Here is a 57671-nt window from a genome sequence, read left to right on the forward strand (position 1 = left end):
AAATACACGTAGACTCCTGTGGGAGCTTGCGCCTAGATGAGACTACGCAGCGACGTAGGAGCAAGGAGGCTCATCAGCCGCCCTTGGTGCGCGAAGTGTATTTCCGGAGCGGTGTCATAGCACTCAGCATGTTAGTTCGCAGTTTATATCTAATCTGTAAAAAATCCGAACTAATTCGAATTCTATTTCAAGAATTTGAATCATAGTTCGGATTTTACTTTGACTTAAATACTTTTGTCCCAGTCCCGTTTTACAAAACAACATTGCTCTTATCGTAGCTGAAAAGAAAAGGATACGTGATCCTGAATTGGGATCCATGCACCAATTCCTTGTTTTGTTACATTTTTAATAACGAGTGATTTGTTTGATCCTTTTAATCGGAAGTATACTTCTCCAAAAGTCACCTGTCCTTTCTCGTTGATGGCAGGTGCGTAAGCCTGTAAGTGTCCATACTTTTTGGCTGGGACATTATAGGAGTTTTCCTTCTTCGTACCTTTTCCAATTACCGTGCTATAGGATAGTGGCAATTTTGTACTTTCTTTTGATTTTAATAACATCATTTTTTTAATATCGTCTGGATCGGTAATTTTGTTCGTTAATGCTCCCTTTATTTCCTCTTTTTCCTTTTGTGTATAATGCATTTCCTGATTTGATTCGCCACCAATGTTATTTAACTCGTTCGTATTAATCTTTTGATACTCCCAGTTTATATTCGTCTCATCTGATTTGTAGTTGAGCGGCCATCGACCAAGGTAAACCATGCCACGATATCCAAATGCAATTGGTGATGGTTTAATGGATGTCTCGTTTAGCATTTTTATCAAGTCCGGATTTTCAATTGGTATATCAAGCTCACCAATCAATTCCTTTGTTAACCCGCTCGATTCAACAACCTCCTGATCCTCAGTTGAATTCGGAAAAGTATTTTCTTTTGATATATTCAAGACATGACTTGGTACTTCATATTCATTTTCTGAATCTTTTTCTTCCTTTCCCAAGCTATTAAGAGGAAGTAAGAAAACGAAAACAAATAAAATTAATGCTGTGGTGTATGTTCTTTTTTTCATGCGTCCCATTCCTTTCCTTTTAGCTTAGTTTTTTCAGACACATGAATATTATACTTCTAATATTACTGACTTAACTCAACTGTTTCTAAATGTTCTTCAATTGTTATACTATCTTCAACAGAGCGAATCATGGAGCAATTTTTTCTTGCAAGTGCTAAGTTCTTGCTTAGTTTGTCAGGATCTAAATGATAACCCTTAATAGCATAATATAACACAATACGTTCTATTCGATTTGCTTCCTTTGGATTCCGCTCAACCTCCGCATTGATAGATAAATCTTCATATTTTATTCGCTGTTTAGCTAAAATTTTTCGTAACACTGAGCCACTGCACCCTGCAATTGATGCAATCATTAGCTGAAAAGGTCGAAACCCATAATCTTCATTACCTGATACATCAAGCGATCCGTACTCTAAATCAACCTGCATCCCGTTTTCTTTTAAGTAGAAATTCATTATAGATTCACTCCTTTATTATATATGGATAGCTTATTTATATTTAACCTTTTTTGCAAACATCATAACTTCTTTTTAGTTAAATGTATTTGAATTGACCTTTTTTGCGAAAACAATTACATTGAATGGACCTGAACATGACATTCATATGAAATCGAAGGAGGGGAAATATGGCATCAGAACGAACAAGATTTTGGATATTAATTTCTCTTGTTTCTATTTCAGGATTTTCTCAAGGCATGATTCTTCCCTTATTAGCTATTATTCTGGAACAAAATGGGATAGCGTCATCTGTTAACGGATTACATGCAACAGGGCTATATATTGGTGTACTTTTAGCATCCCCATTTATGGAAAAACCAATGCGAAAATACGGATTTAAACCAATCATTGTTGTTGGCGGAATGCTTGTATTTATCTCTTTGGCACTATTTCCTCTTTGGCAGTCTTTGTGGTTTTGGTTTATTTTACGTGTCACTATCGGGATTGGCGATAACATGCTGCATTTCGGAACACAAACCTGGATTACAACAACTAGCGCAAAAGAATCCAGGGGAAGAAATATTGCCTTCTATGGTTTGTTTTTCGGAGTAGGTTTTACATTAGGACCACTTATGACACGTTTATTGGAGATTAGCCAAGCACTGCCCTTTTTATTATCGGCAGGACTCAGTATGCTTGTCTGGTCATCCATGTTCTTTGTACGAAATAAATTCCCGGAAAAGGACGATATCCATGCGAGCAGTACATCTAGCTCATTAGGCCGCTTTATTAAAACTGGCAAAATAGCCTGGGTTGCTCTTTTGCCCGCATTTGGCTATGGCTCTCTGGAAGCTACATTACATAGTATCTTTCCAGTTTATGGCCTCAGGATCGGTCATGATGTGGAAATGCTCTCAATCATTATTCCCTGTTTCGCAGCCGGGAGTGTCATAACACAAATTCCACTAGGTATGTTGAGCGACCGACTAGGAAGAAGAAAAATCTTATTAGCGGTACTAACTTTTGGGATCTTTTGCTTCCTTGCTGCTGCTTCGTTAGAACACTCAGTAGTCGCATTGTTTATTACATTTACGTTAGCTGGCATGTTCACCGGCTCTTTGTTTTCTTTAAGTATTACATTTTTAGCAGATATTTTGCCGCCTTCACTTTTACCGGCTGGAAATTTAATGACGGGAATTGCGTTTAGTATTGGAAGTATAAGCGGCCCCTATTTAGGAGGCCTATTTCTCGAGTATTTCCCTGGAGTTTCATTCTTTTACGTGATTGTCATCATGCTGCTGCTTATTCTAACAGCAACCTATGTGAAGAAGAATGCCGAAATACAATATAGTTAATAAAGTTAAGGGGCTAAGACAATAATGTTTTAACAAAATTAAAATCCGAACTAATTCAAAATTCTTGAGATAGAATTCGATTTAGTTCGGATTTATTTTGCAGTAAGAAAGTAGAACTACTTACTTCATAAGTGCAACTATGGCATTCACCAAAAGTCTTGGTGAATGTCCAGTTTTCTAATGTTGCTGATTTGATATAAACTGCGACGTTAATTAAATATTTAATTTGGCTCGCTAATCCGCATTTGGAATATACTCGCTTTCCGTGGGCTCACCACGAGCCTCCGACGCACAGGACGTGCTAGTGCAGACGTTGCCACACGACGTGGCGTACTTAGTCTGCCTCGATCGCGAGTATCGCTCCCTGTGGGGTCTCTTAGGCTCGTTGTCCCACAGGAGTCTCACATATTCCAACTGCTAGTTTAGTGGTATAAAATCAAGTTTTTTAAGTTCTAGAGAGCAAAACCCAGCGGAGGAAATACCACGTAGACTCCTGTGGGTCGGCTAAAGACGGCCACGTCCTGTGGCCAATGCCGACACTAGAACGTCGTGTTCGTCGAGCTGAGGCCTAGATGAGACTGCGCAGCGACGTAGGAGCAAGAAGGCTCATCAGCCGCCCTAGGTGTGCGAAGTGTATTTCCGCAGCGTTGTCCTAGACTAAAATTATTTCCACAGTGCGTCGCATTTTATATCAAGTACGTATTAAATCCAACCATTGAAAATGAACGTTCTCAACACCCTATCCTGTTATTATGGATAGTTTAAGTTATGTTCACTATAAAAACCTGCTATATTTAGCTTCTAAACGATCCTGCATGAATGAAATAATTACACAAATTGGCCAATATATCAGTGCGACCAATATATACAAAGTCATGGCGTCGAATTCCCGGCCCACTACAATTTGCGTCTTTTGAAACAACTCCGGTACAGTAATTACCGCTGCCAGGGAAGTCGCTTTAACAATGTCCATAAAAACATTTGTTAAAGGCGGAATTGCAGTTCTTGTTGCTTGGGGTAAAATAACTTTTCTTAAAGTTTTCCAATAACCTATATTCAGAGCTTTGGATGACTCCCATTGACCATTGTCAATACTATTCAATGAGGCACGATTGATTTCTGCGATAAAAGCTGCACTATTCAGTCCGAAGCCAGCTGAGGCAGCGACCAATGCCGACAATTCAAGTCCAACATAGGGGAGCCCAAAGTATAATATAAATAGAAATACCAAGATTGGCGTGCCACGCATAAAGGAAATGTACACCCTGGATGGCCAACGCAATAGAAAGTTATTTGAATTTCTCCCTAACGCTAAAAACAAACCCAGAACCATACCAATCGCCATACCAGCAATTGCAACACCCAGGGTAGTTGGTAACCCACCTAATACAAAAGGCAGGCTTTCTATTGCCAATTCAACATCAAACACTCTGTCAAAGTCAAAACCATTCAGATTAATCATGTTCAATTATAGATCCAATCCTTCAATTTCTTTAATTTCACCTTCAGGTCGTTTGGAAGCGTCCTCTTTGTAAAATTTCTTAGCTAGTTCTGACAACGTCCCATCTTCCCGCATTTCTTTCAGAACTTTATTAATTTCTTCGGTTAATTTATCTGCTCCATTTGGTAAGATTGCTGCCTGTTCTGTAGGATGAAACTTTAATTCCGGGTGAAGCATTATATCAAACTCTGGGAATGCAGCAACACCAAATTTTGATAAATAGTAGTCATTTACAATTACATCAGTTCTCCCATTATGTACATCACGAAGATACGCTTCATTAGGTGCATTCCCGTATGTTTTAACTTTCGCACCAAAGTGTCTGGCAATCTCACTGTAAACAGTTGTTGCACCGCCACCTGCTTTTTTACCTTCCAAATCCTCAAGTGAATTTATCCCGGAATAATCTCCTTTACGAACAACCATCGTTGAATAAGAATATTTATAAGGATTGCTAAAATTAAATTCCTCTTTTCTGCTGCTTGTTATTTCAATATCGTTTGCAGCTACATCGATTCTTCCACTTTTAATTGCCGGAAGCATGCTATCTATTCCCATAATTTCGTAGGATACTTCAAGGTCAAGCCGGTTTGCTATCTCTCTCATCACTTCAACGTCGTAACCAGTTAATTCTTCCCCTTCACCCTTATAATAGGAAGATGCAATAAGAGTGCCGGATGTGCCAACAACCAATTCTCCTGATTCTTGAATTTCAGCCCACATGCTATCTTCAGATTCGCTGCTATCCGTTGTTTGTTTCCCCTCATCACCACATGCTGTCAACACAAGTACTGTTGCAAGTAACATAAATACTAACTTCTTTATATACATAAACTACACTCCTTTTCCCATCACCACTTCATTTGTATGGTGTTATATATAAAAGTTTATAGTGATTGTAACAGTATAAGTCTATTGTTTCAATAAAAACAGGTTCTGTATTTATATAATTTTAAAACTGTCTCACCAGACGTATTTTTGCACTTGACTTTATTTAATCCAGTGTTAAAATAATAACAAGTATTAGTTTATAATAATTATAATCTGGGGAGTTAATAAAATGACAACTAATTCGAAAACTTTGATTCCACCAAAACCACATTTTTTCAAAGCCTTTTTCACAAAACTTTCATTTAAACGCTCCATTGCACATGCCGAGTTAATTGCTGCGTTGCTCAGCGGTTTGTTAATTCTAGTCACATGGTCACTTGAAGGTGCCATTTCCTCTACTGCATGGGTTATTCTGCACCTGATTGCCTTTGTAATTGGCGGCTATGCTAAAGCAAAAGAAGGCATTCAGGAAACAATTGCAAACAGAGATCTGAATGTTGAAATGCTGATGATTTTTGCTGCTATTGGATCAGCCTCCATCGGCTATTGGACTGAAGGGGCCATCCTCATATTTATCTTTGCATTATCTGGAGCTCTCGAGACATATACACTGAAGAAAAGTGATAAGGCAATATCATCACTTATGGACCTACAGCCAGAGCAGGCAATGAGGACTACAAATGGCCAGGAAGAAATTGTACCTGTTTCTGAACTAAAGCTTAATGACACCATTTCGGTCCGTGCTGGTGAACGAATACCTGCTGACGGTGTAATTATTAAAGGAGAAACAGCAATCGATGAAAGTGCTATAACCGGGGAATCAGTACCTGTCAGTAAAATAGATAGCAATGATGTTTTTGCAGGGACAGTGGCACTGGACGGATCTGTTTCGATCAAGATTACCAAGCATGCAGATGAAACGCTTTTTCAAAAAATCATACAAATGGTTCAATCAGCTCAAGAGGAAAAATCCCCTTCACAGTTGTTTATTGAACGATTTGAAGGGACATATGTAAAAGTAGTTCTTGCAGTGGTTGCCATTATGATGTTTTTACCCTACTTCATTTTTGGATGGTCATTATCAGAGAGTATTTACCGGGCAATGATTTTGCTAGTTGTTGCATCACCCTGTGCCTTGGTAGCCTCGATTATGCCAGCAACATTGTCTGCAATTTCAAACAGCGCTAAAAATGGAGTACTGTTTAAAGGCGGTGTTCATGTTGAAAACTTAAGTCATATTAAAGCAATAGCTTTTGACAAGACAGGGACTTTAACGAATGGAACACCTGAAGTTACAGACACATATGTTCACACCAACCGTAATAAGGAAAACGTGCTTGCTATTGCCGGAGCTATTGAAAAGGAATCCATCCATCCGTTGGCAAAGGCAATTTCCGACTATAGCGCAGACTTTACAGACATACATGATATGGATATTCAGCATGTTACAACCGTAAGCGGCAATGGTGTTTCTGCTTATGTAAATAATGAGAAATGGGAAATTGGTAAAGCTGGATTTGTTGGTGAAGAAGAAGCTTTCAACTTTCAAGGTGGAATAGCAAAGGAACTTGCTGAACAAGGCAAAACCATCGTTTTCGTCAAAGCAAATGATGAAATTGTAGCAATTTATGCTCTCAAAGATACAATCAGAAACAATACAAAACAAGCGATTAAAAAGTTAAAAAAGCATGGTGTGCATACAATCATGCTGACAGGCGACAACGAAACAACTGCTAAAGCAATTGCTTTTGAAGCTGGTATAGATCATTATATTGCTGAGTGCCTTCCAGAAGAAAAAGTGAATCATGTAAAGCAGCTTCGAATCAATTATGAGAATGTCGCAATGGTCGGGGATGGAATAAATGATGCACCAGCATTAGCAAGTGCAAATGTTGGAATTGCCATGGGGAAAGGAACTGATGTAGCACTCGAAACAGCAGATATCGTATTAATGAAGAATGATTTGCCGAAAATAACAAATGCTATCCAGTTATCTGGCCGTATGAATCGGATTGTAAAACAAAATGTCGTGTTCTCCTTAAGTGTAATTCTATTATTAATAGCATCAAACTTTTTACAAATAGTAGATTTACCATTAGGTGTAATTGGTCATGAAGGAAGTACTATTTTAGTTATTTTAAATGGATTGCGTTTATTAAAATAGCTATCACATATCGTGATAGCTATCTTGTATTTTCATGTCCTATTCCTTTTTTAAGGATTGCGTTAATGGCTCCACCAATCATAATAATTACTCCAGATATATAAAACCATATCATCAGGACTATCACGGTACCTAAACTACCGTATGTTGCTGAGTAATTGCCCATTGAACTTACATAAAAAGAAAATGCCAATGAGACTAGCTGCCAGCCTACTGTCGCAAAGAGCGCACCCCAAACTGCATTTTTAAAATAAATCCGTTTATTGGGTGCAAGCTTATACAATGCCACTAATACAATGAAAAATACGACAGAAGAAACAACCCAACGCAATGTTTCCCATACACTCAGGAAACCAGCAGATAACCCAAAAAATGTGAAAATGTATACGCCAATCATTCTCCCAAAAATAGGCAGTAAAAATGCTATACAAATCACAAGCACCATCGCTATTGTTAACACAATCGCTATAAGCCTGGATACAATAAAAGAACGATCTTCATCAACGTCATATGCTCGATTAAAACCACGCATGATTGCATTGATTGCATTTGATGCCGACCAAAGCGTAGCGATAATGCCAATCGAGAGTAATTGTCCATTTTGATCATTCAACAGCTCGCTCACATTTTGATTTATTAAATCTGTTATTTGTCCAGGTGCGTATGTTTCGATAAAACTTATTACAGTTGATTGATCAATTGGCAAATAACCAATTAAAGTCATTAAAAACAATAGAAAAGGAAAAAGAGATAGTAAGAAAAAGTAGGCTAACTGAGCTGATAAACCAAATATATCATCATCTGAAATCCGTTGATAAAGTTCTTTTAAAAATGCCATACTCCTTTTCAAATTCTAACCACCCTTATATCAAAACTTACAGTGTGTTTTCCAAGTCTTTTTGATCTTTATTTGCAAACTTGTCTAAGGTGTTTTCCACTTGTTCTAAAGCATTAATCGCATTTTCTGCGCCACTTGAAAACTCTTTGCTGAACTTATCAAAACTATCCCTGGCGCTTCGAACCGCCTCTGATGGATGTTTCACATAATAACCTGACCTGTTTTTAGCGTAATTCATTTTTAGTTTTGTATAATTTCTTGCATCATTATTAAATAATGAAACTAAGCCACCTACAATTGCACCTATTATTACTCCAAATAAAACATTTCGTTTACCCATTCTGTATCGCTCCTTTTATCTTATATGTTGTTCTCTGCTCTAATATACTTCAATAATTTATTACAGCCTTCAGAAATTAATTCATATGTGTAATCAAAATTGCCTGTATAGTAAGGGTCCGGTATATTCTCTTCTTGAGGATCTTCCACAAAGTCCATTAACTTAGCTAACTTGGCACTCCCAGCATTATTACTCAGATTTTGCATATCTTTTCTATTTTGCTCATCCATCGCGATGATATAATCAAAATTTCCCCAGTCACTAATATTAACTTGTCTAGCCTTTAATTCCTTATACCCTATTTGATACTTGTCTAACAATTTTCTGGTACCTTTATGTGGAGGTTCTCCAGAATGCCAGTCACCAATACCTCCTGAGTCAGCTTCAATTTTACCTGTTAAATTTTCCTTATCAACTAAATCACGAAAAACAGCTTCGGCCATCGGTGAACGGCAAATGTTGCCTAAACAAACAAATAAAACACGAATCATATTCATCCTACCCTTCATTCGTATTATAATCAATTATTGTTTGCTGATTAAGTAAAATGTCATATACGCTAATTTTTATTGTTCTAACAATATTCCTTTGGTACGCAATGCTTCACAAGCCTCATCAAGCTGGTCTTGTGTTTCAGCTTCAATCGTATGTAAATGAACACCTTCAGTGAGTTGGGATAGCAAAGCGGCCTTTGTTTGTTTCATCTCATGAAGAAAAGCATCAACATCACGGCGGTTTTTTAACATCAGTGAACCAGTAATATCTCCATAAATAGGGTGCTCCACCATTACATTTTGAACAGATACCCCATGGTCAACAAGTGTATACAGTTCAACCTCTGTTTCTTCTGACAGATGACAAACCGCGATTACTCGCTGGACTTTGGGATTCTTTTTATTCTCCTGAAAATAAACATATCCGCGCGAGGTAGCAATTATGGGTTCACCTTTTGCCTTTAAAAGGGAAACATCCTGTACGATAACCTGGCGGCTGACATTCATCCGTTCTGCTAATAATTTACCGGTCATCGGATCACTACTATCTTTCAGCCACGTTAAGATTAAACGTCTTCTTTTTTCGCCAAGTACCTTATTCCCTTCTTCTTTCATATTGATCCCCCTATAATTATCATGTTACATATTATATACTTCATTATACCGAACAAGTTCCTATCATGCATCAGACACCATTTATTTTTGCCAAAAAATTTAGGACAATGCTAATGGAATGTTTCTGAGAGTGTATTTTACTTTGTTAGAACGATGTTATGTATTAATACTTTGAACCCCAAAACTCGCTAACAGTAAAGGGTGCGTGGTTTCCTTCCATCGTTTTTTAAGAACTAGTGCCAATCCAACGCTGCGGAACAATACTCGACCAATGAGTGATCATTTCTCGCTCTTTGAACAAATTTTGGGCGCTCATAACTCCGATGAGTGACCGTTTTCCGCTGTTCGAACAGAATCCGTGCTCTCATAACTCTCATGAGTGACCGTCCTTTACGATGACCCCTTGGAGTGAAGTATCGCATAATTTCACATACCCATAACATCGAACTTTTATAAAACAGCAACAGTGAAAAAAGTATTGCTTTTTCAGTTTCACTGTGTAAATATAAGTGTAAAGACACATGTAAATATTGCGGCGTAAAACAATTCAATTATTTAGCATAGTGTTATTGATTTTGCTCATTATTTCACAAGAAAGGGGTTTACCGTAATGAAACATTATAAGTCGAAAGTTGTGTGGGGCGTTCTTATTGTTTTCCTAATATTATTAGCCTATGTCCTTCCCTACACGGTTCTATCAGATGTTCAAGCCTGGTATGGCAGTTTCCTATTATGGGGAATTATTGGATTACTTATCATCATAGCAAATTTCATGGTTACAAAGGATTGGGGGAAGTAAGTTGAATACAAATATGGTAATTTGGGGAATTGCACTTTATATTATTCTAGCATTATTTGTTGCGTATAAGTCTCGTCGTGGTGACAGGACGGATATGTCAGGGTATTACCTTGGGGGTCGTCAAATGAACGGCATCCTTTCAGCATTAAGTTATAGCGCGACAACGTACAGCGCGTTCATGATGGTTGGTCTGGCCGGGCTGACTTATCAGGGTGGTGTTGGCGCACTTGGTTTTGAAATTGTTTATTTTACAGGTGTTTCTTTAGTCGCATTATTCGGGCGGCGTTTCTGGCTGGCCGGTAAGAAGTACGGATATGTAACACCCTCTGAAATGGTCGGCGATCGTTATGAAAGTAAACCTGCTGCATCTGCAATGGCACTCGTTAGTTGTTTATTTCTCATTCCGTATTGTGCGGTACAACTTGCTGGCGTAGGATATCTTTTACAAGGCATTACCGACAATGCCATTCCATTTACAGCAGGTGTCGTTATTTCAACAGTTCTTGCAATAATTTATTCCTATGTAGCTGGTATTCGTTCTGTTATGTGGACAGATTCGCTGCAGGCTGTAATTATGATCATTACGTCAACAATTGTAGCGTTGTTAGTAATTGATGGATTGGGGGGATTCGGACAATTCTTTAATACCTTGCAAACGAATCACCCAGATGCGCTTTCCGTTCCAGGTAATGGCTATTTTAATATCTTAACCTTTCTTGGGTTAACACTTCCATGGTTTTTCTTTAGCTTATCAAACCCGCAAGTGAGCCAGCGGATGTTCATGCCATCCTCGTTAAAAGGGTTACGTCAAATGCTGATTGGCTTTCTTGTATTCGGTCTTATTTACACCTTTGTATCGGTCTTATGGGGTTTTTCCGCACTTCAGTTATTTCCGGATCTTTCTACGGCAGACCTGGCAACTCCCAAATTGTTGTCATCTGACCTTGTTCCACCTGTACTAGGTGTTATCGTAATGATCGGTATATTGGCTGCTGCCATCTCAACGATCGATTCCATCATGCTGACGTTGTCGTCAATGTTTGCCCGTGACGTCTACGGTAATTTAAAAAAGCGTCCAGATGATAAGAAGCAATTGCAAGTTGGAAAAATCGTCATTCCAGTAATCGCTATACTAGCATATGCATTTGCGGAACTGGAATTAAATTTAATTGCTGTCTTGTCTGTTGCTGCATCTTCTGGGTTAATTGTTGGCGTTCCTGCATTTTTCGGTACGTTCTTCTGGAAGCGTGGAACTGCTGCCGGTGTCATCTCCAGTGTATCTTTAACAGCCATTCTTGTTCTTATACTTGAATTCACTGGTATAAAACCACTCGGACTTGCTTCGGGGATATGGGGGCTGCTTGTTTCAACTACTCTTTTTATTGGGGTAAGCCTTCTAACAAAGGCACCAAAACAAAAAGCATATGCATTCATCAATATTTTAAAAACAGAATCGGAAAGCAATGAATAAAAGCTAATAACGAGTTCAGTGTTAGGGAAAGAATACCAACAATCGAAGTGAATCCTCGTTCCGCTAAATAGCAAAAAAGCTGCTATCGGAAGGGTGAGACGGATCCTCATTCCGCTAATAGCAGAAAATCACTCAAATTTGAGGTGAATATGACAAATAGCGGAACGAGGATCCGAACACAAGCTTAAAACGGGGATTTTGAAGGAAATAACGGAATGAGGATCCGCCAAACAGTTGAAGCGGATCCTCATTCCGTTTAAAAGTTTGTTCATCAACAAGATGTCCGCATATACGTTCTCTCTCCCAAAACTGAACCCGTTACCATATGTACTATTCAGCTAAAGGTGCAATACATGCAGCATCATTGTTCTTAGCAGTATTGACATAGCTTGCAACATTGTATGCGTTTAGTTTCTCCGCTTCAACGGCTTGCAAAAACTGATATATTTCATTTGGATGTTGTTTACCAGATGCAATCCATTCGTCTTCTTTATTTTTAGGTAAAATAATCGGCATTCTGTGATGGATATCCTGCATAAAGTCGTTTGCCTCTTTTGTTAGGATGGTACAGGTAAAAAGCTCCTTATCCTCTTGCTTCCATTTGTCCCATAGGCCAGCAAATGCAAATAATTTACGATCATCAACCTGAATTCGTTTTGGCTGTTTTTCTTTTCCATCACGCTTCCACTCATAAAAGCTATCTGCAACTATCAGGCAACGCTTTCGTGCCATCAGGTTTTTAAAACTTGGCTTTTCATGTGCCGTTTCACTTCTGGCATTAATCATTTTATAACCTATCTTTTCATCCTTCGCCCATGAAGGAACAAGTCCCCAACGTAAATATCCTGCACGCTTTTCATTCCCATCATGAATGATAGCCAATACATTTTGTCCAGGTGCAATATTGTAGCTTGGCTGATATGAATCAATAGCTTGTTCAATATCAAATTCTTTCAAAATTTCCAGTTCATCTGCTAATAACGTATAACGTCCACACATTGAATATCCCCCTATTAAAATATACTTAAGTCCCATTGTTTAGCAATATGCCGCAGCAAGCGGATTCCTGCTATACTGTTCCCTTTATCGTCTAATGCCGGTCCATAAACTCCTATTCCACAACCTTCAAGAAAAGGTAAATCCTCATCACGTACCCTTGGAGGTACAGCAGCAATGATACCACCAGATACACCACTTTTTGCTGGAATACCAACATATGTTGCAAATTTTCCAGAAGCATCGTACATTCCGCATGTCAGCATTAAAGCTTTTGCTATTCGTGCAACCTGCCTTGGAATAATCTCTTCATATGTATCAGGGTCCTCTCCATCGTTAGCAAGGATCATTCCAATTCGCGCTAAATCATTAATTGTAACTTCAATCGAGCATTGTTTAAAGTAAGTCTCCAATGTTATGTTTAAATCAGACTCCAGAAAGCCGACTTCCAATAAATAATAGCCTATTGCCCGATTACGCATAGATGAATCTCTTTCTGATTCATAAACCTCGACATTTATTTCAGGTCGATAGCCTAGTATAACTTCGAGGAGTTGAAGTATTGGTTTTAACTTTTCATCTGAAGTTTTACCTTCCAATAGCGATGTTACTGTTATGGCACCAGCGTTAATCAGTGGATTAAACGGCTTTTTGACCTGTTTCATTTCCAAATGAATAATTGAATTAAAAGCTTCACCTGCTGGCTCAACATCAACTCTATCAAGCATATAGGCTACTCCCCGCTCCATACAGCCTACAATAAAGCTAAGCACCTTGGATATACTTTGCATCGTAAACGGAATATCATCATCACCAGAGTGTATATTAATTCCATTTTTTCCTATAATTGCAATTCCTAAATCGTCCGGATCAGCTTTTTGCAAGACAGGAATATAAGATGCAACCTCCCCATCATCTGTATGTTTCCGATAGAATGCCACCCAATCGTCAACATAGCTTTGAAGCCATTCTTCGGTTTCTTCCGTATTCCAATTTGCTATACCTTGTACCATTTTACCACCTCTTATCAAGTAGTATGTCTTTATTAAAGAGATTTTTTTCGATAAAAATTATTTTCAGAATATTGCCTATTATATTCTTTCTTATGCTGCCATAGATATGTAGTAATTATATTAGTTAGGAGTAACAGCCTCCCCTTAGTATAAGGGAAGATCACTCATCCTTGTTAATTAAATTCCACTAAACATGATTCCTGAAACTGGGCTCAAAGGAAACCCCTAAAACACGACGTGGCCTCCCTCTTTAAGGATAATGATGTACCAAGTGAAGTGATGCCAACTCTATTGCATGCTGCAGGAGTAAAGGCAGACGGAAGTCTCAAAAGTGAAATGGCATCCATCGATGAACTACTCCATTTATTTCACCACGAAGTCACAAGTGAATATATAACCATGAATTGTTAACACCAATTCAACCCTATACTAAAGGAGTCGAATAACATGAATCGCTGGGTTCACCTTACCGGTTATTCATTACTTATCTTCAGCTCACAAGTTTTACAAGTGTAGGTAATGTGGGGACTTTAGCAGAATTATTCCCCATCTATTAGTGGATTGCTGGCAATGGGGCTAGGTGTATTCGATGCATTAAGCACCTGGATTGAACCAATTTTTGAACAATATGGGATAGCTGGCACGACAAGTGGTCCATTAATGGCTTTAATGATTCTTTCTGGCATCGCAGGATCTATCTTTATGCCTTCATTAGTGGCCAAAAAGGATACCAGAAGGGCTTTTATAATTATAGCGGTAGTCTTAAATGCGTTAACATTCTCGGCAATAATCTTCTGGCAATGGATACCTTGGATTGCATTCTGGCTAATCGCTGACGGTTTTTTTCTGCTTGCTGGTTTCCCAATTATTATGGATTGGACAGAGAAACGGTTCAGAGCGAGCCAGCAAGGTACAGCAATAGGGTTCGTTATGCTAACAAGTCATGCAGGTGGAATTATATTAATATACCTTGTAAAAGTACTTTTGTCCCCACCTTCATTAGCTTTAGGGCTATTGGTTTTTATAAGTATATTAGGAATGCTGCTAGCAATACAATTACCGAAACGTACAAGAAAGCGATAGCTGTTCTTGAAAAACATTAGAAACTAATTCAGTAAGAAATTCCTGCAAATATAGAACTAAGGCTGCCACTAATGGACAGCCTTAGTTCCTTCATATTTATTTGGGGGTGCAGACCGAATGGTTTCCTCTATTGTCGTTTGGATACTCGCGGCAAGCTCTCCATGTTTTTGGTCCTGATAATCAGTTGGATAAATTGGTTCGGTGATAGTCATCGTGATTGTCGATGGCTTTAATTTGCCTTTATCCTCCTCCATCATTTGGTAGGTTCCATTTATTGCTACCGGTACAATCGGGACTTTTGCTTTTGTAGCCAATCGCAAGCTACCTGATTTAAATTCATTCAGTTTGCTTCCCCGACTTCTCGTACCTTCAGGAAAGACAACAATCGAGTGCCCATTTTTCAAATATGAAATTCCTTGACTAATATCCTTAACTGCCTGTCGGCGGTCACTTCGATCGATGAATACACAATGAATTAATTCCATCCATGTACTTACTATTGGAAGCTTTTTAGTCTCTTTTTTTGCAATAAATCCAATTGGCTTTCCTAAATAACCAATTAAAGCCAATATATCGAATAATCCCTGGTGGTTGGCAACAAATAAAACAGCTTCCTCCGGCAGGTTTTCCTGTCCGTAGACATGAACGTCCGATTTTGTTTTTTGAATGACTTTTTGTGAAACCATCTTCGGTCCAGCAAATATTTTTTCTTCATTTAGTTTATTATAGGATTGAGATGTGAATTTTTTTGCCCTGCGCAGTTTAAATCCGCTCCCAATCACAATTAAAATAGCGTATATGTATATTTTTAAGCTTCGAATCATTTATAATCCCCCTCGTACCAACAAGTTAATTATACCGTTGAATTCTGGAATCGCAAGAGGTTAATAGAAACTTTATCGCAAAGCTTTAACGGCGAAACTTATACAGTAAAAAGTATTTATACTCTCTTATCCGCGAACAAAGTCGCTAACGCCTGTTCAGCGCCGTATGGGCTGTGCTCAGCGCTGCGGGTGGGTCGACGTTGCCGCGCAAAGCAGCGATGTTAGTCGTTCTTCCTTTTCCTTGAGATAAAGAATACACGAAGAGCGTAAGCTGCCCCACAGGACGTGGGTAGTTCAACGTTGCCACATGATGTGGTAGTTTTAGTCGAACATCCTTTTTTTCTTATCGTAGACTTGGAGAGGGAAGTCCACTAGGCGCTTATGCTGGAAGTCGCTGATTCGGAAATCCAGTTATCCACTGTACTTTTATTTCCTATACAACAAAAAGAGACCGACCGAAGTCAGTCTCTCAAAAATATTTACTTACCAATAAATTGTTGTGTCCAATAGTTTCCTTGCTCTACATATCCTACACCAATGTGAGTGAAGTCAGGGTTCATGATATTTTTACGGTGACCTTCACTGTTCATCCAGCCATTTACTACTTCTTGCGGAGTGCGTTGGCCTCTTGCGATGTTTTCACCAGCAGTTTGATAGGATATTCCAAATTGTTTCATCATATCAAAAGGTGAACCGTAAGTTGGACTATTGTGTGAGAAGTAATTGTTTGCAGACATATCACGAGACTTCTCACGTGCAACCTTGCTTAGCTCAGTATCAACTTTAAGTGGTTCTAGACCTTGAGCAGTCCGTTCTTTGTTTGTAAGTTCAACCACTTGTTGTTCGAATTCATTTAACTGTTGTGATTGTTGTGTTTGTTCTTTCTGCTCTTGTTGTTTAGTTGTTTCCTGCTGTTGTGGTGCTGGAGCTTCTGTTTGCTCAGTTGGTTGCTCTTGTTTTTTCTCTGGTTGTTGTTGCTTTTCTTGCTGTTTTTGTTTTTGTTCATTTGCCTGTGGTTGTTCTTTTTTAGGTTGTTCTTTCTTAGGCTCAGGCTTTTCCTGTTTCTGCTCTTCTTTATTTGGCTGTTCATCTGACTGTTTTTGTTGTTTGTTCCACTTTATTTTAAAGTCTTTAAAATAGTTGTTTAATAGATTATTAAATTTCTCTTTTGAGGCTTGCTCCCCATTAATAGAATAAAATACTTTAGTATATAATTGATCCTGAGATTGCCCTGTGTTTGCAGATGCATCTGCAGAAGTTTGAAAAGCTCCACCGAATAATAATGCTGCGGATAATGTTGAGACTATTATTTTGTTAAACATGTGTTTTACACCTCTCCTATCGGTTTTTTGTGTTGCAAAATAATCATACCATGTGTTTCTTGTAATATTATTGGCACCCATTTCCATTCTGGCAATAATGACACGTAGACTTATAAATAATCCTATGATAATAGATTTCAAGATAGATTATTCCATCAATTATCAGGAAAAACTTCGAACTACAGGAAAAAATTGCAACTAAATTCCTATTGACACTTCAAAAACGCCACCTGTTATATTACAAAAAGCCGTAATTTGTAATCGTATTGTTACTTGATTTTTGTCTTATTTTCCCTATTGCACTGGTGTTAAAGCCAATTTATGTAAGTTCTTTATCTACCCCCAAAAACTGTGGTACAGTATAGAAATGATATAGAGAAAAACTGTCATCATTGGAGGAGCTTATATGTTATCTAATGCAGAGATTGGAATCGATTTAGGTACTGCAAATATACTTATTTATTCAAAGACTAAGGGAATTGTCTTGAACGAGCCATCAGTTGTGGCTATTGATATGAATACGAAACAGGTTGTAGCTGTCGGATCTGAAGCTAAAGAAATGGTCGGTAAAACGCCACAAAATATAGTGCCGATACGACCATTAAAAGATGGTGTTATCGCTGACTACGACGTTACCGCCCAAATGCTTAAAGCCTTTTTGAAAAAGGTAAGTAAAAAAATGGGGCTGTCCATGCGCAAACCAACTGTAGTTGTATGTACGCCATCAGGAAGCACAACAGTTGAACGTCGCGCCATTCATAACGCTGTAACAAGCTACGGTGCTAAGCATGTTCATTTAATAGAAGAACCAGTAGCTGCTGCAATTGGTGCTGATTTACCTGTTGATGAACCAATTGCAAATGTAATCGTTGATATCGGTGGCGGAACATCTGAAGTTGGTATTATTTCATTTGGTGGCGTTGTTTCATGTAATTCCATCCGCATCGGTGGAGACAAGATGGACGAAGAAATAACCCATTTCATTCGAAAAAAATACAACATTTTAATCGGTGAGCGTACTGCCGAAAATATTAAAATGGATATCGGCCATGCACATGAGGAACATACCGAGGAAAAAATGGAAGTGCGTGGTCGAGACATGGTAACAGGTTTACCGAAAACCGTAACTGTTTCTTCAAGGGAAATTTATTCTGCATTAAAAGAATCTCTTCAGCAAATCCTGGAAACAATTCGTGCAACATTGGAAGAATGTCCTCCAGAATTAAGCGGGGATATTGTTGACCGCGGAATTGTGCTAACCGGAGGCGGTGCCTTACTAAATGGTATGAAAGACTGGTTAGCAGACGAAATAATTGTACCTGTTCATATTGCACCAAATCCACTGGAATCAGTTGCAATTGGAACAGGACGAGCACTCAAAATGATAACAAAATTACAAAAAGCAGCAAAATAGTGCTGATAAAAGCCGTGTACCAGCAATGGGCACGGTTTTTCTTAGCAGTTAAGAGCATTGACCCATGCGCTTCTTCTGATGATTCACGCCCCTCTTCTGTCGATTCACGCTCCTCTTCTGTTGATTCACGCTCCCTTTCTGTCGATTCTCGCCCCTCTTCTGTTGATTCTCGCTCATCTTATGTCGATTCACTCTCCCCTTCTGTTGATTCACCACTCGCTTCTGTTGATTCACGCTCCCCTTCTGTCGATTCACGCTCCTCTTCTGTTGATTCACGCTCCCTTTCTGTCGATTCTCGCCCCTCTTCTGTTGATTCACGCTCATCTTATGTCGATTCACTCTCCCCTTCTGTTGATTCACGCTCCCCTTCTGTCGATTCACGCCCCGCTTCTGTTGATTCACGCTCCCTTTCTGTCGATTCACGCCCCTCTTCTGTTGATTCTCGCTTCCCTTCTGTTGATTCACGCTCCTCTTCTGTTGATTCACGCCCCTCTTCTGTCGATTCATGCCCCTCTTCTGTTGATTCTCGCCCTCTCTTCTGTTGCGCAACATTGTGCTCATCGCCAAGTCTTCATTCAAGTGCCAACTTTATCAAATGGTTGGACAAATGTTGTCTGCAGTTGAAGGATTTTCACAATTGATGTTGAATTCATAGTGTAAGTCTAAAGAGGTGATAAAATGTTTACAGTTATTTATCTGTACCGTGTAAATAAAGAGCATGCTCAAACTTTTACAGATATTAATGAGAAAGCAAGTGAAATATACTTAGCAAAAGGTGCTTTGGAAGATAAGACTTATCATGCCGATGATCTTAACGGGAAATATGGATGTGCAGGGCTGCTTGACATTGTCGATGTAAAAGAAAATGAAGTTGTTTATTTCGGTCAATCTGTTTTCCGTAATAAAAATCATCATGATGATGTATTAAACCAAGTTAATGACGATCCGGATATCAACGACTTGTTTGATAAGATGACACGGATTATTGATTTATCAAAAGTAGTAACTGCAACTTTTTCAACAGAATACTAGATAACTATTTACAAATTTTTCTGAATATAATACTATATAGATAGTGAATCATGTATAAACGTCTCCGCGTTAAAAACACATGATCAATAAAGGACGCACGAATCAAATGAATGCTGCCTAATCTGTTTACAGTTCTATTCCAGTTCTGATTCAACAGGTAAAAGCCAGTTCAAATTGACTTACAGGGTAGTCTGTAGTCATTTTGGAGTGGCTTATTTTATTTAAGAAAGGAGTGAGCAAATGACTGGAGCACTTGAAAATATCAAGGTTCTTGATTTGTCACGTGTGCTGGCTGGGCCCTACTGCACAATGATTCTAGGTGACCTTGGTGCAGAGGTAATAAAAGTAGAGGCACCCGGTGGAAGTGACGAAACGCGCAAATGGGGTCCTCCTTTTCAGAATGGTGTGAGCGCTTATTACCTAAGTGCCAATCGCAATAAGAAAAGTATAACTGTCGATCTGAAGTCGGATGAAGGGATTGAGGTTATTAAAAAACTCGTGAATGAAAGCGATGTCATCATCAATAACTTTAAGTCCGGGAAAATGAAGCAATTTGGTTTGGATTACGATACACTCGCAAAAATTAACCCTGGTATTGTATATTGTTCTATTACCGGATTTGGTGAAACCGGTCCATACCAGGATATGCCGGGATATGACTTTATTATTCAAGCGATGAGTGGTCTTATGAGCATTACTGGTGACAAAGAATCAGGTCCACAAAAAATGGGTGTAGCAATTACTGATATTTTAACGGGGTTATATGCTTGTATCGGAATTCAGGGTGCACTGCTCGAACGTACACAATCAGGTGAAGGACAAAAACTGGATATTTCTCTTTATGACTCTGCCGTCAGTGCTCTCGTAAATATTGGCAGTAACTACTTAATGGCTGAAAAAATTCCGACTGCGCTTGGGAATCATCATGCCAATATTGTGCCTTACCAGACTTTTAAAACAACTGATGGTGAAATGGTCATTGCAGTTGGGAACGACAATCAGTTCAAGCGACTTTGCAATATTTTAGGGAAACCAGAATATGCATCAGATAAGCGATTTCAAACAAATCCCGATCGCGTTGAACACCGGGAAGAGCTTGTTCCGTTGTTACAAGATGTTTTTTTAACCAAATCAACAGCATACTGGCAGGAAAATTGCGAAAAAAATAATATCCCATGCGGACCTATCCAGACAATTGATCAAGTAGCAAACGATCCGCAGCTAAATGAACGGGATATGTTTATTGATAGTATTCATCCGACTGCAGGATCCATTCGAATGATTGGGAGTCCACTTAAGCTTTCACGCACACCTTTTCAGCTAAAACACCACCCACCAGATGCTGGTGAACATACTGATGAGATTTTAACTCAATTAGGAATATCAAAAACGAACAATTAGGAGATGATTAGATGGATTTTAATTTTTCAGAAGAACAAACAATGCTGCGTACTACGGTAAGAAATTTTGTTGATAAAGAGATAATGCCTAATATTGCTGACTGGGACCGCGAAGGAAAATTCGACCCTTCCATTATGAAAAAACTCGCCGATCTTGGATTAATGGGTGTATGTATTCCAGAAAGATACGGTGGCAGTGGGATGGATTATAATTCACTGGCAATTGTCTGTGAGGAACTGGAACGTGGCGATACAGCATTTCGTACTTCAGTTTCCGTCCATACCGGGCTTAACAGTATGTCCTTACTTCAATGGGGTACTGAACAGCAAAAAGAAAAGTACTTAATTCCACAAGCAAAAGGTGAACAGGTTGGCGCCTTTGGGTTAACCGAACCTGGTGCTGGATCAGATGTTTCCGCATTACAGTCCACTGCAGTTAAAGATGGCGATCATTATATTTTAAACGGTCAAAAAACATGGATTTCCTTATGTGATACTGCTGATAATTTTCTTGTTTTTGCCTATACCGACAAGGACAGTAAACATCATGGCATTTCTGCATTTATTGTTGAACGAACATGGGAGGGTTTTTCCTCAAAAGCGACGAAAGGAAAGTTAGGTATTCGAGCTGGTAACACTGGGGAACTATTTTTTGACAATGTAAAGGTTCCAAAAGAAAACTTGCTCGGTGAAGAAGGTGAAGGATTCAAAATAGCAATGGCATCACTTGATAACGGGCGGTTTACTGTTGCTGCTGGTGCAGTCGGGCAAATAAGAGCATGCCTTGAAGCAAGTGTGAAATATTGCCATGAACGCGAAACATTTGGAAAACCAATCGGAAAACATCAGCTTGTTCAACGCATGATTGCCAATATGGAAGCAGGACTGCAAATGAGCAGCCTACTCGTTTATCGGGCAGGTGAATTGAAAAACGAAGGAAAACGAAACACACGTGAAACGTCAATTGCAAAATGGCAGGCATGCGATTTCGCCAACAAAGCAGCTGACGACGCCGTTCAAGTTCACGGGGCATATGGCTATTCAGATGAATATCCTGTTGAACGTTACCTGCGTAACTCAAAAGCACCAGTTATTTATGAAGGAACACGGGAAGTCCATACTTTAATGCAGGCAGATTATGTATTGGGTTATCGACAGGATAAGCAATTAAATAAGATGTTGCCAGCCTGGGAAGGAAAATAGTCTAAGGAGGGGCTCACATATGTTTGAAAATGAAACAAAAAGTATTTTTATTGATGGTAAATGGCTGGATGTAGATTCACAGCAAGCGGATACTATATACAACCCCGCTACACTAGAGCCAATAACAAAAGTGGCTTATGGTGGAGCAACCGAAACTGAAGAGGCAATCACTGCTGCATCAGGGGCATTTCAGCTATGGGGTGAAATGACAGGTCGTGAACGGTCACGCATATTATACAAAGCGCACGAACTTATGCTTGAAGACGTTGACCGATTAGGGGAAATTTTAACGACTGAGCAAGGCAAACCAATTAAAGAGGCAAAAGGTGAAGTTAAAGGTGCAGCAAGCTTTTTACTTTGGTATGCCGAAGAAGCAAGTCGTGCATACGGAGAATGGATTCCATCTTCTAATAAATCAAAGCGACTACTGGTCATTCCGCAACCTGTTGGCGTGGTCGGTGCTATTACACCGTGGAATTTTCCCGCATCTATGATAACCAGAAAAATTGCACCTGCATTAGCTGCCGGTTGTACTGTAGTGTTGAAGCCTGCTCCAGAAACACCTTTATCAGCCATTGAAATTGTCAAGATACTTGAGCGCGCAGGCATGCCTAATGGTGTTGTAAATTTAGTGACTGGAGATGCAGAAGCAACCGGAAATACGATGCTTACGAGTAAAGAAGTTCGTTTGATAACATTCACTGGTTCAACAGAAGTCGGAAAACATTTAATGCGGGAAAGTGCTGATCATGTTAAAAAACTATCACTTGAGCTTGGCGGTCATGCACCAATTATTGTATTTGACGATGCAGATATAGATAAAGCAACTACCCTTGCATTAGCAAGCAAGTTTCGAAATAATGGCCAAACGTGTATTTGTGCTAATCGGATATATGTTCATGATTCCGTTAGAGACAGCTTCACACAACAGCTTACTGAAAAAGTCAAAAAGCTGAAAATAGGGTACGGCCTAGCTGACGATACGGACCTTGGCCCATTAATTAATCAGCAAGCATCAGAGAAAGTTCAGAGACATCTTGATGATGCGATTGAAAAAGGAGCAGCTATTGTTACAGGCGGTAATAAATGGTCAGGCGATATGAAAGGATATTTCTATCAGCCTACTGTTCTATCAAACATTTCAGATGATATGCTCATCATGAATGAAGAAACTTTTGGCCCTGTCATGCCAATTCAAACGTTTACAGACGAAAAGACCGCAATTCAAAATGCAAATAATACCGATTACGGGTTGGCCGCCTATATTTTCACAGAAACGACAAGCCGTGCTATCCGGGTTTCTGAAAAGCTTGAATATGGAATTGTTGGTGTGAATGATGTCTTTCCAGCAGTTGCTGAAGCTCCATTTGGCGGTATCAAGCAATCAGGTGTTGGGAAAGAAGGCGGACACTACGGTATGGATGAATTTTTGGAAAAGAAATATGTATCAATGGGGATAGAATAAAGTTGTACCCCCACCTTTCTTTGGTGGGGGTATCTTAGTTACCCAAGTAGTGCTCATACTGCTTATATAAATCATTCAATGCAGATGCCAGTGCATTTCCAGCTTTACCTAAGTAATGCTCTTTTACTTCCTCAACAGGCATTTCAATTCCATCCTGCAAGCTATGCCCTCTAAGCAATTGCTGCACAAATTGCCTTCCATGCTCCGTTGCCAGTGTACAATTAGCTGCTACAATCACGCCGTATTTTTTGTCAATTTCAGCAGTGATGGTCAATGTTTCATACATGTTTTTTGCAGCCATTCCGGATGGCAACCTGGCATGGCCTGCTATAAAGACTGTATTCATAAGTATTCAGATCCCTTCGAAGTTATAAATCTGGCCCGCGATAACCTAATTGCCTCGAAATGGTCTGGGCAGATTGTTTTGTTTTATTTTTTAGCAGTTTTAGGTTATCTCCTTCAAAATGACTGGATAAACCACTGACAGCTAGTGCAGCAATAACTTGACCCCGGGAATCGTAAATTGGATAGGAAATTCCTGTCGTATCTGCATCTTGCTCCCCAATACTGTATGCATATCCATCCTGGTAGATTGTTTCCAGTTGCTGCATTAGTTGCTGTTTATCGATTGGAGTATTGTCACCTAAACGATATAGTTCGGAATCACTTAATAATTCTTCCTGCCGTTCACGTGGCATATTAGCAAGCAGCATCTTGGGGCCCGACCCAACATAAAGTGGTGAGCTTTTCCCAATTCTAGTGTACAGACGTAACGCTCTTGAACTGTCCACTTTTTCAATGTACGTCGCTTCATCCTGACTTGAAATAACCAAGTGAATAACTTCATTAATGTCTTGTGCGAGTTCTTCCATAAATGGCAAAGCAATCGTTCTTATTTCCAGCTGGTCTGACACGATCTGTCCCAGCTCAAGTAACTTTAACCCTAACCGGTACCGGCTGTCATGCTCATTTTCCTTTGTTTTATATAAAAAATCACTAGTTTCCAGGGCGGATAGCAACCTGTACGCTGTTGGTTTTGGGATATTAGCCAGGTTAGCAATCTCTTTCAATGTTAATTCTGGTGTTTCCACTGTAAAGTAATTTAGTAGTTTTAATGCTTTTATCACACTTTGATTCATGCCGAGATCTCCTTGCTGCATCCTAATTTAATATATCGTATAAAGCAGTGAGGCTGCCTCATTTGATGTGGGACAACCTCAACAAAGTTATTAGATATTTACATGCTCTTTTTCTGTATTGCCCGACTCTAGTATGTTTACATCACGTTTTGCCATTTCCTTCATATAGATTTCCCCCGGGACACATTGCTCTGGAGGGAATACACCTCGTTTAGAAATTGTACCATTTCCAATCATTTGTGCAACTGCCGAGATTGTATTGGCTGTTGCACGGGCCATTGCTGTCACATTGGTTGCTCTATCTTTATATGTCGTCATTTCGTACTCATATGTCTTAGGTCTTCCATCTTTTTCGCCGGAAACTTTTATCCGCAATAATACTGCATCGTCCTTTTCCTTTAGATCGACAATCGGATCGAGAACTTTTAGCAATACCTCTCTCGGGTTAATTTGCTGTCCGTTAACATCTACTTGATAATCCATCCGTGTCAAATTAAGGTCAACAAGTAATTTGAACTTCTCGGCATGACCTGGATAACGGATTGTTTTATATTCCAGCGTTTTTAAGTTCGGGTATGAGATTGATAGTGTAGATGTCCCGCCAGATGTATGGAAGGCTTCCAACGGTCCAAATTTTTCAAAATAAACACGTTCAACCTCTGTTAACGATGGCACTTCCTGCTTCACTCCATTTCGAACAATAAGGGATGGATCTGTATAGTGATCAAATACACCTTCCATTGAAAATACATGATTATATTCAAATGGTGGCTCTGGTTTAAGTGGTATCCCGCCTACATATAGTTTTATTTCCTCTAATTTATCTAACTTACTTGCACCATGACCAGACAGAATATTGATCATACCTGGAGCAACCCCCAAGTCAGGTATTAAAGTAACTCCCGCAGCTGCTGCATCCTCTTTCATCGCCAAAACTTTGTCTGTCATGTGGCCAATGTGACCGCCCAAATCTACTGAATTAACTCCAACCTGGATTGCTGTTTTGGCAACAATTTCATTAAATGAATAAAACAAGGCGTTTATGATCACATCAAACTGGCGCATATAGGTAGCCAATTCCTGTTCATCGCTGGCATTTACTTGATAAGCTGTCAGTTTAGTAGAATTTAATTGATCGCAAACCTGCTGGGCTCTCTTTAAATCAATATCTGCTAATCCTACAGCAGTTACACCTTCACTTCCTACTAAATCGCGTGCAGCTTCTTTCCCCATTAATCCAGATCCTAATACACCTATTTTCATACATCATTCACACTCCCTGTATAGATTTTATAGAGTTAATACCCACCTTATATAACTATTTTCTAATTAGTCGTACGCTTTTCTTTTTCTAGCTACGGCTCCTAGCGACTAGTGGACTTCCTTCTCCTCCTTACGATAAGTCAACGTCGATTCGCTTACGCTCTTCGCGTTTCCTTTATCTCATACGGATCAGTCCATTCCATACGTCGCTGATCAGTCGCCTTCGCTTTTGTTCCTACTCAACGTCTATTTGAGCGCGCTGCAGTTTTCCACTGAAGTCCACATAGACTGCTTTCCATTCAGTAAATACATCAAGCGCCTGAACGCCAGAGTCACGGTGCCCGTTACCAGTTCCTTTTGTCCCACCGAATGGTAGATGAATTTCTGCCCCTGTTGTACCAGCATTGACGTAGACAATCCCTGTATCAAGGTCACGTTGTGCTTTAAATACGCGATTGACATCACCTGTGAAAATTGAGCTTGATAACCCAAATTCCACTCCATTATTAACCTCGATTGCTTCTTCAAAGCTTTTTACGGGTACTAATGAAACAACTGGCCCAAAGATTTCTTCTTGTGAAATACGCATGTCAGCCGTGGCATCTGTGAACAATGTTGGGGCAAAATAGTGTCCCTTAGCATGATCACCTTCATCCATCACATAGCCTCCAGCAAGCATTTTCGCTCCTTCATCTTTCCCAATCTGAATATATTTTTTGATTTTCTCAAGACCTGCTTTATTAATGATCGGCCCTACTTTTATTGACTCATCAAGACCATCGCCAATTGTTAACTTCTCCATTTCAACAAGCAGACGCTCTTCTAATCTTTCTTTTACATCTTCATGAACAATTACACGGCTGCATGCTGTGCAACGTTGACCACTTGTTCCGAAAGCACTCCATAAAATACCTTCGACGGCAAGGTTAAGGTCCGCATCATCCATAACAATTACGGCATTCTTTCCACCCATTTCAAGTGACACTTTTTTCAGCTGTTCCCCGCATTTACTTGCAATGCTTCGGCCAGTATCATTCGATCCGGTAAATGAAATGACCCGAATATCATCATGGTTAACCATTGCATCACCAACTGCAGATCCCTTGCCAAAGACGACGTTTACAACACCCTTTGGTAACCCTGCCTCTTCGAAAATCTTTGCAAGCTCAAACGCCATAATTGGAGTCTCTGTCGCCGGCTTCCAAACAACTGCATTACCCGCGACAATCGCAGGAAATGACTTCCAAGTTGCAATGGCAATTGGAAAATTCCATGGTGTGATAATTCCAACAACACCAACCGGGCAACGCTGACTCATCGCAAATTTATCCTTTAGTTCTGCAGGTGTCGTCTGTCCAAACATCCGGCGGCCTTCTCCAGCCATGTAAAAGGCCATATCAATTCCCTCTTGCACTTCGCCACGAGCTTCTTCTATTACTTTTCCATTCTCCATTGTCAGTAATTGAGATAACCGTTCTTTACGTTCTTTCATGATATTTCCAACTTGGAACAGCGCTTCCGCACGTTGTGGTGCCGGAACTTGCGCCCATTCCTTTTGCGCCTTTTTAGCAGCCTTAACAGCAGTGTTTACATCCTCACTGCCTGATAATGGCACGTCAACAACCGTTTTTCCATTTGCTGGATTAATAACCGCGGTCATTTCATTAACATCAATCCACTCACCATTGATAAAGTTTTTAAGTTTTTCTGTCTTGAGTAATGTTTCAGCCATAATAAATACCTCCTAAAATTAGTGTGTAATCTATTTTGCAGCACGATCACGAATTTGCGTAATCGTGGATGAAACTGAAATCTGTTCTTTTTCGGTCAAAATTTCAATCACTGCTGGCCTGCCTTTTTCCAAAGCCAGTTCAAAAGCTTCAGCAAAAGATTCTAGTGTTGCAGTCTGATAACCATCGGCACCAACACTCAATGCCAAATCCTTAAAGGATACATTTCCTAAATCAGTGCCAACAACCTTCTTCGGATAATGAATTTCCTGGTGCATGCGGATGGTTCCATACATGTTATTATTAAAAACCAGACATATGATGGGAATATTGTATCTAACTGCTGTTTCCAATTCCTGGACGGTCATCATAAAACCTCCATCACCAGATAAAGAAACAACTGTTTTTCCCGGAAAGGCCAATTTTGCCCCAAGCGCTGCTGGCATTCCATAACCCATCGCTCCAGATGTTGGCCCTACATACGTATGTTTTTCGGTAAATGGATAAAAGGCATGCAGCCACCCAGCAAAATTTCCCGCATCATTCGTTAATAACGCATCTTTGGGCAATTTTTTCTCCATCAACGCTATAATATGCTTATTAATCACGTCATTATGAGAAACTTTTAAACTGCTTACCTCCTCATGTACTTTTCGACGTTCCTTCACCCAATTACCCCACTCACAATTGACAGTTATACTACCTAACACTTGTAATGCTTCGCCAACATCAGCTACAATTCCTGCATCTGGTGCGTAAACCTTGCCGATTGTGTCATAACTTATATCAATATGGATAAGTTGTTTGTCTGGTTTAATAATCTGATAATCCTGTGTCGTTACTTCTGAAAGGCGAGTGCCGAGTGCGATAACCAGGTCTGCCTGCTCGACGGTTTGCAGCACCTTTTTATTGGTCCCAAGCCCAAGATGTCCAACATATAACGGATGATCATTCGGAAAAACATCCTGTCTGCGAAATGCGGCCATAACAGGGATTGTATACTTTTCTGCAAAAGCTAACAGACCTTTTTCCGCCTGTGAGCTTTTTATCCCGCCTCCAGCAATAATCAATGGCTTTTTAGCTTTTGAAAGCAATGCTTCAACATGGTCAATTTCCTGTTGGGCTGGTACTGGTTTTGGTTTAACCGTTACAGGCCCAAATTGCATAGCATCCTCAACTGGGAGAACATCCTCCGGCAGTGAGATGATAACTGGACCAGGCCTTCCTGTTTGGGCAATTCGAAATGCCCGCTGAACAATCTCAGGCATGCGCTTTGCATCATTAACCTCCACTGCCCACTTGGCAATATGCTGAAAATAACGGTCAAGATCAACTTCCTGAAATCCCTCTCTGCCTCTAAACTTGCTATGTACCTGTCCCAGAAATACAACCATAGGAGTTGAGTCCTGGTATGCAGTATGCACTCCAATTGAAAGGTTTGCTGCTCCAACCCCACGGGTAGCAAGTACAATCCCAGGCTTTAAGGTTGATTTGGCATACCCTTCAGCCATAAACGCTGCTCCACTTTCATGTCTTGCGGCTATAACACGTATGCTCTCTTCATCATGTAATGCATCTAACACAGGCAAATAACTTTCACCAGGAACGCAGAATACATTTGAAATCCCTTCTATTTTCAGGCATTCCACAATTGCTTGGGCTGCTGTTTGGGTTTTTGGTTTTCGGATTGCATCTTCCAAACTTTTCACTTTTGGGTCACCTCCTTGAGATCTAATTTTTTAATTCTATTAATCACATCATCTAACCGTTCTGAAGTCACCGTAAGTGCAACTCGGATAAAGCCTTCACCACGTGATCCAAATGCGCTACCAGGTGTTACGATAACCCCAGCCTCCTCAAGCAACTTGTCAGCAAATGACATCGACGAGAATCCATCAGGAACCTTTGCCCAAAGAAAAATGGTGCCGTTCGGCTTTTCTGCATATATACCAAGTTCCTGGAAGGCTTTGTGTAATTTTTCCATTCGTTCCTGATAAATTTTGTTATTGTTGGCTACTTCGGAAAAATCACTTTTCAACGCGGTGGCAGCTGCTTTTTGAATAGGGAGAAACTGGCACGTATCAATATTGCTTTTATACGTTGCTAAAGCCTTAATCACTTCTTTATTCCCAACCATGTACCCAATACGCCAACCAGTCATATTAAAGCTCTTTGACAACGATCCGAATTCAACAGCATTTTCTTTCGCACCAGGAACCTGCATCACACTAGGCGCCTTGTACCCGTTGTAAGTAACCATGTCATAGGCAGCATCATGCACAAGTAACAGGTTATTTTCATTAGCGAATGTAATCGCTTTCAAAAATGTATTTAAATGAACGGTTGCAGCTGTCGGATTACTTGGGTAATTCAGCAGCATTAATTTTGCCAGTTGTACCGAGGCATCCTCCACGTGATCATATAACGGAATATAGCCATTCTGTATATCTAGTGGAAGAGGAACACTCTCCCCTCCAGCTAAGTGGACAGCTGTCCGATAAACAGGATAACCAGGGTCTGGAACTAATACCGTGTCATTTTGATTTAGAGTAGCCTGCATTAGGTTTGCTATTCCTTCCTTTGAACCAATGACAGCCATAACCTCTGTTTCTGGATCTAAATCAACATCATACTGTTTTTTATAAAATTCTGCTACAGCATGCTTGAATTCCATGCATCCGCTATAGGTCGAATAGCGATGATTTTCAGTAATCCTGGACTCCTCAGTCAGTCTATCAATCACAAAATCAGGTGTTGGCAGATCAGGTGCACCAATCCCCAAATCGATTACATCTACACCATTAGCTTCCAGTTCCTTTTTCTTTTGTTGAAACGCTGAAAATAAATAGGGTGGCAAATTCTTTACTTTGTCAGAAACAAAGGACATGCTTTCCCCTCCATATTTCATATAGTAAAACGCTATTTCATATTTAACTTAAGTATAAATCAGTATTTCAAAATTTGCAATTGTTTTTAATATACAGAATTTAAATGATTCAAAAGTCTTGTCCACTCAAATCAATTTCATAATTCAAAAATAATGCAGTAGATCAACTATTTGTAAATGTGCTTGGCCTGTTGATTTCCACTGCAGGCGGACGCTTTCCGCGGGCATTGCTTGAGCCTCCTCGTGCTATCGCACTCCGGGGTCTCAAGGCTCATGCTCATTACGCTTCGCTTCAATCGCAAAAAAGCGTTTGCTATTCCCGCAGGAGTCGCCGCCTTCCGTTTCAATCAACGATCGTATTACTTTGAATAAACGAAGGTAAATATTAATTCGGAAAATGATGAATATAAGTATTTATGAAATTAACTCACCCAATAAAAAATATAAAAGTATAAGTTTCAAACCCTCTTAATCATTGTTATTATAAAAGTGGCTATTAGAAAACTTATCGTAAAACGTAACTGACTGCCAAAAATTTATAAGCAAATGAGGTATGATGATATGAACACGGAGAAAACATATGCGACCCATTTAGACCAAAAAGATAACTTAAAAGAATTTCGTAAAGAGTTCTATACATCAAACGGGACGATCTATTTAGATGGGAATTCTCTAGGGCTTCTTTCTAAGCGGGCTGAACAAGCAGTCGATGATACCGTTAACGCTTGGAAAAAATACGCAATTGATGGATGGACAGAGGGTGAACATCCTTGGTTTTATTTATCCGAAAAATTAGGATCGATGACTGCACCTCTAGTTGGGGCTAAAAGTGATGAAGTAATTGTTACAGGCTCCACAACGACTAATATGCACCAGCTTGTTGCAAGTTTTTATAAACCTGACAAAAAGAGAACCAAAATACTTGCAGATGAGTTGAATTTTCCATCTGATATTTATGCTTTGAAAAGTCAATTAAAGCTAAAGGGGTATGATCCGGATGAACACCTTATTCAGGTCAAAAGCAATAATGGAAATACACTTGAGACAGAAGACATCATAAAAGCCATGGCTGATGATGTAGCTTTAATTGTACTGCCAGGTGTTCTATATCGAAGCGGGCAAATTCTTGATATGGAACGGTTAACCAAAGAGGCGCATAAACGCAATATTCTAATCGGCTATGATTTGTGTCATTCAATTGGAGCGATACCACACCACCTATCCGAGTGGGACGTTGATTTTGCATTCTGGTGTACCTATAAACATTTAAATGCTGGTCCGGGAAGTGTAGCTGGTCTGTATGTTAATCAAAAACATTTCGGCAATGAACCAGGACTTGCTGGCTGGTTCAGTTCTGCAAAAGAAAAACAGTTCGATATGGATCATACGTTGACACCAGCTGATGACGCAGGTGCCTATCAAATTGGTACACCGCACTTATTAAGTGCTGCACCATTACTTGGCTCACTTGAAATGTTTAATGAAGCAGGTATTAGACAGGTTCGCCAAAAATCGCTTGAACTTACAAATTATTTAATGGAACTAATCGACAGTGAATTATCCGATTATCATTTTACAGTAGCTAATCCAACAGATGAGGTTACTCGTGGCGGCCATGTTTTCCTTGAGCACAAGGAAGCTGCCCGGATCTGCAAAGCATTGAAAGCAGATGGCGTCATACCGGATTTTCGGACACCAAACGGTATTCGCCTTGCCCCTGTTGCTTTGTATAATACATTTGAAGAAGTGTGGGAAACTGTTCATATTCTTATACAAATTATGAAGGAAGAACGCTATAAAAAATATGAAAACAAACGGGGGGTTATCGCGTAATGACAGAATCAAAGTGGATTGATATCTCACAGCCTTTAACCAATGATATGGCACATTTTCCAGGAGACACGCCCTTTGACTATTCACTTACCTATTCAATTGAACAAACAGGATCAGTGAATGTCGGGCAAATGACAGGAAGTTTACACACAGGAACACATATTGACGCACCTTTTCACTATGATCCAAAGGGAAGAACAATAGATGAGCTTGACTTAAATCTAGCGATTGGAAAAGTAATAGTAATTAATGTTAGTCATGTTGAAAAAATCACTTCCGAAACATTACAGGGTTTTGATTTCAAAGGTATCTCGAGAGTGTTGTTGCATACCTCTCTGCCAAATAACCCAAAACATTTCCCTGATAAAATGCCGGATTTAGACCCTAGTGTTGCTTCTCATTTAAATGAAAAAGGCGTAAAACTGATCGGCGTCGATATGCCTTCAGTAGATGCTCCGGATAGTAAGGATCTAGCTACCCATCACGCTTTATATGACAATGGAATCTTTATTCTCGAAAACCTTATGCTTGACCACGTTTCACCAGGAGAATACGAGCTTATTGCTGTTCCGCTTGCAATTGCAGGTGCTGATGCAAGTCCGGTTCGTGCTGTATTAAGACCACTTACTTAAAGGAGGAGATCTTTTGGGCGATAGTAAATTCAATAATGAAAAGGATATTCATACTGATTTTATGGAAGATATGAACTACGGTGATTACTTGCAGCTAAATCAGCTACTGACTAGTCAAAAACGTTTATCCGGACATCATGATGAAATGTTATTTATCATCATTCATCATGTCAGTGAGTTGTGGCTTAAATTAATTATTCATGAGACAAGAGCTGCTGTGACCTCGATCCAGGAAGACGATCTGCAATCATCATTTAAAATGCTTGCTCGTGTTTCTAAAATACAGGAACAAATCATTAAAGCATGGGATGTACTTTCAACATTAACACCCGCAGAATACATGGAGTTCCGTGACAAACTTGGCAATGCATCCGGATTCCAATCCTATCAGTATCGTCTGGTTGAATTTGTTTTAGGTTATAAAACACCACATATCCTTAAGATTTACAAAAAAGACCCAGAGGTTCATGCAATATTGGAAGATGCCTATTATAAACCGGGGCTTTATGACGTTTCCATTCAAGCATTAGCACGAAAAGGTTTTGATATTAATCCTGATGTACTGAATCGTGATTTCTCAAAAACATATGAAAAAGATGATTCAGTCGAACAGGCCTGGATGGAAGTTTACCGAAATGTAAACGACCATTGGGAGCTCTACCAGCTTGCAGAGAAATTAGTCGATGTTGAAGATTGGTTCCAGCAGTGGCGTTTTCGCCACATGAAAACAGTCGAACGGATTATCGGACATAAAACGGGAACAGGTGGTTCATCTGGTGTCGGTTACTTAAAACAAGTATTAGATCACTATTTCTTTCCTGAATTGTGGGATTTAAGAACTAAAATATAAATCGTTGTCTTTTTTTATTGCGCAAAGACAAAATAATGATATAATACACAACAACATTGAAGAAAAGGGAGGCAAAATATGAATTCAGACAGAGATCAGTGGTCATCCAGACTTGGCTTTATTTTATCATCTACAGGCGCGGCAATAGGTCTTGGGGCAATATGGAAATTCCCCTATATGACTGGAATGAATGGTGGCGGTGCCTTCTTTCTACTTTTTATTGCTTTCACAGTAATTATCGGTCTTCCTTTATTAATTTCTGAATTTATAATCGGACGAGGGGCACAAAAAGAAGCGATTAGTGCTTTTAAAAAGCTAGCACCTAAAAGTGGCTGGTCAATCATTGGCCGCTTGGGTGTTTTCGGATCATTTGTCCTTATGTCGTTTTACAGTGTCGTAGGTGGATGGGTACTTATTTATAGTGGATTGTCCATCCCTGGTTTAGTAATTAAGGATAACGCCAACTATGAGCAATTATTTGGTATGATTACCGGAAATCCTTTGATAACGATTTTAGGTTTAGGATTATTTTTAATCATAAATATTGTTGTTATTACATTTGGTATCAAAGGCGGTATAGAGAAGGCAAGCAAAATATTAATGCCATTATTGTTCATCTTTTTTATTATATTAGTCATTCGCTCCGTCACATTTGAAGGAGCCCAAGAAGGCTTGAAATTCTTCCTGCAGCCTGACTTTTCAAAAATTACCGGCGAAAGTGTTTTGTACGCATTGGGTCAGTCCTTTTTCTCCTTAGCGGTAGGCTTCTCGGTAATGGTCACGTATAGTTCCTATTTAGGTAAAGATGTTAGCTTACCGTTTTCAGCAGGTTCTGTATCAATAATGAATATTTTCGTTTCTCTGTTGGCTGGTTTAGCTATCTTCCCTGTTGTCTTCTCATTTGGACTTGAGCCAACAGCAGGACCGGGATTATTGTTCATGGTTTTACCTGAGGCATTCGCACAAATGCCTTTTGGCGAAGTATTTTTAAGCTTATTTTTATTATTATTCCTATTTGCTATATTAACGTCATCATTTAGTATGCTAGAGATTATTACATCAGCTTTTACTGCCAATAAACAACGGTCACGTAAAAAGGTGGCATGGATTGCTGGTTTGATTGTCTTTATAGCAGGTATACCAGCCGCACTATCATCGAGCACCTTGGCCAATTTTAAAATATTCAATCTGACAGTTTTTGATGCAAGTGATTTTCTTGTGAGTAATATACTATTGCCTGGTGGATGTTTATTAATTGCACTATTCATTGGATTTAAGATGGATAAAACGCTGATGAGGCGTGAATTCAATGCAAGCAATAATCTATCGTCAGGTACTTATCAGCTATGGTTCCAAATAATGCGATGGTTAGTTCCTATTACAATTGTGATTGTATTCTTAGGTTCATTGGGAATATTATGAAAAAAAGATGCCGATTGTGGCATCTTTTTTTGTTGCTGATAGCATTCATAGGGTCTTTTGTTGAAAAACCCATTTATTAGCGTAATGAGGGATTCCAAGAGCACTTATTTTGCTATTTAGCGAAATGAGGATCCACTTCGATTGTTTGATGAATCCTCGTTCCGTTATTTCCATGAAAACCCTCGTTTTTAGCATGGGGATGAATCCTCATTCCGCTATTTGTCATTTTTGCCTCAATTTCGGCTGATTTTTTGCTATTAGCGGAACGAGGATCCGTCTCACCCTTCTGAGAGCACCTTTTCTGCTATTTAGCGGAATGAGGATCCGCTTCGATTGTTTGATGAATCCTCATTCCGCTATTTGTCATTTTTGCCTCAATTTCAGCTGATTTTTTGCTATTAGCGGAACGAGGATTCCCTTCAATTGTTTGCCGGATCCCCGTTCTGAGTGGCAATACCTCATCCTTCTATTGTATAATCCTGTCAGTTTGAGTACAAACATACCACAGACCCCTAAAACATTTAATACAACTTTATTCATAAATGATTAGTATAATGGAATAAGGGGAATTTAAAAAGTGGGAGGAATAATAATGACAAATCGAATTATTATTGTCGGCGGTGTTGGTGGTGGAGCAACAGTTGCAGCACAAATTCGCCGTGTTGACAAGGAATCAGAAATCATACTTTTTGATAAAGGAAATTACGTAGCCTTCTCCAACTGTGGAATGCCCTATTACATTGGTGGCACCGTTGATGAACGTGATGATTTACTAGTGGATAATTATGAATTTGCCAAAAAATACAATATAAATCTCAAAACAGATTCAGAAGTCATTTCCATAAATCGTGACCAAAAACAAATTGAATATAAATATAATGGAGCAATCCAACACGAAACCTACAACAAGCTAATCCTATCACCCGGTGCTTCAGCTATAGAACCCGACCTAGAAGGATTGAACCCCGAACAGACATTTACATTGCATACTATTCCAGATATGGATGATATCTATGCGTTTATTAAGGAAAACAAGCCACGCACCTGCGCGATTATAGGTGCCGGATTCGTTGGTCTTGAAATGGTAGAGAACCTAAAAGCATTAAACATAGAATGTACCGTGGTTGACCGTTCCAAACAAGTAATGAAGCTGGTCGACGAGGACATGGCCGGAGTTATCCAGGATCATTTAAAAGCTAAAGACGTTAATCTTATCTTAGAGGATGGTCTCGATTCCTTTTCCAATAATGGATCAACACTGCACTTAAGCAGTGGAAAAAGTATTCAGGCTGACATGACCATTCTGGCCGTTGGTATTAAACCTAACACCAAACTAGCTGAGGACAGTTCACTGGATATTGGTGAGACCGGGGCAATAAAAGTAAATGATTATATGCAAACGAATGATGCTGATATATATGCCTTAGGGGATGTGGTTGAATCAAAGGACTATTTGACCGACACACCAAGCCACGTAGCATTAGCATGGCCAGCACACCGACAGGCTTTTATTATCGCTAATCATCTGCAGAATAACAATTTGGCCTATAATGGGACACAAGGTTCAGCTATTTTTAAAGTTTTTGATTTGAGTGTCGCAGTATCCGGATACAGTAGTGCTGCACTTAATAAACTAGCAATTCCATTTAAAGAAGTAACCCATGAATCGTTATCACATGCAGGTTATTATCCTGGTGCTGAGAAAGTTAGCATGAAAATCCTCTTTGATGAAAATAACGGTCAAATTCTTGGAGCACAAGTCATTGGCGAGGATGGCGTTGATAAACGTCTAGCCGTTATTGCCACAGCGATGAAAGGGAAAATATCTGTTGCAGACTTGGCAGAACTTGAACTAGGATACGCACCACCATACTCATCACCAAAAGATCCTATAAATATCATTGGGTACAAAGCAAGTAGTATGATGGAATAATAAAAAGATAAGCACCAGGAAAAATCCTGGTGCTTTTGAATATTAGTTATTTTTTGATTTGTTGCCTTTTTCTTCTGCCTTTTCAGCCTTTTTCTCTGCTTTTTCCTGTGCCTTTTCAGCTTTTTTCTCAGCTTTTTCTAGTTTCTTAGCTGCTTTTTCTTGTGCTTTCTCCTGTTTCTTTTCAGATTTTCTTTCAGCTTTTTCTTTTGCCTTCGCAGCTTTCTCCTGTGCTTTTTCTAATTTCTTGGCTGCTTTTTCTTCTGCCTTTTCGGCTATCTCTTGAGCCTTTTCTAATTTCTCAGCTGCTTTTTCTTCTGCTTTTGCTAACCTCTCAGCAGCTTTATCTGTTTCATTATCGTCGTTTTCCACTTCAGATGCTACCACAGTTAACTCTGATTCTTCTTCATCTGCTTCAGGCTCAGTAGTTTCTTCTTCTGTTTCTTCTTCTGTTTCTTCATCTGACTCTTCCGTATTACCAGCACGTTTTTCAATTTTTTCTGCTAGTTTTGCAAACGATTTTTGAATGTTTTTCATAATCGCAGCCTGTGCATTCGGATTATCGATTTTTGCTAGTACAGCTGATAAAGCATCAATGTTATTTGCAAGATTGATTCTTACATCATCTGTTTCTTCATCTTCAGCGACATCCTCATCTGTTACCGTAGTACCTTCCTCAGATTCTGTTCCGTCTTCTTTAGTTGTAGTATCCTCTTCAGTTGCCGTACCTTCTTCTGATTCTGAATTCGCATCAGTATCACCATCTGCAGTCTCATTTGATTCTTCAGAGCCATCAAGCTTTTCCTCTGCCTCTTTTTGTGTTGCTAAAGCTTCTTCCAGAAGAGCAGTTGCTTCTTCTGTTTTTCCAGCTTTAATTAGTTCATTTGCCTCAGCAATACGTTCAGCAGCAAATTCAGCCAGTAGTTGGCTTTCCTTATAATCATCAAGTGTAATGGCTAATTGAATATTCTCTTTTACAGTTTTAATAAAATAGAAGAAGTCCCCAGGAATTAAATTTGGTGCATCATCTTCCTCTTCATTACCATCTTCATTTTCATTGGTACCTTCTTCCGTCTCACTTTCTGTCTCTTTAATAGTTAATTCATCTGTTTTGTCGTCAACACTCGCAAACACCATTCCAGGCCCTGCTGTAAATGTGAATGTTGCAACCAGTATTGCACTTACTACAATCTTAATAAATTTTTGGGATAAATGCATGAAACTATTCCTCCTTTTTAAACTTATTACATATTTCGAGTAATTTTAGTAATTTATGTATGTTTCTGTAATCATTTTGTAAAAATAATGAAATATACCTACTGCTAACCATGTCTAAATTCCTAGTTCACAAAAATCCGTTTTAGAGAAATAAAAAACTCCCGAAAGCACAAACCTTCAGGAGTAATCTCTATAAATCTTCTTCAAATCGGTAAACCAATCTGTATTTATCTTCATCTAAAACTTCACTTACATGAACGCGAACACCATGACCGAAAACTATTTCGTTTTCTGTCATTGCAACAATCATTGCCTTTGTATTCGTTTGATTGTCCAGATAAATATCACCTACAACAGGTTTCATCTCGCTATCTTTTTCTGCCAGAAACTCCGGTGATTCATCTGCTCGCTGTTGTTCTTCAGATACAAGCGCCTTATCATAATATGATATATCCTCACTGTCCTCCGCTTTACCTGGTACCATAACAACGTATTCACTATGTTTAACCCCATTATCTCTAGTAGTAACTACATTCCCATCTTCTACGTTATCGACTTTTTCAATCTCATTTAATGAGTAATGATCGAGAAAATCCGGGGCAGGTTTAATAATTAAAATATAATCACCTGGTTCAGGCTTTCTATTTTGATCAACAGTGTACCGTTTACCATAAAAAATAAACGAATCTTTATGTTTTGGTTTATACGGATGAATTTCGCTTGCTTTTGATAGGATCTGCTGCATATCTTTCAAACGATATAAGTGGACCGATTGCTTAAACATCGGCTTTACCGAATATACTTTATGAAGTTCATTTTTGTAAAAAACAAACTGGCCCTTTCTTACCTGAAATAACTTCATTATAAGTTAACCTCCTTTTGTATATATTATTACATTCTTATTTTCCCTTAATACTACTTAAATTAAACATAAATCAAGGGAAATCCCAAAAGCATTTTTTGCTTATAAAGATTTCTAGACTGCTTTATTGTTTTTCAGATAGCCAGTTAATAATGTTGCTATCGTGATTCCCGCCATTATAGCATACATGAAAGCACCATGGTGCAAGTTAAATAAGTTAATAACGAATGCATCGCCAGTAATCATTTCCCCGGCAGTCCAAGCAAGTATACCTGCTCCAATATAGGCAATCCACGGATGCTTTTCGAGAACTCGTACAATTAATTTTGAGCCAAAAATCATGATCGGAATACTAATTGCAACACCCAGTGCAATCATACCAACATGTCCATGTGCAGCACCTGCTACTGCGACAACATTATCAAGGCTCATAACAGCGTCTGCCACAATAATTGTCCCAACAGCTTTCATCATAGTACCTGACGATTTAATATTAGCTTCAGGCTCATCATCAACGAGCACATGATACGCAATCCATAATAAGAGTGCTCCTCCAATCAAATGTACGTACGGAATCTGTAATAAGTATACAATTAAAATTGCAAATAATATTCGTAAAACTACTGCCCCACCTGTACCGATGAATATCGCCTTATTCTGTTGATGTTTTGGTAAACCCTTTGTCGCCATAGCGATTACAATCGCATTATCACCGGATAATACGATATCAATTGCAATAATCTTAAGCAAAGCAATAATCGATTCAGATGTAATTTCAATTCCTAACAAGATAGTTGCCACCTTTCTGCAAGACCGATTATATTATACTATTTTCTGTTTAATTGTAAAGCAGACTGGAATTTTTCAGGTGGCAAAGATATTTAGTGTATACGAACAGATGGTTTTTTATCTTACATTTTCTCCATGTGAACAAAAGGCAAATCGGTGTCAACCTCTCCTAAAACATATTTTACTGCTATTTTCCCACCACGGAGCCAGGCTGCAAAGTCAAAGACAACAGGCTCCCGGTCACCGCCTAACGCAAACCAAGCCTTCAGATCTTTCGGGAAATAAGCTGCAGTATGGATCGTTCCAGACCAGTTCCTATATTGATTGGAGAATACACCCTTTTCCGTATCGTTCAGCATACGAAATGCTTTATAGGCATCAGTTGCATTCTGTTGTTGTGCCCTTATTGCGTCCATTCGCCTATATGAATCTTCTAAGTGGTGACGATTCTCATCCTTCATTATTTCAAAATGATTTGTACAGACGTTGGACTGGCGAACTTCTACTCCTCTTGGTGTCGCTTCGACTACAAAGGTTTCCTCATTTTTATCCAGCACAATATAACTGAACGAGTGCCGATGCGGAATTTCCTTAAGCATGGAAACCGCCTGATTAACGTCAGCACAGCTTTCTAAGATAAGCCTTCCAATCATATTGCAAATAAATCCATCGCCAGGCTTTTTACGGTGCATAAAATTATAGCCTAGAGCAAGACCTTTTTCATTCATTCCATCCATCCGACCGGTTATTCGCTGTGAAGGTCCAATTACAGCATAGCCATGATCACTAGGCTGAAATATAGTGTACCTTCCTTCATACGTTTTAGGATGATAATCATAATTGCGAATCATAAAGTCATTGCCTGTGAAAATAGAACAGCCGCTTTTAGTGTATTCCAGCCTGTATCCACCAAAGTCCTGAAGTATGTCATGCATGTCCCACTCAAGTGCATCCTGCATTCCTACAAGTTCTTCCCAAATCCCTGGAGCAAATCTTTTTATTTCCTGCTCTACTTCATTTATGTCAATTATGAAACGTGGCTTTCGCACCCGCCACTGTTTCTTGCGATTCTTAACCGTTAATGAGTCTTTCAAAAGCTCTCCCTGTTTATATCCGAAATCGTAATGAGTTCCTTTAAATTGCAAAATGTCACTGTATATTCTTTTCAAAAATAACGCCCCAATCATGAAACTTATTTCTTCTAATTCCGTAAATATATATGTAACATATCACAACATAGGAGCTGAAATCATGATAGGAATCTTAACAACTACTATTTTATCATTCATATTATATGTGGTGCTAGCTGGTATCCTTATTGCAAAGAGTAATAAATCCGGAGTAGTTACAAGTAAAATTGCAGGGATAGTTTTTGTGGTCCTGTTTATAATCGGTGGAATCATGAATTACTTTATCCTGCTGCCAATCACCGTCCCAAATATGGTGATTTCTAATATTGCGATAGCTGGTGCTGGGGTCTTTTTGGTATATGGAATGACCTCCACCAAACTTCAAAAGAAGGCGAAAGGGACATATGAATCCATATTAGGACTAATTATTATCCTTGCTGTATTGGCTGTTCCAACCATAATTGTATTAGGAATTCTTACATTGGATGACACATATGAATCAATTGAAAAGAAAGATGTCGAAGAAGCAAAACCATTGGATGAGGATGCTACACCAATTGCAGTATCACCTGAGGTCGCTCGTAATAAAATCCAAAAATCGATGGGTGTTGTTCCTAACACACAATTTTACGATTTAGGAAAATTACAAGTTCAAAAGATTGATGGTCAAATTAAATTTGTGGCTCCCCTTGAGTTCACAGGGTTTTGGAAGTATTTTCGCGGAAAAGAAACGGAAGGCTTTTTCACCATATCTGCAACCAACATCAATGCTCAGCCTGAGTTCATCGATAGTAACATGAAGTACACCAATTCCAGTTACTTAAACCATAATGTGCAACGTACTATATATGGTGCTTTTCCAAACTATATTCAAAGCGGGGAAGCTCAAATCGAAGTAGACGAAGATGGGAAACCATGGTATGTTCAAACGTTATATCAGCCAATCGGCATAACGAACAAGCCGGATATGCAAAATCTGCATGTTGCTATTGTTGACCCTGTTACGAGTGAAGTAAGTAAATACAAAACAAATGAAGCCCCGAAGTTTGTCGACGGATCAGTTAGTTCTGATGTTGCGACAGATGAAAATGAATATTTCGGTAAATATGTCCACGGGTGGTTAAATTCTATCTTTGGTAAAAAAGATGTAAAAATACCGAATGAATCAGGTACTGAAAGCAGTGTAACTCCTATTTTTGATGAACAGGGAGATATGTATTACTTTACTGATATGGCGTCCCCGAGGGAAAATATTGACTCTGCATTAGGTTATACACTTATAAATGCGCGTACAGGTGCACTAACTTATTACAATGGAAAGAAAAACAATGGAATTATGGACAGTAAAGGTGCAAAAGAAATCGTAAACAAACAATATCCGGAGAAAAACTGGACCGGATCTATGCCGATACTCTATAACATTGACGGTAATCCAACTTGGGTTGTTAACGTTTTGGATCCAAATGGTTTATTCAAACAGTATGCATATATCAAAGCGGGGGATGCGGACTTTGTTGTGTTTGGTGAAACAGCAAGAGAAACATTGGAAGCATATCGGCTGCAGCTTGCTCAGGATCCAAGTAATGTCGAGGCATCCGATGAGTCAGCACTTGAAACTATCAGCGGCGAGGTTAACCGTGTATTAGTAACAACAACACAGAAATCTGGTCAAGTCATTCAATTTCTGTTAAAAGGTGACCAGACGATTTATACCATTAATGCCGGAAAAGAACCACTGGCCTTATTCTTGCAAGCAGGAGATAACGTAGAGCTTAAAGCAAACATACGGGATAATGGAACTGGTATTGTTGATTCAATCGAAATTGAACAATTGCCGAAGTAAGGAAGCGCTTATATTTTCTTAGCTGCATAAAATGAGGCTGGGACAAACGTGTTTTAGTTTAGAAAACTTGGCTTATCGCCAAGCCTTAGTTGCACTTATGCAGTAAGAAAGTATTTATACTTTCTTATCTGCCAAAATAAAATCCGAACTATGATTCAAAATTCTTGAAACAGAATGCGAATCAGTTCGGATTTTTTTGTTACTGATTAGATTTTAAGTGTGAAGTAACATGGAAAAATAGTTGAGTGTTATGACGTCGCTACGGAAATACACTACGCGCAAAAATATACGCTCTAAACATCCTAACCTGTTATTATTCCTCTTAATAGTGGAAAATGATATAGCCTGGACACGTCCATTATTTCCCTTGCATTTCTTCAACTAATACCGAAAGTTCTTCCCAGCGTTCCATTTTTGCCTGTAGCTTATCTTCAGCTTCCTGCTGCTGCTCATAGAATTTTTGTACTTTTTCAAGGTCACTTCCTGCGTTATTAATACCTTCCTGAATCTCCTCAATGGAAGCTTCCAATTCGGTTATCTCATCCTCGATTGTTTCCCATTCTTTCTGATCTTTATAAGACATCTTTCTCCGATTCTGTTGTTTTCTAGGCTTTTCCTTAACAGAAGCAGACGATTGTGACTCTTTTTGTTCTGTTTCATGCTCCAGAAACTCGCTGTAATTCCCCTGATAACGCTCAATGGATTCATTATTTTTAAAAACAAGTAAATGATCAACAACACGATCCAAAAAATACCTATCGTGCGAAACAGTGATTACAACACCAGGGAATTGATCCAAATAGTCCTCAAGTACGCCTAAAGTTTGGGTATCCAAATCATTTGTTGGCTCATCCAAAAACAATACATTCGGTTCAGTCATTAGTACTTTCAGTAAATAAAGGCGTCGTTTCTCCCCGCCGGAAAGTCTGCTTATATACGTCCACTGCTCGGAACGTGAGAATAAGAACCTCTCCAGCATCTGTTCGGCAGTAATTTCTTCGCCGCCTTTTGTATGGACTACTTGGGCAACTTCCTTAATATAGTCAATCACCCGCATACTCGTATCGAGTTCTTCCTCACCTTGTGTGTAATAACCGATTTTTACCGTTTCTCCAATCTCGACTTCTCCTTGATCAGGGAGGACGCGTTCAGCCATGATATTCAATAACGTTGTTTTGCCGGAACCATTCGGCCCAATAATACCAAGACGTTCTCCAGGAACGACCAGATATTCAAAGTCATGTATCAGTTTTTTGCCTTCATATGACTTTTCTATCCCCTGCACTTCAATAACCTTTTTGCCCAGACGGGTAGAGCCTACCTGGAAAGAGACATTTTGCTTACTGGTATTAAAGTTCTTTTCCTGCATTTCATTCACACGTTCAATACGTGCCTTTTGTTTGGTCCCACGCGCTTTAGGGCCACGTTTAAGCCAGGCAAGCTCTCTTCTCAGCGTGTTTTGGTGTTTTAACTGATCACTAGCCTCAAGAGCCTCACGCTCTGCTTTTTTCTCCAGAAATAATTCATAATTTCCTTCATACACATATAGATTGCCGTTATCGAGTTCGTATATATGATTTGTTACACGGTTTAAAAAATAACGATCATGGGTGACAAGCAGCAATGCTCCTTTATAGGTAACTAAAAACTTCTCAAGCCACTCAACAGTTTCATTATCCAGGTGGTTTGTCGGCTCATCCAAAATCAATAAATCCGCAGGCTGAATAAGTGCTTTGGCAATAGCTACGCGTTTTTTCTGCCCACCGGATAATTCAGTTACATTTTTATGAAAGTCAGTAATTCCTAGCTTTGTCAGAACTGTTTTGGCAGAAGTATTAGCCTCCCATGCTTCCTGTTCATCCATTTGCTGTTGCATTTTCAGCAATTTAGACTGGGCCTTTTCACTAGCTGAGTCTTGTTCCAATGCCTGAAGAGCTGTTTCATATTCCCGCATAACCTTCATTATTGTTGATTCACCATAATATATTTGTTCAATTACTGTCAGATTTGGATCAAGTTCCGGATCCTGTGCCAAATACTCAATTTGGTAGTCTTTTGCATGTTTAATCGACCCTTTTTCAGGTGTATCCATTCCTGCAATCACCTTTAAAAACGTCGACTTCCCAGTTCCGTTTACGCCAATCAGACCAATCCGGTCATTTTGAGTAATCGTACATGTAACATCCTGAAACAATACTTTATCGCCATATGATTTATATAAATTTTCGATAGTGAGCATAACATTACCTTCCTATTGTTGAATCCTCGTCACCTTTACGATCTTTTAGTAACTTCTTCAAAAAAATAATGATTAAAAATAATAGCCACGATGTTCCCATATAAAATATTACCTTGCTTACCTGATCCATTTCCGAGAAAAAAAAGGCCATACCTATCCATATAGGACCTAAACCTAAGATTTGGTACCCTAAAAATTTAATATCTATCTCCCCTTACAAAAAAATTCAGATTCCGGCTGTCAGTCAACTTCAATTTCCTTTACAACATTCGCCGTCTCAATTGCCGCTACAGCTGCATCTGCACCTTTATTCCCTGCTTTTGTACCTGCACGCTCAATAGCCTGTTCAATTGTTTCAGTAGTTATTATACCAAAAATCACAGGTTTACCAGATTGGGATGATGCATTGGAAACACCTTTTGCCGCTTCACTGCATACATAATCGAAATGCGGAGTGGATCCACGAATAACTGTGCCAAGCGTTATAACTGCATCATAATTATTATTCATCGCCATCTTTTGAGCAACTAAAGGGATTTCAAATGCCCCCGGAACCCAAGCAACATCAATATTTTCTTCATCTACACCATGTCTATGAAGCGTACCAACAGCACCATCCAATAATTTACTTGTGATAAAATCATTGAAACGTGCGACAACTATTCCTATCTTCAGATCTGTACCAACTAACTTTCCTTCAAATGTTCTCCCCATTATCATCGACTCCTTTAATTATTATGAAAGTTGAATAAGTGGCCCATTTTATCAAATTTTGTATGCATGTATCGTTCGTTTTCTTTTCGTGTACCTGTTTGGATTGGAACACGCGCGCCGATTTCTATTCCATACGCCGAAAGTGCAGTCATTTTTTTCGGATTGTTTGTTAACAAATCAACCTTTTCCACACCTAAGTCCTTTAGAATCTGTGCACTTAAATCATATTCCCGTAAGTCTGGTGCAAATCCTAATTGTTCATTTGCCTCAACCGTATCCATTCCAGCATCCTGCAGCTGATATGCTTTCAGTTTATTAATTAGTCCGATTCCCCGGCCCTCCTGACGCATATATACTAACACACCTGCACCTCGTTCATTAATCTTATTCAAGGCTTCGTGTAACTGCGGCCCGCAATCACAACGGTAAGAACCAAATATATCGCCAGTCAGACATTCTGAATGAACCCTCGCCAGTACCGGCGCGTCAGAATGAATATCACCTTTAACGAGCGCAACATGCTCTTTATCATCCAGATCATTTGTATAGCCGTACACTTTAAATATACCGAATTCAGTAGGCAAAATTGTTTCAACAGCACGAGTCACATGAACTTCATTTTGCTTTCGGAAAGCCTTTAAATCTTCAATTGTAATGAATTTAAGATCAAATTTCTCAGCCATTTCCTTCAAATCAGGAACGCGTGCCATTGTTCCATCATCATTGATTATTTCACATATCACACCTGAAGGAAATGCCCCACTTAATGTCGCCAGATCAACCGATGCTTCTGTATGACCAGGACGAGTCAATACGCCTCCATCCTTTGCAACCAGTGGAAATACATGACCAGGCTGTTTAAAATCAGCCGCTTTTATTTCTGGATCAAGCAATGCTCTAATCGTCTTGGAACGTTCTGCCGCACTAATACCTGTTGTTGTATCGACATGATCAATACTTACAGTAAAAGCAGTTCCAAAAGGATCACTGCTCTGGCTTGTCATCATAGGCAAGTTAATTTTTTTGGCTAAATCCGCTTTGATTGATGTACATACTAACCCTTTTGCATGGGTGATCATAAAATTAATAACTTCCGGTGTAGCTTTTTCAGATAGGGCAACTAGGTCCCCCTCATTTTCTCTATCCTCATCATCAACTACGATTACTGGCTTTCCTGCTTGCAGATCTTTTAACGCTTCCTCTATTTTGTTAAACATAATCTCCACTTCCTCCGCTTAAATAAGTCCATTTCTATTTAGGAATGCTTGATTAAAACCATCTTTATGATCACTCAATTGATGATTAAGTAAATTTTGCACATGTTTTGCGAGCATATCACATTCAATATTGACCACATCACCCTCGTCTTTTTCCCCTAGTACAGTTTCTTCTACAGTATGCGGGATAAGCGATATCGTAAATGCACTTTGCCCAACGTCAAATACAGTCAAGCTAATACCATCTACAGCAACAGAGCCCTTCATCATAAAATATTTCGCTAGTTCTTCCGGGATCTCAATATCATAATAAATAGCATTTTCCTGCTTTTGTTTCCGAGTGATTTTTCCAGTGCCATCAACATGGCCAGATACAAAGTGTCCGCCAAACCGGCCATTTGCAGCCATTGACCTTTCCAGGTTAACCTTTGAACCTTCTGTTAACGCATGTAACGAAGTCGATTTTATCGTTTCCGGCATAACATCGACTTGAAAATTAGTTGAAGAATAATCTGTGACCGTTAAACAGATTCCATTTACTGAAATACTGTCACCAACATGAACATCTTCCATAATTTTAGTTGAACTTAACGTCATTTCAACCGACTGCCGAGAAACACGTTTCATTTTTTCAACGGTGCCCATCTCTTCAATTATCCCTGTAAACATCTGCTTCTTCCTTTCTTGGTTCCGCAATAATTTTTATATCCTGACCAATCATTTCTACATGCTTAATATCCAAGGAAAATGTATCTGCCATCGATTGAAATCCATTACCCTCAATGGAAGTTGGAGCTGTTTTACCACCAATTAGCTTCGGCGCCATGTAAGTTATCAATTGATTAATTCGCCGTTCTTCCAAAAAAGAACCATTAACCGTAGCTCCACCTTCCACAAACAATGACATTATTCCTTTGGATCCTAAATCAGATAGTACATTTTCGATCGTTAATTGTTCCAATTGGATTACGTCAACTCCGCTTTTTTCCTTAAATGGCGCCATAGCTTTCTCCGTGACACTCTTCCCGGTAAAAATCCATGTATCTGCTGCTTGATCATTTAACACAGCAGCATCCAATGGTGTGCGGAGTGATGTGTCCAGAATAATTCGAGTCGGATTCTTCCCACCATTCGGGATACGCGTTGTAAGACTCGGATTGTCAGCAATAACCGTATCCACACCAACCAGAATTGCATCGTGTTTATGGCGATAGTGATGCACATCGAGTCTTGCCGCTTCCCCAGTTATCCATTTGCTGTCACCAGTTACAGTAGCCGTTTTACCATCTAAACTAACGGCGGACTTCATTGTGACATAAGGCGTTTTGGTAATTGTATAATGGAAAAAAACACTGTTTATCTCTGCAGCTTCTTTCTCCGCAACACCAATTTCCACTTCTATACCTGCAGCCTGCAGCTTTTCAATCCCACGTCCAGCTACTTTTTCATTCGGGTCTGTAACAGCAATGACTGCCCGACGAATTCCCTTTTCAACAATAAGGTCAGCACAGGGTGGTGTTCTGCCATGGTGACTGCAAGGTTCAAGTGTTACATAAATCGTTGCACCATTTGCTTTATCACCAGCCATATTTAGTGCATGCACTTCTGCATGAGCTTCACCTGCTTTTAAATGGGCACCAAACCCAAGCATTTCACCATCTTTAACAACTACAGAGCCAACTGGAGGATTAGGGCTTGTTTGGCCAGATACTGATTTCGCAAGATTTAAAGCAATATTCATATAATATTGATCGTTCATGTCTAGATCCTCCCTGTAATATCCAATTAAAAATGCCTCTGAATAAGCTTCAGAGGCAAAGGGTAGAATTTTTTAGTATAGCGCATCTTCAAAATGTTTGACTAAAAATGAATACAATAAAAAACTTGACTTGTCGACAAGCTTCTAGTTATGCGTATGCAGTATGAAAGTATTCAGACTTTCTTAACCGTCACATAACATTGTCTAATCATTTTTAGTAAAACATGCGAACTACCTGAAAAATTCCTTCTCCCATCCAGACTATAACTGTCGGCTCTGGAGTTTCACCAGATCCACCGCTTGGTTTAAAAACCGCACGGGTCACGGACTAAGAAGTATGCACTTCATCACCGTCGATTGGGAATTTCACCCGACCCCGAAGGAACATTACGTATTTAGTTTCAAAGATAGTATAGCACTGAACATTTTGGAAATGCAAAAATATAGCTTACCGTATACCTCTTACCATTACAATCGTACACCAACAGAAGAAAGTGGCATTAGATTTTATTAAATGAATGCCACTTTTTTAGTCCGGGATTCGATAGTAAGAGTAGAAAAACATATACAGACAATTTTTGCAGGAAAACTGTTCAAAACGCCGAACTACTAATAAAAGGAGTGTTTGACATGGCTATCAATAACGAAAGAGAAATCACTGAGCCCGTTTTACTTTGCGATAAGAATGGAAGATTAAATAAAGAAAGTATTGGATGGGCAAGGAAACCATTGATTACTTCAAACCTATCAGGACACTATATGCGAAAGAAAAAGTGGAATTATTGGTGTGTATTTGGCAGGGAAACCATGTTTTCAGCTACAATCAGCCATCTTGATTATGCCGTCGTGTGTTTTGTCTATTTTTTGGAATATGAAACAAACAACTTTTATGAGAAAACTTTTTTAGTACCCTTTGGAAAGAACTATACAATGCCTGAAGAAGTTCAAGATTCTGTCGAGGCTGTACATAAAGACATGGGACTATTCTTCATATGGAATAAAGATCATGTAGCATTAAAAGTCAGCAGCACAGACTTCGGTGGCGAAGAATTAAAAGCGGATATAAAAATTCATTACCCTGAAAACCTGGATACATTAAATGTTGTAGTCCCTTGGAGCGATAATAAATTTCAGTTCACTGCAAAGCAACATTGTCTTCCTGCTGAAGGAAGCTTCTCTGTCGGTGATAAAACATGGACCTTTAATCCTGATTCAGATTTTGCCGTACTCGATTACGGTCGCGGTGTCTGGCCAAGAAAAAGTACATGGAACTGGGGAATGGCATCCGGGCGACAAGACCAGGATGTAATTGGATTGAATTTTGGCGGACAATGGACAGATCATACCGGTTCAACGGAGAATGCCGTTATTTTAAATGGCAACATCACAAAAATAAGTGAAGATGTAACGTTCATCTATAATTCCAATGACTTTATGAAACCTTGGGGGATTCAGTCAGACAGTGTCCGTCTAACTTTCAAACCATTTTTTGAACGAACTGCAAAGTCCAATGCATTGGTCGTGAAATCAGAAGTCCATCAAGTTGTTGGTCATTATTATGGAGAGGTTTCACTTACTAATGACGAAACGCTGGTCGTTGATGGGTTCTTAGGCTGTATTGAAGAACATAAAGCGACGTGGTAGGAAATGATTACGCTCTTTCCGCGGACGGATAACCAGTTCATACAAAAAATAACTGCTGAAAACTGAAAAAATCCGTTGAAACCTGAATAAACTAAGTTGAAGACTGAATAGGCTTGGTTGGATACTGAATTATCCTACAAAACGACAGATAAAGACTGAATAATTGCCGGGAAGACTGAATCCGGCTTTTCTGATCTATGATTGGATGGTAATTTGCGGGGGTCCTGCGGAAAAACGGGCTGACGAGACTCCGCAGAGTGAGGGGATTACCCTTCGTTTCACCCATACCCCATTTACGGTAACGGCAACCTAAACCAGAACGTATTACTATTTGTTTCGGAAATTACACCAATTTCCCCACCATGCCGATCTACTATTTCTTTAGCTATTGCAAGCCCTAGGCCGCTGCCACCCGTTTCGCGGCTTCTCGATGTGTCCAACCGATAAAAACGTTCAAATATGTTTTCCTGTTCATGTTCTGGGATAAAACTACTTGGACCACTAACAGCAATTTGATAGTCAGACTTTTGCCGTTCGCCATAAACAGTAATTGCCCCTTCACCATTGTAGTAATGGATAGCGTTCTCCAAGAGATTACTGATAATTTGCTGAATACCTTCCTCATGAATATGTAACGTACATGAGGGTACATTTACAGACAATGCAATATTTTTCTCATCCAATTGCAAGTTAAACATAGCAGCACTTTGATTAACTACAGTGGCAATATCGACTTCTCTATTTTTGGTATAAGTTTGCAAAGTGGCAGAATCCCATTCCTTAAGTTGCTCCAGCTGTTCCATCATACCTGTGAGACGCTGTGACTCCTGATACAATGACTTGTAAAGCTTCTGGTCCCCCTCGATATCACCTCGCTCCAAGGATTGAAGATATCCATTTAAATTGGTTAATGGCGTGCGTAATTCATGTGACAGATCCGAGACGAGCTTTTGGCGGTTCTGATCATTCATATGCAACTGTTGAATAAGACCATTAAACTGGACAGCAAGCTCGCCTACTTCATCTTGGGATGTCACCTCAACAGGATCGGGATAGTTGCCTTTTTTTAATTGCTTCGTAGATTCTATTAAGCTGCGAATTGGTTTGATAAGTTTCTTGGTCATATAAAAATGCAATAAACTACCCGTAACAATCGCTGTAATAATAAATATCCACAAATAATTGAATAATGTTGCATTGAATTGCTCCTGGCGTTGATCTTCTAGCCCGCCCATGGCATCCACTAAAAAACATGCCGTATTATAAATTGCAAGTCCACTGACGACAATTGCAGACGCAACAACAAGAAAATTCAACGCAGATAAGCGCCAAAGAAATCCTTTTGGTAACCTTGATTTGATCTGATTACGTATTGACAAACTTATACCCCATTCCCCGAACAGTCTGGATGCGCTTAGGTTTCGATGTATCATCCTCAATCTTTTCCCGCAGCTTTTTGATGTGTGCATCTATCGTACGGTCCAGCACTGTATGATCTGCATATGGATAGATTTGCATGACTAATTGCTCACGGCTGAGTACCATATTTGGGTTTTGCATGAAAAAATACAGCAGATTAAATTCATATTTCGTTAGCTTAATTGATTTATCGTAAAGAAGCACTTCACCTTTTCGCGGCTTGATACACAATCCTTCATAGGCAATTTTTTGGCAAAATTGACCTGTCCGTCGCAATACCGCTTCGACGTGTGCCATGAGTTCATCCGGGTCAAATGGCTTCGTGACATAATCATCTGCGCCCATTTTCAGTCCCTCAATCTTATCTTCAATCTTTGCTTTCGCTGACAGCATAATAATGGATACTTCATTACGCTCCTGTTCTCGAACCCATGCACAGAAATCTTCACCACTTACTTTGGGCAACATTAAATCAAGGATAACCAAGCAAGGATGGTATTCTAAGAAAACACCCTTCGCTTCCTCACCATCAGCTGCTTCGATCACGTCATAATCATTTTTTTCCAAGTGTATTTTTACCAGTTCACGAATCATTGGATCGTCTTCTACGACTAAAATACTTTGTTTCATCTTAAACACCTCTTGTCTATTTTAAGCTATAAAGAGGATCTATTTCATCTTTTCAAATTCCTGAACCATTAGTTCATAATTCATGGCACCTAATGCCTTATACTGAATTCTTCCGTTCGAATCAATCATAAATGATGAAGGAATAGGCTGTATCTGATATTGATTTGCTACTTTCACTGTTTCATCCATTAATACCGGAAATGTCAGTTCAAATTTTTCGACAAACTCTGTGACATCACTTTTCGTGCTTTCTGTTTCAGTAAGATTAATCGCTAAAATAGTAATATCTTTATTTTGATGAAACTTCTCCATATCAGGCATCTCCGCGCGACACGGCGGACACCAAGTCGCCCAAAAGTTCACCATTACCCGCTGACCACGATAATCAGATAGCTTTACAGTATCACCATTTAACGTGGTAAGTTCAAAATCTGGTGCGATATTCCCTACTTCAAGTCCTACCTTATTATTTCCTTCGCTATCCTCATTTGAGCTATCCTCATTCGTATCTTCCTCTGTTGTATCTTCCCTTGCAACATAATCTCCACTATTAGCCGTATCTTTAGAGCTGTTTATTACATCGTATACTGCCCAGGCAAACATTCCGGTAATAATAACGATTATAATTGTTTTTTTCATATGATAACCTCCAATTCCTATCCTAAATTAGCTAACCACGTATCCTGAACGAGCTTAAGCAGAAAATTTGAAATACGTGTCATTTGACCAGTAAACAGAAGTACGCCCATAAGAATCATGATTGCTCCTCCTGCCTTCATGATCTTCTGGCTTTGACGTACAATCCAGCGTGTTGATCCAAGGAAAAACGTTAAAATCAGAAATGGCAGTGCAAAACCTATTACATACATAATCGTATAAAGAGATCCCTGAGTCGGGTTACTTGCTGCAACAACCAATATTGATGCAAAGATAGGACCAATACACGGTGTCCATCCTGCCGCAAACCCCATGCCAACAAAAACAGTTCCTAGATAGCCAACTGGTTTTTTCGTAAAGCGAAATCTCTTTTCTTTCATAATTGATGTAATATTAATCCACCCAGCAACAAACAGCCCCATTACAATGATAAAGATACCTGCAATTCGCTGGATGAATAATCCTGATTCTCCTGTCAGCATTCCTTGAATCCATTGACCCAAAAATGAAACCCCAATACCTAAGCCTATGAAGACCGTTGAAACACCTAATAAGAAGAACAAAGAATGAATCAATAGTTTACTTCTGATCTTGATATCTTTGTTATTTTCCAGCTCTTTCACACTCATCCCGGTAATGTAAGATAGATATGCCGGAAAAATCGGCAGTGTACAAGGAGAGAGGAATGATAGAACCCCAGCTCCCAATGCCAGCCAAATTGTCAAATCCGCAGCAGCACCCATCATGACACCTTCTTTCTATTATGATAATTCAACAATGTAAAGCTCATTATAAAAATAGCAATTAAAAACCAGCGAGCCATCATATAGCCAAATAACGTTGTAAATGGCAGGAAGAAGGTTAAAAGCAATTGCCCCAAACTCCAGCCAACAAAGAAGCCACCCACTGCCACACGAGCTGATACTTTCTCATGCACAAATATATAGATGAAAATCAACACCGTGAGTAATATCAGGTGCCCCCATGCCAAGTTGCTTTCGTTCCAGGTAATCTCGATAAACTCATAAGCGAACGATGCACCTAGGAAAACTGGAACAAACGATGCCAGTATAGGAATTGTATCGATCTTTTTCCGCTTTGCCTTATAGCCAACGTTTAGCAGTAGAAGGAAAGCTGCGACATAAAAGGCGTGTGAATTACTTGGGTACGCTAGTATGGCGAGTGGATCTTTAACAAATACAGCTAGGTTTAAGAGAATTTTCCCAACCCATATAAAAATGACAAAATTAATAAGTAATGATATTATTTCTTCAAAATGTTGCTTTTTCGTTGTTTTTGTTAACGGGCTAATTATGTAAAAAAACATTAATCCCCAAAGAATACTTACTACGATGATTGCAACGTTGGTTAACACCCAAGCTGATGGCATAGTACGACCTCCATGTTTCCATTTCTATATTAATTATAAAGAAGTTTTGTGAAAGTTTGATGAAAGTATTAATTTAATTTGAAACAATTCTATTTGGAGTTTACACAATCGAATCAAATTCATAGTTCAAAAATAAAGCAGTAAACTAAACTATTTTTAAATGTGCTCGGCCTGTTGATTTCCTCTGCGGGTGGACGCTTTCCGCGGGCATGGCTTGAGCCTCCTTGCCCCGGCAAGGGGTATGCCGACGTTGTCCGCAAAGGACGGTTTTAGTCGGCCTTCATTTAGTAGCACTGTGGGGTCTCAAGGCTCATGTTATTCCCGCAGGAGTCGCCACCCTCCGTTCCAATCAACTACAGTAGTAGTTTGAATTAACGAAAATTAAAACATTAGTTCGTGAAATTGTTTGGATAAATGATGAATATAAAGCATTTATGAAATTAACACAAATAATCACGCAATACATACATCTGCTATAATACTGGTAAAATAAGAGAAATAGAAGGAGTGGTTCAGATGCAGTTACCTAAAGGAAATTCCAATTGCATTACCGATGTTTGGGGTGTAAAGGTTGGGCATGTAACGTTGTACGAGAAATTGAATGAACAGGATACGGTTTGTACTGGCGTTACAGCTATACTGCCCCATGCAGGTAATATTTTCATGAACAAGATTCGTGCAGCAAGCTCCGTTATTAATGGTTATGGAAAAACTGCAGGTCTTGTACAAGTAGAAGAGTTAGGCTTACTTGAATCACCCATTATGCTTACCAACACGCTCAGTGTAGGGTCTGTTTGGCAAGGGACACTCCAATATATGCTCCATGAAAATAAAGAAATCGGCGACTCAACAAGTTCACTCAATATTGTGGTGGGGGAATGTAATGACAGCTATCTGAATTCAATTCGACTGCAATCCGTGATGCCTGAGCACGCGATTCAAGCGATAGAGAGCGCTGATAGTAATCCCGTTGAAGAAGGTGCGGTTGGCGCAGGAAAAGGGATGGTTTGCTTCGGGTATAAAGGTGGAATCGGCACAGCATCACGACTTGCAGATTCTTACACTGTCGGCTGTCTCGTATTAAGTAATTTCGGCAAACGGGATGATGCCTTATTCGCAGACTTTGGCAGCAGCGTGAATTTGGATACACCTGACGGGTCAATTATGATGGTTATAGCAACCGATGCACCGCTATATGACCGGCAGCTGAAACGACTAGCTAAGCGATGTGCAGCTGGACTGGGCAGAACAGGAAGTACTATCGATAATGGCAGCGGCGATATAGCAATCGCTTTTTCTACAGCGAATACATATGATCATAATGCAACCGTCGAGCTTGAGAGCATGTCTTTTATTCGTGATGACCATCCTATTATGAATAAACTATTTCAAGCAGTGATTGAAGTGACTGAAGAAGCTGTTATTAGTTCGCTGAAAAATGCTGAAACAACAGAAGGAAGAAGTGGACGAGTTGTAGAGAAAGCACCGCTCAGTTTGTAAACTTTATCGATTCTTCGCCGAACTTTATCGATTCCGTGTCGATGTTTATCTATTACGAGTCGACTATAATCGTTTTGTTGTCGATCTTTATCAATTCCGCATTTCGCATTCGCTAGCCTCTAGCCACACTTATGCATTAAGAAAGAGGCTCTTTTATAAAAGAACCTCTTTGATTAATGCTTTCTTCATAGATTCAGCTGAATAAGTTTCTGGTAATGTCAGCATAACGAACTTATTGTTAAAGCGATTAATTTCATCTAGTTTGTCTTCAATGGTATCTGCTCCTTTTTCCCCCTGAATGTGTTTCGTTGCGCCAATCATTTCATTTATTTGAGAGATAATAGGACGCTCACTTGTTGGAGCATAATTCACGTCATCACATTTTTTCAAATATGTTTCCACAACATTTTCTGCAAATCCCTCAGCCAATAGGTTTTCACGTATCCCTTCTTTAACTAGTGAAGAAAACTGGCTAAATTCTTTTTTTCTGAGACTGCCAATAATGAAGTTATAACGTGTGCTGTTATTCATAACGATGCAGTATTTTTTTCGGTTATAGTAAAAAATATGTGCATGCCATGAGTACAGTGGTTCGTTGTCTACTATCTTATCTTTAGATGTTTTTATTTTTAATTCATCGGATAACTTTTTCGTGCATTGTATTTGTAAAATATGAAACACACCTCCTATGGATTGCTATTTTGATTTTGCAAAAAATGACCCTGGAACTTCTGCTTCAAACCGCAGTAGCTTACCAGACGTTGGATGATTAAATGACAATACCTTTGCATGAAGGCCAAGCCTCCTGATTTCATTTGTTTTGGATCCATACTTTTTATCACCTACAACCGGATTACCAAGATCCTGCATATGAACGCGAATTTGATTTTTGCGCCCGGTTTCCAGCTGAATTTCAACTAATGAAAACTTTTTGTTTGATTGAATTACATTATAATGTGTAATTGCATGCTGTCCATCATTCTTATTCGAACTGGAATATACCAAATGTGTACTGCTTTCTTTCAGCCACGATGATATGTAGCCTTTCGCTTTTTTCACTTCACCTTCAACCAGTGCAACATATGTACGTTCTTTAACGTTTTCCTTCCAGGCATCCTGCAAGGTCCGCTTAACCTTCTCGTTCTTTGCAAACATCATAATACCTGATGTATCTTTATCAAGGCGATGCACGACGAAGATTCGATTTTTGGGATCTTCACGGCGCACATACTCCATCAATTGATGGTGTGCAGTTCGTTCCTTTTCTTTTTCGGTGGCAATAGAAAGTAATCCCGCTTCTTTGTTGATGA

General features: G+C 39.3%; 55 protein-coding genes and 1 riboswitch (1 of these 56 running past the window's edge). Of the genes, 19 read left to right on the forward strand and 36 right to left on the reverse strand.

Annotation, left to right across the window (positions count from 1 at the left end):
- Nucleotides 1–269 precede the first annotated feature (269 nt).
- Together ACE1TG_RS11095 and ACE1TG_RS11100 are read right to left on the reverse strand one after the other, a co-directional pair.
- Nucleotides 270–1067, reverse strand: coding sequence for a YfkD famly protein (locus ACE1TG_RS11095; RefSeq protein WP_375052459.1), 798 nt, complete (start codon nt 1065–1067; stop codon nt 270–272).
- A 62-nt stretch (nt 1068–1129) separates the two neighbouring features.
- The gene (locus tag ACE1TG_RS11100) at nt 1130–1522 is read right to left on the reverse strand and encodes an OsmC family protein (RefSeq protein WP_375052460.1); all 393 of its coding nucleotides are present in this window, start codon (nt 1520–1522) and stop codon (nt 1130–1132) included.
- A 170-nt stretch (nt 1523–1692) separates the two neighbouring features.
- On the opposite strand from ACE1TG_RS11100, the gene ACE1TG_RS11105 reads away from it, so the two are divergent.
- Nucleotides 1693–2859: an MFS transporter gene (locus tag ACE1TG_RS11105; RefSeq protein WP_375052461.1), complete on the forward strand. Its 1167-nt coding sequence runs from the start codon at nt 1693–1695 to the stop codon at nt 2857–2859.
- 775 nt (nt 2860–3634) lie between these two features.
- Here the strand turns inward: ACE1TG_RS11105 and ACE1TG_RS11110 are convergent.
- Together ACE1TG_RS11110 and ACE1TG_RS11115 are read right to left on the reverse strand one after the other, a co-directional pair.
- Nucleotides 3635–4321 carry an amino acid ABC transporter permease gene (locus tag ACE1TG_RS11110; protein ID WP_375052462.1) on the reverse strand — a complete coding sequence of 229 codons (687 nt, stop codon included), beginning with the start codon at nt 4319–4321 and terminating at the stop codon, nt 3635–3637.
- 6 nt (nt 4322–4327) lie between these two features.
- Entirely contained in the window at nt 4328–5191 is an 864-nt protein-coding gene (locus ACE1TG_RS11115) for a transporter substrate-binding domain-containing protein (RefSeq protein ID WP_375052463.1), read from the reverse strand.
- Between the two features lie 229 nt (nt 5192–5420).
- On the opposite strand from ACE1TG_RS11115, the gene ACE1TG_RS11120 reads away from it, so the two are divergent.
- Entirely contained in the window at nt 5421–7355 is a 1935-nt protein-coding gene (locus ACE1TG_RS11120; RefSeq protein ID WP_375052464.1) for a heavy metal translocating P-type ATPase, read from the forward strand.
- 19 nt (nt 7356–7374) lie between these two features.
- On the opposite strand, the gene ACE1TG_RS11125 is transcribed toward ACE1TG_RS11120, so the two are convergent.
- The 4 genes from ACE1TG_RS11125 to ACE1TG_RS11140 are packed head-to-tail and all read right to left on the reverse strand — an operon-like array spanning nt 7375 to nt 9642.
- Complete coding sequence (locus ACE1TG_RS11125; RefSeq protein ID WP_375052465.1) at nt 7375–8205, reverse strand: YihY/virulence factor BrkB family protein; 831 nt, start codon at nt 8203–8205, stop codon at nt 7375–7377.
- A gap of 25 nt (nt 8206–8230) precedes the next feature.
- A complete protein-coding gene (locus ACE1TG_RS11130; protein ID WP_375052466.1) occupies nt 8231–8533 on the reverse strand; it encodes a YtxH domain-containing protein in 303 nt (100 codons plus the stop codon).
- Between the two features lie 20 nt (nt 8534–8553).
- Nucleotides 8554–9042, reverse strand: a complete 489-nt coding sequence (locus ACE1TG_RS11135; RefSeq protein ID WP_375052467.1) for a low molecular weight protein-tyrosine-phosphatase — start codon at nt 9040–9042, stop codon at nt 8554–8556.
- A gap of 57 nt (nt 9043–9099) precedes the next feature.
- Nucleotides 9100–9642: a transcription repressor NadR gene (locus ACE1TG_RS11140; protein ID WP_375052468.1), complete on the reverse strand. Its 543-nt coding sequence runs from the start codon at nt 9640–9642 to the stop codon at nt 9100–9102.
- Nucleotides 9643–10252: 610 nt separating this feature from the next.
- Between ACE1TG_RS11140 and ACE1TG_RS11145 the strand changes: the two genes are divergently transcribed.
- Both ACE1TG_RS11145 and ACE1TG_RS11150 read left to right on the forward strand, forming a co-directional pair.
- A complete protein-coding gene (locus ACE1TG_RS11145) occupies nt 10253–10441 on the forward strand; it encodes a hypothetical protein (protein ID WP_375052469.1) in 189 nt (62 codons plus the stop codon).
- Between the two features lies 1 nt (nt 10442).
- Complete coding sequence (locus ACE1TG_RS11150; protein ID WP_375052470.1) at nt 10443–11912, forward strand: sodium:solute symporter family protein; 1470 nt, start codon at nt 10443–10445, stop codon at nt 11910–11912.
- A 330-nt stretch (nt 11913–12242) separates the two neighbouring features.
- Here ACE1TG_RS11150 and ACE1TG_RS11155 read toward each other — a convergent pair whose 3' ends face one another.
- Both ACE1TG_RS11155 and ACE1TG_RS11160 read right to left on the reverse strand, forming a co-directional pair.
- Nucleotides 12243–12911, reverse strand: a complete 669-nt coding sequence (locus ACE1TG_RS11155; protein WP_375052471.1) for an SOS response-associated peptidase — start codon at nt 12909–12911, stop codon at nt 12243–12245.
- Between the two features lie 14 nt (nt 12912–12925).
- Nucleotides 12926–13921: a glutaminase gene (locus ACE1TG_RS11160; RefSeq protein WP_375052472.1), complete on the reverse strand. Its 996-nt coding sequence runs from the start codon at nt 13919–13921 to the stop codon at nt 12926–12928.
- 237 nt (nt 13922–14158) lie between these two features.
- Between ACE1TG_RS11160 and ACE1TG_RS11165 the strand changes: the two genes are divergently transcribed.
- Together ACE1TG_RS11165 and ACE1TG_RS11170 are read left to right on the forward strand one after the other, a co-directional pair.
- Complete coding sequence (locus tag ACE1TG_RS11165) at nt 14159–14332, forward strand: hypothetical protein (RefSeq protein WP_375052473.1); 174 nt, start codon at nt 14159–14161, stop codon at nt 14330–14332.
- Nucleotides 14333–14491: 159 nt separating this feature from the next.
- Nucleotides 14492–15004: an MFS transporter gene (locus ACE1TG_RS11170; protein ID WP_375052474.1), complete on the forward strand. Its 513-nt coding sequence runs from the start codon at nt 14492–14494 to the stop codon at nt 15002–15004.
- Between the two features lie 68 nt (nt 15005–15072).
- Here the strand turns inward: ACE1TG_RS11170 and ACE1TG_RS11175 are convergent, their stop codons facing one another.
- Nucleotides 15073–15828 carry a lysophospholipid acyltransferase family protein gene (locus ACE1TG_RS11175; protein ID WP_375052475.1) on the reverse strand — a complete coding sequence of 252 codons (756 nt, stop codon included), beginning with the start codon at nt 15826–15828 and terminating at the stop codon, nt 15073–15075.
- A gap of 479 nt (nt 15829–16307) precedes the next feature.
- On the reverse strand, nt 16308–17150 hold the full coding sequence (locus ACE1TG_RS11180; RefSeq protein ID WP_375052609.1) for a CAP domain-containing protein: 843 nt from the start codon (nt 17148–17150) through the stop codon (nt 16308–16310).
- A gap of 406 nt (nt 17151–17556) precedes the next feature.
- On the opposite strand from ACE1TG_RS11180, the gene mreBH reads away from it, so the two are divergent.
- From mreBH to ACE1TG_RS11205, 5 genes are all read left to right on the forward strand, one after another.
- Complete coding sequence (gene mreBH / locus ACE1TG_RS11185; RefSeq protein ID WP_375052476.1) at nt 17557–18564, forward strand: rod-share determining protein MreBH; 1008 nt, start codon at nt 17557–17559, stop codon at nt 18562–18564.
- A 678-nt stretch (nt 18565–19242) separates the two neighbouring features.
- Nucleotides 19243–19596, forward strand: coding sequence for a DUF1428 family protein (locus ACE1TG_RS11190; protein WP_375052477.1), 354 nt, complete (start codon nt 19243–19245; stop codon nt 19594–19596).
- Nucleotides 19597–19836: 240 nt separating this feature from the next.
- Nucleotides 19837–20997 (forward strand): CaiB/BaiF CoA transferase family protein, encoded by a 1161-nt coding sequence (locus ACE1TG_RS11195; protein WP_375052478.1) that lies wholly within the window; start codon nt 19837–19839, stop codon nt 20995–20997.
- An 11-nt stretch (nt 20998–21008) separates the two neighbouring features.
- Nucleotides 21009–22199 (forward strand): acyl-CoA dehydrogenase family protein, encoded by a 1191-nt coding sequence (locus ACE1TG_RS11200; RefSeq protein ID WP_092505878.1) that lies wholly within the window; start codon nt 21009–21011, stop codon nt 22197–22199.
- A gap of 19 nt (nt 22200–22218) precedes the next feature.
- Nucleotides 22219–23664 (forward strand): NAD-dependent succinate-semialdehyde dehydrogenase, encoded by a 1446-nt coding sequence (locus ACE1TG_RS11205; RefSeq protein ID WP_375052479.1) that lies wholly within the window; start codon nt 22219–22221, stop codon nt 23662–23664.
- A gap of 34 nt (nt 23665–23698) precedes the next feature.
- Here ACE1TG_RS11205 and ACE1TG_RS11210 read toward each other — a convergent pair whose 3' ends face one another.
- The 6 genes from ACE1TG_RS11210 to ACE1TG_RS11235 all read right to left on the reverse strand — a co-directional run bounded on the left by ACE1TG_RS11210 (nt 23699) and on the right by ACE1TG_RS11235 (nt 30683).
- A complete protein-coding gene (locus ACE1TG_RS11210) occupies nt 23699–24010 on the reverse strand; it encodes a DUF3870 domain-containing protein (protein ID WP_209479745.1) in 312 nt (103 codons plus the stop codon).
- Between the two features lie 22 nt (nt 24011–24032).
- Nucleotides 24033–24803 carry an IclR family transcriptional regulator gene (locus tag ACE1TG_RS11215; RefSeq protein WP_375052480.1) on the reverse strand — a complete coding sequence of 257 codons (771 nt, stop codon included), beginning with the start codon at nt 24801–24803 and terminating at the stop codon, nt 24033–24035.
- 90 nt (nt 24804–24893) lie between these two features.
- Entirely contained in the window at nt 24894–26066 is a 1173-nt protein-coding gene (locus ACE1TG_RS11220) for a saccharopine dehydrogenase family protein (RefSeq protein ID WP_375052481.1), read from the reverse strand.
- A 235-nt stretch (nt 26067–26301) separates the two neighbouring features.
- Nucleotides 26302–27798: an aldehyde dehydrogenase family protein gene (locus ACE1TG_RS11225; RefSeq protein WP_375052482.1), complete on the reverse strand. Its 1497-nt coding sequence runs from the start codon at nt 27796–27798 to the stop codon at nt 26302–26304.
- 30 nt (nt 27799–27828) lie between these two features.
- The gene (locus ACE1TG_RS11230) at nt 27829–29505 is read right to left on the reverse strand and encodes a thiamine pyrophosphate-binding protein (RefSeq protein ID WP_375052483.1); all 1677 of its coding nucleotides are present in this window, start codon (nt 29503–29505) and stop codon (nt 27829–27831) included.
- Entirely contained in the window at nt 29502–30683 is a 1182-nt protein-coding gene (locus ACE1TG_RS11235) for an aminotransferase class I/II-fold pyridoxal phosphate-dependent enzyme (RefSeq protein WP_375052484.1), read from the reverse strand. The genes ACE1TG_RS11230 and ACE1TG_RS11235 overlap by 4 nt, the downstream gene beginning before the upstream one ends.
- 546 nt (nt 30684–31229) lie before the next feature.
- Here ACE1TG_RS11235 and kynU point away from each other — a divergent pair.
- The 4 genes from kynU to ACE1TG_RS11255 all read left to right on the forward strand — a co-directional run bounded on the left by kynU (nt 31230) and on the right by ACE1TG_RS11255 (nt 35420).
- Nucleotides 31230–32516, forward strand: coding sequence for a kynureninase (gene kynU / locus ACE1TG_RS11240; protein ID WP_375052485.1), 1287 nt, complete (start codon nt 31230–31232; stop codon nt 32514–32516).
- Nucleotides 32516–33148 (forward strand): arylformamidase, encoded by a 633-nt coding sequence (gene kynB, locus ACE1TG_RS11245; protein ID WP_375052486.1) that lies wholly within the window; start codon nt 32516–32518, stop codon nt 33146–33148. The genes kynU and kynB overlap by 1 nt, the downstream gene beginning before the upstream one ends.
- Before the next feature lie 61 nt (nt 33149–33209).
- Nucleotides 33210–33998, forward strand: coding sequence for a tryptophan 2,3-dioxygenase (gene kynA, locus ACE1TG_RS11250; RefSeq protein WP_375052610.1), 789 nt, complete (start codon nt 33210–33212; stop codon nt 33996–33998).
- A gap of 78 nt (nt 33999–34076) precedes the next feature.
- A complete protein-coding gene (locus tag ACE1TG_RS11255) occupies nt 34077–35420 on the forward strand; it encodes a sodium-dependent transporter (RefSeq protein WP_375052487.1) in 1344 nt (447 codons plus the stop codon).
- A 304-nt stretch (nt 35421–35724) separates the two neighbouring features.
- Here ACE1TG_RS11255 and ACE1TG_RS11260 read toward each other — a convergent pair whose 3' ends face one another.
- On the reverse strand, nt 35725–35874 hold the full coding sequence (locus ACE1TG_RS11260; RefSeq protein ID WP_375052488.1) for a hypothetical protein: 150 nt from the start codon (nt 35872–35874) through the stop codon (nt 35725–35727).
- A 138-nt stretch (nt 35875–36012) separates the two neighbouring features.
- Between ACE1TG_RS11260 and ACE1TG_RS11265 the strand changes: the two genes are divergently transcribed.
- The gene (locus ACE1TG_RS11265; protein WP_375052489.1) at nt 36013–37353 is read left to right on the forward strand and encodes a CoA-disulfide reductase; all 1341 of its coding nucleotides are present in this window, start codon (nt 36013–36015) and stop codon (nt 37351–37353) included.
- A 42-nt stretch (nt 37354–37395) separates the two neighbouring features.
- Here the strand turns inward: ACE1TG_RS11265 and ACE1TG_RS11270 are convergent, their stop codons facing one another.
- The 4 genes from ACE1TG_RS11270 to ACE1TG_RS11285 all read right to left on the reverse strand — a co-directional run bounded on the left by ACE1TG_RS11270 (nt 37396) and on the right by ACE1TG_RS11285 (nt 41388).
- A complete protein-coding gene (locus tag ACE1TG_RS11270) occupies nt 37396–38568 on the reverse strand; it encodes a DUF5667 domain-containing protein (RefSeq protein WP_375052490.1) in 1173 nt (390 codons plus the stop codon).
- Nucleotides 38569–38758: 190 nt separating this feature from the next.
- Complete coding sequence (locus ACE1TG_RS11275) at nt 38759–39430, reverse strand: hypothetical protein (RefSeq protein WP_375052491.1); 672 nt, start codon at nt 39428–39430, stop codon at nt 38759–38761.
- A 114-nt stretch (nt 39431–39544) separates the two neighbouring features.
- Nucleotides 39545–40210, reverse strand: coding sequence for a TerC family protein (locus tag ACE1TG_RS11280; protein WP_375052611.1), 666 nt, complete (start codon nt 40208–40210; stop codon nt 39545–39547).
- 131 nt (nt 40211–40341) lie between these two features.
- Nucleotides 40342–41388, reverse strand: coding sequence for a C45 family autoproteolytic acyltransferase/hydrolase (locus ACE1TG_RS11285; protein ID WP_375052492.1), 1047 nt, complete (start codon nt 41386–41388; stop codon nt 40342–40344).
- Nucleotides 41389–41470: 82 nt separating this feature from the next.
- On the opposite strand from ACE1TG_RS11285, the gene ACE1TG_RS11290 reads away from it, so the two are divergent.
- Nucleotides 41471–43192 carry a DNA-binding protein gene (locus ACE1TG_RS11290; RefSeq protein WP_375052493.1) on the forward strand — a complete coding sequence of 574 codons (1722 nt, stop codon included), beginning with the start codon at nt 41471–41473 and terminating at the stop codon, nt 43190–43192.
- Nucleotides 43193–43550: 358 nt separating this feature from the next.
- Here ACE1TG_RS11290 and ACE1TG_RS11295 read toward each other — a convergent pair whose 3' ends face one another.
- The 6 genes from ACE1TG_RS11295 to ribD form a co-directional block, all read right to left on the reverse strand.
- Nucleotides 43551–45431, reverse strand: coding sequence for an ABC-F family ATP-binding cassette domain-containing protein (locus ACE1TG_RS11295; protein WP_375052494.1), 1881 nt, complete (start codon nt 45429–45431; stop codon nt 43551–43553).
- Between the two features lie 4 nt (nt 45432–45435).
- Entirely contained in the window at nt 45436–45561 is a 126-nt protein-coding gene (locus ACE1TG_RS11300) for a hypothetical protein (protein WP_375052495.1), read from the reverse strand.
- A gap of 110 nt (nt 45562–45671) precedes the next feature.
- Entirely contained in the window at nt 45672–46145 is a 474-nt protein-coding gene (gene ribH, locus ACE1TG_RS11305; RefSeq protein WP_375052496.1) for a 6,7-dimethyl-8-ribityllumazine synthase, read from the reverse strand.
- A 14-nt stretch (nt 46146–46159) separates the two neighbouring features.
- Nucleotides 46160–47362, reverse strand: coding sequence for a bifunctional 3,4-dihydroxy-2-butanone-4-phosphate synthase/GTP cyclohydrolase II (locus tag ACE1TG_RS11310; RefSeq protein ID WP_375052497.1), 1203 nt, complete (start codon nt 47360–47362; stop codon nt 46160–46162).
- An 18-nt stretch (nt 47363–47380) separates the two neighbouring features.
- Nucleotides 47381–48031 carry a riboflavin synthase gene (gene ribE / locus ACE1TG_RS11315; protein WP_375052498.1) on the reverse strand — a complete coding sequence of 217 codons (651 nt, stop codon included), beginning with the start codon at nt 48029–48031 and terminating at the stop codon, nt 47381–47383.
- Nucleotides 48012–49121: a bifunctional diaminohydroxyphosphoribosylaminopyrimidine deaminase/5-amino-6-(5-phosphoribosylamino)uracil reductase RibD gene (gene ribD / locus ACE1TG_RS11320; RefSeq protein ID WP_375052499.1), complete on the reverse strand. Its 1110-nt coding sequence runs from the start codon at nt 49119–49121 to the stop codon at nt 48012–48014. Before ribD ends, ribE begins: the two co-directional genes overlap by 20 nt.
- Before the next feature lie 240 nt (nt 49122–49361).
- A riboswitch (FMN riboswitch) is annotated at nt 49362–49509 on the reverse strand.
- A gap of 242 nt (nt 49510–49751) precedes the next feature.
- Here ribD and ACE1TG_RS11325 point away from each other — a divergent pair.
- Nucleotides 49752–50765 (forward strand): DUF2804 domain-containing protein, encoded by a 1014-nt coding sequence (locus tag ACE1TG_RS11325; RefSeq protein ID WP_375052500.1) that lies wholly within the window; start codon nt 49752–49754, stop codon nt 50763–50765.
- A 293-nt stretch (nt 50766–51058) separates the two neighbouring features.
- Here ACE1TG_RS11325 and ACE1TG_RS11330 read toward each other — a convergent pair whose 3' ends face one another.
- The 5 genes from ACE1TG_RS11330 to ACE1TG_RS11350 are packed head-to-tail and all read right to left on the reverse strand — an operon-like array spanning nt 51059 to nt 54861.
- Entirely contained in the window at nt 51059–52144 is a 1086-nt protein-coding gene (locus ACE1TG_RS11330; RefSeq protein WP_375052501.1) for a sensor histidine kinase, read from the reverse strand.
- Nucleotides 52131–52814, reverse strand: a complete 684-nt coding sequence (locus ACE1TG_RS11335; RefSeq protein ID WP_375052502.1) for a response regulator transcription factor — start codon at nt 52812–52814, stop codon at nt 52131–52133. The genes ACE1TG_RS11330 and ACE1TG_RS11335 overlap by 14 nt, the downstream gene beginning before the upstream one ends.
- Before the next feature lie 39 nt (nt 52815–52853).
- Entirely contained in the window at nt 52854–53453 is a 600-nt protein-coding gene (locus tag ACE1TG_RS11340) for a peroxiredoxin family protein (RefSeq protein ID WP_375052503.1), read from the reverse strand.
- 17 nt (nt 53454–53470) lie between these two features.
- Nucleotides 53471–54214 carry a cytochrome c biogenesis CcdA family protein gene (locus ACE1TG_RS11345; RefSeq protein WP_375052612.1) on the reverse strand — a complete coding sequence of 248 codons (744 nt, stop codon included), beginning with the start codon at nt 54212–54214 and terminating at the stop codon, nt 53471–53473.
- On the reverse strand, nt 54214–54861 hold the full coding sequence (locus ACE1TG_RS11350) for a hypothetical protein (RefSeq protein ID WP_375052504.1): 648 nt from the start codon (nt 54859–54861) through the stop codon (nt 54214–54216). The genes ACE1TG_RS11345 and ACE1TG_RS11350 overlap by 1 nt, the downstream gene beginning before the upstream one ends.
- Nucleotides 54862–55377: 516 nt before the next feature.
- Between ACE1TG_RS11350 and ACE1TG_RS11355 the strand changes: the two genes are divergently transcribed.
- Nucleotides 55378–56361 carry a DmpA family aminopeptidase gene (locus ACE1TG_RS11355; protein WP_375052505.1) on the forward strand — a complete coding sequence of 328 codons (984 nt, stop codon included), beginning with the start codon at nt 55378–55380 and terminating at the stop codon, nt 56359–56361.
- Nucleotides 56362–56514: 153 nt separating this feature from the next.
- On the opposite strand, the gene ACE1TG_RS11360 is transcribed toward ACE1TG_RS11355, so the two are convergent.
- Together ACE1TG_RS11360 and ACE1TG_RS11365 are read right to left on the reverse strand one after the other, a co-directional pair.
- Nucleotides 56515–57042, reverse strand: a complete 528-nt coding sequence (locus ACE1TG_RS11360; RefSeq protein ID WP_375052506.1) for a DUF6933 domain-containing protein — start codon at nt 57040–57042, stop codon at nt 56515–56517.
- Between the two features lie 15 nt (nt 57043–57057).
- Nucleotides 57058–57671 carry the 3' portion of an RluA family pseudouridine synthase gene (locus tag ACE1TG_RS11365; RefSeq protein ID WP_375052507.1) on the reverse strand. The gene runs 289 nt beyond the window's last position, so the window shows 614 of its 903 coding nt (coding positions 290–903); its start codon lies off the right edge, out of view — the gene reads right to left on this strand; its stop codon occupies nt 57058–57060.

Source organism: Virgibacillus sp. JSM 102003, assembly GCF_041949995.1.
In the GTDB taxonomy this organism is placed as follows: Bacteria; Bacillota; Bacilli; order Bacillales; family Amphibacillaceae; genus Lentibacillus.

Bases quoted from the DNA above. Each gene is read 5' to 3' on its own strand.
- ACE1TG_RS11095 (WP_375052459.1), bottom strand. From the start codon at position 1,067: ATGAAAAAAAGAACATACACCACAGCATTAATTTTATTTGTTTTCGTT.
- ACE1TG_RS11100 (WP_375052460.1), bottom strand. From the start codon at position 1,522: ATGAATTTCTACTTAAAAGAAAACGGGATGCAGGTTGATTTAGAGTAC.
- ACE1TG_RS11105 (WP_375052461.1), top strand. From the start codon at position 1,693: ATGGCATCAGAACGAACAAGATTTTGGATATTAATTTCTCTTGTTTCT.
- ACE1TG_RS11110 (WP_375052462.1), bottom strand. From the start codon at position 4,321: ATGATTAATCTGAATGGTTTTGACTTTGACAGAGTGTTTGATGTTGAA.
- ACE1TG_RS11115 (WP_375052463.1), bottom strand. From the start codon at position 5,191: ATGTATATAAAGAAGTTAGTATTTATGTTACTTGCAACAGTACTTGTG.
- ACE1TG_RS11120 (WP_375052464.1), top strand. From the start codon at position 5,421: ATGACAACTAATTCGAAAACTTTGATTCCACCAAAACCACATTTTTTC.
- ACE1TG_RS11130 (WP_375052466.1), bottom strand. From the start codon at position 8,533: ATGGGTAAACGAAATGTTTTATTTGGAGTAATAATAGGTGCAATTGTA.
- ACE1TG_RS11135 (WP_375052467.1), bottom strand. From the start codon at position 9,042: ATGAAGGGTAGGATGAATATGATTCGTGTTTTATTTGTTTGTTTAGGC.
- ACE1TG_RS11140 (WP_375052468.1), bottom strand. From the start codon at position 9,642: ATGAAAGAAGAAGGGAATAAGGTACTTGGCGAAAAAAGAAGACGTTTA.
- ACE1TG_RS11145 (WP_375052469.1), top strand. From the start codon at position 10,253: ATGAAACATTATAAGTCGAAAGTTGTGTGGGGCGTTCTTATTGTTTTC.
- ACE1TG_RS11155 (WP_375052471.1), bottom strand. From the start codon at position 12,911: ATGTGTGGACGTTATACGTTATTAGCAGATGAACTGGAAATTTTGAAA.
- ACE1TG_RS11160 (WP_375052472.1), bottom strand. From the start codon at position 13,921: ATGGTACAAGGTATAGCAAATTGGAATACGGAAGAAACCGAAGAATGG.
- ACE1TG_RS11170 (WP_375052474.1), top strand. From the start codon at position 14,492: ATGGGGCTAGGTGTATTCGATGCATTAAGCACCTGGATTGAACCAATT.
- ACE1TG_RS11175 (WP_375052475.1), bottom strand. From the start codon at position 15,828: ATGATTCGAAGCTTAAAAATATACATATACGCTATTTTAATTGTGATT.
- ACE1TG_RS11180 (WP_375052609.1), bottom strand. From the start codon at position 17,150: ATGTTTAACAAAATAATAGTCTCAACATTATCCGCAGCATTATTATTC.
- mreBH (WP_375052476.1), top strand. From the start codon at position 17,557: ATGTTATCTAATGCAGAGATTGGAATCGATTTAGGTACTGCAAATATA.
- ACE1TG_RS11190 (WP_375052477.1), top strand. From the start codon at position 19,243: ATGTTTACAGTTATTTATCTGTACCGTGTAAATAAAGAGCATGCTCAA.
- ACE1TG_RS11195 (WP_375052478.1), top strand. From the start codon at position 19,837: ATGACTGGAGCACTTGAAAATATCAAGGTTCTTGATTTGTCACGTGTG.
- ACE1TG_RS11200 (WP_092505878.1), top strand. From the start codon at position 21,009: ATGGATTTTAATTTTTCAGAAGAACAAACAATGCTGCGTACTACGGTA.
- ACE1TG_RS11205 (WP_375052479.1), top strand. From the start codon at position 22,219: ATGTTTGAAAATGAAACAAAAAGTATTTTTATTGATGGTAAATGGCTG.
- ACE1TG_RS11210 (WP_209479745.1), bottom strand. From the start codon at position 24,010: ATGAATACAGTCTTTATAGCAGGCCATGCCAGGTTGCCATCCGGAATG.
- ACE1TG_RS11215 (WP_375052480.1), bottom strand. From the start codon at position 24,803: ATGAATCAAAGTGTGATAAAAGCATTAAAACTACTAAATTACTTTACA.
- ACE1TG_RS11220 (WP_375052481.1), bottom strand. From the start codon at position 26,066: ATGAAAATAGGTGTATTAGGATCTGGATTAATGGGGAAAGAAGCTGCA.
- ACE1TG_RS11225 (WP_375052482.1), bottom strand. From the start codon at position 27,798: ATGGCTGAAACATTACTCAAGACAGAAAAACTTAAAAACTTTATCAAT.
- ACE1TG_RS11235 (WP_375052484.1), bottom strand. From the start codon at position 30,683: ATGTCCTTTGTTTCTGACAAAGTAAAGAATTTGCCACCCTATTTATTT.
- kynU (WP_375052485.1), top strand. From the start codon at position 31,230: ATGAGGTATGATGATATGAACACGGAGAAAACATATGCGACCCATTTA.
- kynB (WP_375052486.1), top strand. From the start codon at position 32,516: ATGACAGAATCAAAGTGGATTGATATCTCACAGCCTTTAACCAATGAT.
- kynA (WP_375052610.1), top strand. From the start codon at position 33,210: ATGGAAGATATGAACTACGGTGATTACTTGCAGCTAAATCAGCTACTG.
- ACE1TG_RS11255 (WP_375052487.1), top strand. From the start codon at position 34,077: ATGAATTCAGACAGAGATCAGTGGTCATCCAGACTTGGCTTTATTTTA.
- ACE1TG_RS11265 (WP_375052489.1), top strand. From the start codon at position 36,013: ATGACAAATCGAATTATTATTGTCGGCGGTGTTGGTGGTGGAGCAACA.
- ACE1TG_RS11270 (WP_375052490.1), bottom strand. From the start codon at position 38,568: ATGCATTTATCCCAAAAATTTATTAAGATTGTAGTAAGTGCAATACTG.
- ACE1TG_RS11275 (WP_375052491.1), bottom strand. From the start codon at position 39,430: ATGAAGTTATTTCAGGTAAGAAAGGGCCAGTTTGTTTTTTACAAAAAT.
- ACE1TG_RS11290 (WP_375052493.1), top strand. From the start codon at position 41,471: ATGATAGGAATCTTAACAACTACTATTTTATCATTCATATTATATGTG.
- ACE1TG_RS11295 (WP_375052494.1), bottom strand. From the start codon at position 45,431: ATGCTCACTATCGAAAATTTATATAAATCATATGGCGATAAAGTATTG.
- ACE1TG_RS11300 (WP_375052495.1), bottom strand. From the start codon at position 45,561: ATGGATCAGGTAAGCAAGGTAATATTTTATATGGGAACATCGTGGCTA.
- ribH (WP_375052496.1), bottom strand. From the start codon at position 46,145: ATGGGGAGAACATTTGAAGGAAAGTTAGTTGGTACAGATCTGAAGATA.
- ACE1TG_RS11310 (WP_375052497.1), bottom strand. From the start codon at position 47,362: ATGTTTAACAAAATAGAGGAAGCGTTAAAAGATCTGCAAGCAGGAAAG.
- ribE (WP_375052498.1), bottom strand. From the start codon at position 48,031: ATGTTTACAGGGATAATTGAAGAGATGGGCACCGTTGAAAAAATGAAA.
- ribD (WP_375052499.1), bottom strand. From the start codon at position 49,121: ATGAACGATCAATATTATATGAATATTGCTTTAAATCTTGCGAAATCA.
- ACE1TG_RS11325 (WP_375052500.1), top strand. From the start codon at position 49,752: ATGGCTATCAATAACGAAAGAGAAATCACTGAGCCCGTTTTACTTTGC.
- ACE1TG_RS11335 (WP_375052502.1), bottom strand. From the start codon at position 52,814: ATGAAACAAAGTATTTTAGTCGTAGAAGACGATCCAATGATTCGTGAA.
- ACE1TG_RS11340 (WP_375052503.1), bottom strand. From the start codon at position 53,453: ATGAAAAAAACAATTATAATCGTTATTATTACCGGAATGTTTGCCTGG.
- ACE1TG_RS11345 (WP_375052612.1), bottom strand. From the start codon at position 54,214: ATGGGTGCTGCTGCGGATTTGACAATTTGGCTGGCATTGGGAGCTGGG.
- ACE1TG_RS11350 (WP_375052504.1), bottom strand. From the start codon at position 54,861: ATGCCATCAGCTTGGGTGTTAACCAACGTTGCAATCATCGTAGTAAGT.
- ACE1TG_RS11355 (WP_375052505.1), top strand. From the start codon at position 55,378: ATGCAGTTACCTAAAGGAAATTCCAATTGCATTACCGATGTTTGGGGT.